Genomic DNA, 55,931 nt, shown 5'->3' on the forward strand with positions numbered 1-55,931 from the left:
TAATAGGTAACACCTTATACTCCATAAGAAGCCTGCACCATGTCAACATCAAGCACCACACTCAAAATCGACGACAGGCTCAAAGAGCGTGTCAAAAAACTGGCGGATTCACGCGATCGTAGCCCGCATTATCTGATGATAGCCGCTATCACTCAATACATTGAACACGAAGAGGCACGCGAGAGTTTTAAGCAGGAAGCCATCGACTCCTGGAGTGAATATCAGGAAACGGGTCTGCATCTGACCGGTGATGAAGTCAAAACCTGGCTGCGTGGTTGGGGAACAGAAGCGGAAACGGATATTCCTGAATGCCACAAGTAATTATCACTCAACGGGCTGCAACCGGCTTAACTCGCTATCGTAAGCTCCTGACCAATAAAAATCCGCTGGCAGCCATCACGGCGGGTCAAGTGCTCGAAGCGCATTTTGAGCAATTGGAAAACAACCCGGAAATGGGCCGCCCTTTTACTGAGCTGCCGGTATTACGGGAACTGATGATTGAATCCGGCGACTCCTGCTATGTGGCGTTGTACCGCTACGAGAAAATAGAAGACCGTGTTTATGTGCTGGCTTTCGCCTTCAGAAAGAAGCAGGATATTAACCCGCGAGAATTCAAAGTGTTATAAGCGACTTCCGTTGTATGTCCATAAGCATGCCCACTACACAAAAATAAGACTATAAATACAGTTGTAAATCAATAAGATGTCCAACTCACTCAGCTTCTGTATCACCGCCCAGTAGTTTCGTGTTTCGAAAATCCAGGTTCACACTTCATGACCGGGAATAAAAGACGCTTGTCGGCTATTATGGAGAATCATGGGCAAGTACCTCTATTTCATGTGCAACTGAGGGGGAAGTTCCAAAGCCTGATTCAGTGTTAAAATTGTATTAAATACCCCGGAAGACGTGCCTCTGGGCAGCTTTTTTACTCGTTTTTTACGATTACCCGGATAAGGAAACGGAAAAATCATACCGGGGTTAATTGGGTTAATTGTTGATAACAACTCGACGATCACTACTCGCCAACGTCAACCAAAATTAACCCTCATTGACTCTATCTCCTTTATTAACTCAAACAACTATCTCCGCCTCAATAATAAGCTGCCCGTTTTTTACGGTAACGGTCACCGGCTGGCCGGTAAAAAAACCACACTCATGCAGCCAGCGGCCTTTCAAGTTCAAGGCAAGGCAAGGCATTGGGCCTGCCGCCATTTGGAACGTAACCCACAGTATAATAACGAGTGGCTTTTTTTGCTTGGGATGTGCGGAATTCTGACTTAATATGCTGATTAGCCATGGTAACTACTCCGATTAGTTGCGGTGGTGAGCGGCGGTACAGGGCGCCAACCCTTTATCGCCGCGTTATTATCTATTAATAATACTCGTTAATAGGGCACTGAATTCATCGATAAACCGACTAAGGGTTTAACACTTACAAATATCATCAATAACAATATTTGTTTTTTAATAGCCACAGTTATCTATTTTTCACGCATGAAATTATTGTTGATTACAAATAAAATCATCATCACCAAAATTCAGTATTCATATGCCAAATCGTTATTTTTTGATTTTATTCCCGGTATGCGTTACTGGATACAGTCAGCAAAAACTGTCTGTATTACATTAATATGTGAAACTCGCCCAAGAATTTATTTTGTATTCCCTACGCAGCGGGGGCGTTTATATTCTGTAGATATTCATGCCGTTACAGTTCACGGATGAAAATATTCCCCACGCCCCATGATTCAGTATTCCGTAAATTTTTCAGCGACGTCAGCGTCGCCAAAGATTTCCTGCAGCTACACCTGCCGCCGGCGCTGCGCGACATGTGCGACTTCCGTACGCTGGTCGTCACCTCCGGCGCCTTTGTCGAACGCAATCTGCGCCCTCTTTTCTCCGATATCCTTTACCGCCTGCAAACCACGGCGGGAGCGGGTTATATCTATTGCGTCATCGAGCATCAGTCCAGCGCCGACAAGATGATGGCTTTTCGGATGTTGCGCTACTGCCTGCTGGCGATGCAATTTCACCTTGAGCAAGGCAATAAAGAGCTGCCGCTGGTAATACCGCTGCTGTTTTACCACGGGCCCCGAAGTCCCTATCCCTACAGCACCCGCTGGCTGGACTGCTTCCCAGATCCGGCGCTGGCGCAAGCGCTGTACACCCAGGCGTTCCCGCTGGTGGATGTCACGGTTATCCCCGACGAGGAAATCAAAACCCATCGCAAAGCGGCGTTGCTGGAGTATGTACAAAAGCATATCCGCGAACGGGATATCAACCTTCGGCAACAGGATATTGCCCAGTTGCTGGAATCAGCACAGCCCAGCAAAGAGCAGGTGCTCTGCCTGCTGCACTACCTGTCACAGGTGGGCAATACCCTTGACTCAGAAGCTTTTTTCCGTAATCTGGCGGAAAACATATCTTGTTACAAGGAGGAAATCATGACTATAGCCGAGCACATGGAACAGGTGGGACGCAATCGTGGGTTACAAGAAGTTGCCCGCAACATGCTTATTCTAGGTCTGGATCGCGACACGATCGTACGTGTCACAGGATTAAGCGATGCAGAAATTGATGCCCTGGCGGACTCAGCGGCGTAAAAATTGCCAATCCTGCTCATCGGGCGTTAACGCCCGATTTATCGATTGACTGAAAATAGTTTACCAGACTGCATCTGGCATGTAATGGCGCTTCTGGTATCGTATCATCGTTTTGGTAAACATCAAAATGCAGGTTTAAAGCATGAGCAAAAAAATTGGTAGAATCATCTTTCATTAGAATAAAAACAACCTTTAAAATAACAACATTCCATATTGAATAGATACATACTCCCATTTTATTCGCTTAAATTCATTCTTAATAACAAATAAAAACTCACCACCAAAATTAAGTATTAATAGCAAGTGATATTTAATTATTCGTTTTATTAGCGACACCCGTTACTGGACATTATCTGTAAATAACGACCGTATTACATTAATATGTGAAACTCGCCGATAATTTATTTTTTATTCCGAAATGACACAACGTCGTTTATATTCTATAGATATTCACGCCGCTATAGTGCGCGGATGAAAACATACCCCACGCCCCATGATTCAGTATTCCGTAAATTTTTCAGCGACGTCAGCGTCGCCAAAGATTTCCTGCAGCTACACCTGCCGCCGGCGCTGCGCGACATGTGCGACTTCCGTACGCTGGTCGTCACCTCCGGCGCTTTTGTTGAACGCAATCTGCGCCCTCTTTTCTCCGATATCCTTTACCGCCTGCAAACCACGGCGGGAGCGGGTTATATCTATTGCGTCATCAAGCATCAGTCCAGCGCCGACAAGATGATGGCTTTCCGGATGTTGCGCTACTGCCTGCTGGCGATGCAATTTCACCTTGAGCAAGGCAATAAAGAGCTGCCGCTGGTAATACCGCTGCTGTTTTACCACGGGCCCCGAAGTCCCTATCCCTACAGCACCCGCTGGCTGGACTGCTTCCCAGATCCGGCGCTGGCGCAAGCGCTGTACACCCAGGCGTTCCCGCTGGTGGATGTCACGGTCATCCCCGACGAGGAAATCAAAACCCATCGCAAAGCGGCATTGCTGGAGTATGTACAAAAGCATATCCGGGAACGGGATATCAACCTTCGGCAACAGGATATTGCCCAGTTGCTGGAATCAGCGCAGCCCAGCAAAGAGCAGGTGCTTTGCCTGCTGCACTACCTGTCACAGGTGGCCAATACCCTTGACTCAGAGACTTTTTTCAGTAATCTGGCGGAAAACACATTTTGTTACAGGGAGGAAATCATGACTATCGCCGAGCATATGAAGTACTTGGGGCTACAGGAAGCCGCTCTCAAGATGCTTGCTTTAGGCCTGGATCGCGCCATGGTGGCTCAGTACACAGGGTTAAGTGATACAGAAGTAGATGCCCTGGCGGACTCAGCGGCGTAAAAAGACTGCTTCCCGGATCCGGCGCTGGCGCAAGCGCTGTACACCCAGGCGTTTCCCCTGGTGGATGTCACGGTCATCCCCGACGAGGAAATCAAAACCCATCGTAAAGCGGCGTTGCTGGAGTATGTACAAAAACATATCCGCGAACGGGATATCGACCTTCGGCAACAGGATATTGCCCAGTTGCTGGAATCAGCACAGCCCAGCAAAGAGCAGGTGCTCTGCCTATTGCACTACCTTTCTCAGGTGGCCAATACCCTTGACTCAGAAGCTCTTTTCAGTAATCTGGCGGAAAACATATTTTGTTACAAGGAGGAAATCATGACTATCGCCGAGCATATGAAGTACTTGGGCCGACAGGAAGGGCTACAGGAAGGTCGACAAGAAGGTCGGCAGGAAGGGCTGCAGGAAGCCGCTCTCAAGATGCTTGTTTCAGGCCTGGATCGAGCCACGGTAGTTCAGTACACAGGACTAAGCGATGCAGAAATTGACACGCTGGCGGACTCAGAGGCATAAAAAAACCACCGCCGGACGCAAGGCGCTGATATAACCCTTGACTGAAAACGGCTCACCAGCGTTTGCCAAATACCGCAAGACATGGAATAACAACTCTGGCGCTGTATCAGCATTTCGGCAACGGCCATGATAGATAGCCGCTACCGTCCGCCCGATTGCTCCAGCAACCGCACATCTTCCGATGACAGCCGTACATCGGCGGCCGCGAGATTTTCCCGCAGATGCGTTAGCGATGACGTGCCGGGAATCAGCAATATATTAGGGGAACGCTGCAATAGCCAGGCAAGAGCCACCTGCATGGGGGTGGCATTCAGCCTGCGGGCGACGTCGTTAAGCACTTCGGATTGCAGGGGTGAAAAACCGCCCAAAGGAAAGAACGGTACCAGCGGAATGCCCTGGGCGGCAAGCTCATCGATCAGGCTATCGTCCTGGCGATACGCCAGATTATAGAAGTTTTGCACGCAGGCGATGGGCGTTATTTTCTGAGCATCGGCAATTTGAGTCGGCGTGACATTACTTAGGCCGATATGCCGAATCAGGCCGCGTTCCTTTAACTCCGCCAGCGCGGTCAGCGGGGCTTCCAGTGAGCCTTCCGCAGGATGATGGATATCCAGCATACTACGCAAATTGACGACATCTATCACCTCAAGTCCCAGATGACGCAGATTATCTTCCACCGCCTTGGTAAGTTCTTCCTGCGATGCGGCCGGGAACCAGCCGCCCTTTTCATCCCGCCGTGCGCCCACTTTGGTGACAATGCAAAGATCGTCCGCGTACGGCTGAAGCGCTTCTTTGATAAGCCGGTTGGTGATGTGCGGTCCATAGAAGTCGGATGTATCGATATGGTTTACGCCGGCAGCGACCGCTTCCTGCAAAACGCGCACACTCATGGCGGGATCGGCGGGTGGGCCAAATACTCCTGGCCCCGCCAGTTGCATTGCTCCATAGCCGATACGGTTAACCTGACGATGGCCAAGCTGATAACTGCCGGACGTATTAACGCTGGACATAGTGGCACTCCTCTTTAATGTGGGTTCATTGTATGGCGAGCAGGCTTGTGCGACTATACCGTTAAGAACAGACAGGTTGTACGGAATTCTGCACAATGCCAATCGATCTTGGACTGCTTAATGCTGTTATCGCCGTTGCCAAAGCGGGTGGTTTTCGCGAGGCGGCGCGGGCTACCAACAGTAATCCATCGCGCCTGAGCGATGCGGTACGGCGCGCCGAGCAGCAGCTGGGGGTGCGGTTATTTAACCGAACTACCCGTACCGTGGTCCTGACGGACGCCGGCAAGATGTTATTGGATCGGTTACTGCCCGCGATGAATGAAGTGGAATCGGCGATCGACGCGGTCAACGGATTCCGCGATACCCCTACCGGCACTTTACGCCTAAATGTGCCCGTCAGTGCGGCGCGCCTGGTATTACCTGATATCGTACCGGCCTTTCTGGCCAGATATCCAGAAATCCAGTTGGAGATCATTGCCGAAAGCAATGTGGTGGACATTTTTCGCGCCGGGTGCGACGCGGGAATACGTTATGACGAGAGTCTGGAACAAGATATGATTGCCGTGCCGATCGGGCCGCGCAAACAGCGCTTCGCGATAGCGGCGGCCCCCAGCTACCTCGATCGCAAGGGCCGGCCGCAGCATCCGCGGGAGTTGCTGAGCCACTCTTGCCTGCGCGGCAAGTTCGCCAGCGGCATCATTCCGGAATGGGAATTTGAAAAAGACGGCGAGACGGTCAGGCTTCAGCCTTCGGGGCCGCTAATCGTCAGCATAGGGGCGGCGGTGGATCTGGCCGTGGCAACGGCAGTGGCGGGGATCGGGGTTATCCAGCTGTTCGAGGAGTGGCTCCGTCCCCATATCGCCAATGGTGCGCTGGAACCCATATTGGAACCCTGGTGGCAACATTTTTCCGGCCCTTATCTTTATTACCCGGATAGACGTCTGGTGCCGGCACCGCTGCGCGCTTTTATCGATTTTATTCGCCAGCAGCAGCGATAATCTATTCAATCAGCGTGCTGATACACGAAGTCACCGCTTCCACAGCATGTAAAACTTGAAGAAAAGAAATGGTTCACCCTGGCGCAAACTGGAAGTAGCAGCGAGGCGGTCCAGGGTTATTATCCCCGGCAAGAAAAATGAAGATGGCCGGAGCCATCTTCGTTATGCGGGTGATGTATGAAATAATATCTATTTCATCGTAATAATAGAGACTTACCCAGCAGAGATATTACCGATCGGTGGGGAAGTCCGCACTCAAAGACACATCCGCCCAGCTGATTAATTCGGCCTGGCGGGCGCTGATATTGCCGCCAATCTGTTTAAAACCCATAGTGCCCAGCACCAGCCGGCGCGGCGGATTATCGCTATTGGCGATGTTTACCATAATGGACCCGGCGCGTGACGGATCGCCAGGCTGCTTACCGTTTCTCTGGGCCATAGCCTCACGCATGGCCCCTGCGGTTGCTTTATAATCATCGATGCGGGTCTCGGCTCTCATCATCGAGCGTCCAGCCCAGTCCGTACGGAAAGGGCCGGGTTCAATCGCGGTGACGTTGATACCCAATTCCTTTACTTCCTGGGCCAGTGCGTCGGTCAGTCCTTCCAGGGCATGTTTGCTGGCGTTGTAGACGCCCAAACCCGGGAACGCCATTAAACCGCCGGTTGAGGTGATATTAAAAATATGGCCCTGGCGGCGTTCGCGCATGCCCGGCAATACGGCTTTAGTCACCGCCATGGCACCAAAGAAATTAACATCGAACTGATGGCGGGCCTGCGCCATGCTCGTTTCTTCCACAGCGCCTTCGAGACCATAGCCTGCATTATTGACCAGTACATCAATAGGGCCGACCTCGCGCTCTATACGCGCGACGGTGGTATCAATCGACTCTTCGTGGGTGACATCCAATAACATGCCATAAGAACGGCCCGGGATCAAACTTGCAAAGGACTGACGCTGCTCTTCATTACGCAGCGTGCCGACTACGCGCTCACCCGCATCCAAAGCGGCTTTGGCAATAGCCAGGCCGAGGCCGCTGCTGACGCCGGTAATTAACCATACTTTACTCATCATATTCTCCTATGAATTTCCGAACCTGGTCATGAGACACAAGGGGTTACGGGCCAGGGATTAAAAAGTCCGCGAATTTTAAAAAGGCGGCAACAGGCCTGATCGCCTAGCGCAATCTTCTGTCGTGGATATCGGCTTGCCCGCACCTTCATTTCTGCAAAGGAGTATGCCACTATCTGTTTATTGAGATAATCCGCGAATTTTTTGATGAAGTGATGAGGTGGATTCACTAATGAATCAAATCGGCTATCATGAGTTGGGCGTATTCCTAACCATTGCGCGCCATAAAAGTTTCCGTCGCGCGGCGGATGAACTCGGCTGTACGCCATCGGCGTTAAGCCACGCTTTACGGGCGATAGAAGAGCGTCTTGACTTACGTTTATTCAATCGCACCACCCGCAGCGTGGCGTTAACCGAAGCCGGCGAAAAGCTGTTTTCCCGCGTTACCCCGGCGTTTCGCGATATCGACGATGCGCTGGAGGATCTCGATACCTTCCGCGACACGCCGACAGGATTATTGCGTATCAATGCCTCCCACGCGGCTACCCGGATGGCGCTTATGCCGATGGTGACCCGTTTTCTGGCCGCTTATCCTGGCGTCAACGTAGAGATCGTGATAGCGAATGGCTTAGTGGATATGGTATCAGAGGGTTTTGACGCTGGCGTACGCTTGGGCGAGTCTTTGGCTCAGGATATGATCGCGGTTCGTCTCGGACCCGCGGTGCGCTCGGCATATGTGGCGTCACCGGCATTTTTCCGGCGTTATCCGGTGCCGACGGAACCAGAACACCTGCGGGATTTACCCTGTATCCGGTTACGCTTCGAAACCGGACGCTATTATCACTGGGAATTCGAGCGTAATGGGATAAAGAAAACCGTCGAAGTGGCGGGGAGATTAATTGTCAGCGAGCAGGAGCTGGCTATTCAGGCCGCCCTGGCTGGTACCGGCATTGCGTTCACGTTCGAATCACAGGTAAGACAACTCGTTAAACAAGGGCAACTCGTTCGCATACTGGAGGATTGGTGTCCGGAATATCCGGGACAATTTCTTTATTACCCCAGCCGCCGGCAATTACCCGCAACATTGAGGGCTTTTGTCGACTTTATAAAATCGGAGCCGATAAAAGAGTTTGATAAATAAATTATCTACAGGAGACGGGCAGTCCTGTTTTCGTAACGGCGGCTACATCTTGGTATGCAGCTTCAATATTATGGTTAATCAGATCCCGATATTCTTTAAGGTTGCCCGAGGCTTCAAGCCAGTGTCGTTGCCACATAGAGTTGCCCCCGCTTAGCGCGCCTGTGTTTTATCGATAAAAGCGCTTAAATCACGATTAAACCGATCCGGCTCTTCAACAAAGGGGGCATGGCCCGAGTCTGCGTATAGCTTGCTTTGTACTTTCGGATTCAATTGTACCGCCCGGGCAATGGCCGGCTTCGCCTGCACCAGCGCATCGCGTTCCCCGTAGATTAATAACACCGGTATATGGGCCTTGCCGAGTCCGCGGGCAGCATCGACGCTGATGGACATCACGGCGCGCTGCATGTCCCAGGATGCCAGGGAGGCATTGGCGAGCAGGCGTTCAAAGGTGGTCACATCGGGTTTGGTATAAAAACACAGGCCAAGGAAATCACTCACCGCATCAAGGTGGGTCCTTAAATCCGGCGAGTTCAGGTCCCGGTAGACCTCTGGATGGGGTGTAATCAGCTCCGGCTTCAGTTCTATTACGCCATCCACATATACCGCGCTGGAAATATGGCTATCGCCAAACTTTGCCAGATAATTGCTTATCACCACGCCGCCCAGCGACCATCCCACCAGCGCCGGCTTACGCGCATGCGAGGACGTTATGACCGAGGCAAGATCGTCAGCCCAGCGTTGCCCGTCGGTATAGGCTGCGGCGTCCGCAGGCTTGCCGGAGAGGCCGTGGCCGCGCATATCGTAAGTAATCAGGCGATATTTCTGGAGCTGCGGACTGCTGATTTGCGCGTCCCAGTTCAGGTGGCTGCCGAGCAGTCCGTGAATAAACACAATGGGGGCGCCGTTGGGGTTGCCCGCTTCCTGGACGGCCAGTTTGACCCCGTCCGGCGCAACCACCGCGTAGCTTTTGGTCTCGGCCAGCGCGGCCGGCGACGCGGCGAATACCGCGCCGATAATAACCAGTGCGCACAGGGCGCGGGAAGACATGAATTTGAACATAAACGATACCTGACGTTGGACAGAAGCCAACAGTGTCAACCCTCACATTAGTGTTAGGGTCAAGCAGAAAAAATGATATTATTTTTCCATGAACAAAATCCCTGAACAAGATTCGCTGACCATCGGTAAACTGGCGCAAGAGACCGGCGCCAGCGTGCGCTCGATCCGCCACTACGATGAACAAGGCCTGCTCAAGTCCTACCGCACTTGTAATGGGTACCGGGCGTTTCCCCGCGCGGCGGTGGCGCAGGTCCGGCAAATCCAGCGCATGATCGCCACGGGTTTCAGCCTGGCCGAGATCCGCGCCTTTCCCGATTGCATGCTGATGATTGAAGGCGCGAGCACCTGCAGCGAAATTACCGAGATGCAACGTGAGCGCCTGGTTTCCATCGAGCGCCAGATAGCCGATCTCGAACACCGCCGCCAGCGGCTGCTCAAGACGCTGGCCGAAGGCGTGGTCCCGCCCCTGGACTAAGCAGGCCAAGGCATTCCATTTAGCGCCATGCCGCAGGCCGGCATGTCCGTCTGATCGCCGGTAAATCAGCGCTTACCCGTTGCTCTGCGCGATTCCCGCAACCGGACGCGCCCAGGCTTGAGGAGTGCATTGGACGGGGAATTACCTCGGGAGCGTTGCGGGCGCAAAGAGAGTCTTCCCTCAATGATCGCGTTTACCGCTTTATTTCGATAACGACTTTGCCAAAAGCGCCACGATCCAGGTGTTCAAATGCCGCGGGTAGTTCCGCGAAAGGATAGCGCGAATCGATTACGGGCTTGAGACCGGTCCGATCTACAGCTCGAACCAGCCTTTCCAAAGCGCTCCGACTGCCAGTACCAATCCCGTGGATAGTAACGTCCTTGAGCATCAAGGGCATGGCCGGAGCCGAGACCTCAAACCCCTCTAGCGCGCCAATCTGGCATATATGGCCGCCAACGGCCGCCAATTGCACCGACTTGCCAAGGTGCGAGCCGCCAATGACTTCAAGGATATGATCGGCGCCACGATCGCCGGTGATGGCATAGACGGCCTCCACCCAGTCTTCCCGTGTTGAATCGATGTAATGATCGGCCCCCAGCGCCCTGGCGCGTTCGCCGTTTTCCAGGCGGCCTGAGATAATCACCTCCGCCCCGCTCGCTTTGGCGATCTGCAGACCAAACAGCGCGACGCCGCCCGTGCTTGGAATGAGCACAATGTCGCCTGCACGCACCCCGGCACGCTCGACGAGCGCGAACCAGGCGGTGACCCCGGCACAGGGCAGGGTGCAGGCTTGCCAATCCTCCAGGCTTACCGGGGCCATGACAAACCACTGTTCCGACATGGCCACGCACTCGGCCAACACCCCCGGATAATACCCCCCTAGCGTCTTGTAAGCCGGGGTGCGGGCATTCCCCTGGCGGAGCCCGTCGATCCAGTCGGGCGTGAACGTCGAGATGACCCGATCGCCCTCGCTAAAGCGGGTGACGTCCTTGCCGACCCCGATTACCGTTCCCGCCAGGTCCGAACCGGGCGTGAAGGGGAATTTTAGCGGCAGTCCCCGGCCGCTTTCGATCACCATCTTGTCGCGATAGTTGAGCGCAACCGCCCCCACCTCGACCAACACCTCGTTGGGTCCCGGCGAAGGAACTGCCACCTCGCGCAGCTCAAGCCGATCCCGACCGATTGCATCAATTTCCCAACGCAACATTGTTTTTGTCATATCTATTTCTCTTTTGTCTATTCGCCGACCTAGCCGTGAACATGTCGGGGACGATGCCTCCGACTTACTTTCCGTAGTCTCGCACAATCGATTATCTATAATAATGCTCTATAATCAGCACGGGTAATTGCATGGGAGGCATCAATTTGAGAGGCACCGAGTTCGCCGAATTGGCAGCCTTCCTGGCTGTGGCAAAAGAAAAAAGTTTCAAGCGGGCGGCCGGGCGGCTCAATATGTCGCCTTCCGCTTTGAGTCATACCATCAAGTCATTGGAGGAGCGTTTGGGGGCGAGGCTGCTAAACCGAACGACCCGGAGCGTCGCCCCGACGCAGGCTGGTCAAGAATTATTCGATCGTTTGCGACCCGCCGTCGCTGAAATGGAGAGCGCTGTCCGGGATATTGGAGCCCATCAGACCAGGCCAAAGGGCGTCGTGCGCATTAACTTACCGCGCGTAGCAGCCCAGTTGGTCGTGCTCCCCGTCCTCGCCGATTTCCTGCGGGAATATCCTGATGTGCGAATAGATCTGGTGATTGATGACAACATCACTGACGTGGTAGCCAAAGGCTTTGATATCGGCATTCGATCCGGCGAACTCATTCATCAGGATATGATTGCAGTAAGGCTGACATCGGATCTCAGAATGGCGGTTGTTGGCTCGCCCGCCTATTTCGGGCGCCGATCTTTGCCGAAGGAACCACAAGAGCTTCGTGATCATGCCTGTGTCACTTATCGCTGGAACGAGACCGATGCACTATACCGCTGGAAATTCGAAGGGTCTGGCGGATCGGTCGAGGTGGAGGTCGACAGCATCGTTATCGCCAACGACACGAATTTGCTCCTTGACGCAGCGCTGGGAGGAATAGGCCTGGCTTTTCTACCAGAAAGCCTGGTCGCGCCCTATCTGGAAAGCGGGCGCCTGATCCGCTCATTGGAAAGTTGGTGCCAGCCGTTTGCCGGATTCTATCTTTATTACCCCAATAAACCTCAGATGCCCGCCGCGCTAAGAGCGTTTATCGACTTTGTAAAACTGCCGGGTTTACCTCTACCGAGGAAATAGACCCTTCCGTCTTTCCGAGATGAGCCTATGCGGCGGGACTTCCGCAAAATAATGCCGCACCACTCATCCATCCCGCTCCAGGTTGCGCAGCGTCAGCGTGAGCATACGTTGCGAAATGCCCTTCACGCCGCGCTTGATTTCCGAAAAACGCTGCTGGTTTCCAGGCGCCAGGGCCAGTAGCGACATCAGCAGGATAGTCCATTTATCGCCCAGGCGCGCCAACATGCCATGGGGAGCGCGGGGGTAAGTACCGGGCCATTGTCCATGGGTCAATGGCTCGCCGGGGCCGGCAAGCCGCTTTTATTGGCGGCGATTCAATCCCAAGCCGCGGGCGTGGCGCCCCGTTAATAATGCCGGCCCGGATCGCGGGCCTTAACTGCGCGCAACGCATTAAATCGCGCGCTGTGCGTCGTTAGAAATACCCAACTCACGATGATAGTTCTGCAGGGATGTGAAACAATACTCTCCACAATTAAGCCTGTTTTTATCAGAACCGTTAATCGCTTTAATGTAACCCGCTACGTATTTTTCAAAATTATCGGTGATATGAATTTTTTTATTATTTAATTTCTTATGCTCCATAGGAGAAATTTTAAATAAAATTGGCGAGATATATTCAGGTTTTACTAATAAACCGCTTTAGAAAAATCCAGACCTTTACCCCTGATTCCTGCCTCATCACTTTTTGTAATAATATAAGCAGCCTTATTTTTTATATTGGAACGAAGTGGCAAACCAAAAGCTAATCTTTTAATTTTAATGAAAACAATACCATAACCACGTTCCTTGGCTCTAATCCAATTATCCAATAATTTATCTAGCACCTGTACAAGGTGCATATTATCGCTGTAAAAATATTGATCTAATTTTTTAAGCTGCATCTGCTGCAATTTCCATATAATCAAAAAAAACCTGAAGGGGTTTTTTTGGCAGTTAATTCTATTTGGAGGCTTCTGTTTTTTACGTGGGGCGCTCCTGCCGCCACAAACTGCGCAATAATCATATTCGTTATCAACCCGTGCGTCAACCGAATGGCGTTCGGCGGACGCCAATAAAACTCAACCATAAATCTGCTCTGGAATACACTGCGCAAAAAAAATCATAACCAAGCAAATAATATATCGAATTTTCCTGCAAAGACGGATTACGTAACTTCTTGCCAATAACCGGGCTTCACTACACTTAAAACTATTATAAGGCCCGGCCTTGATCCGACTTGCCATGACGCTTGGATGATAACCTTATTCCTGACGCCTACCGCCCGGCTTGTCCACGTTTCAATGCCGGTTAACTATGCCGGTTAACTGTCCCGATTAACTATGCCTGCCGCCTAGCATAACGGCGACCAGCTTTCCGGCAAGGCAATGGTCGAGGTGGCCTCCAGAATCTGTTCCGGTCCGCCTTTGGGCGGCCAGATGCCATCATCATAGGATTGCTTACGTATGGCAAAGCGCTCATCCACCCCCGCATAAGGCCAAATATGAGTGATGCGCGGGGCGCCGTCCAGGGCGTACATATTGGTGACCAGATGGGACATGGGTTCGCGCAACGGCATCGCCGCTTCCCAACCGGCCAACGTTGGCGGCAGCCCGCCCGGTTTGAGTTTATAGGTCCTGATTTCATAAATTTTGCCGAACCGGCCCGTCGTTACCGCGGGAAGGAAGGGAAATTGCGCATAGCTGCTGATATCCACGTTCGTGATTATGGCGCCGGCATTAAAGGGATTGGTATCAAACAAAATGCGCTCCCGTTCGGTTAATAGCGCGTTAATATCGATAAATCGCCGGAGGATAATCAGTTGACCAATCACCCCGATATCACTATGCCAGGCACCGAGTAATTCGCCTTCGCCCCGGCGGGCGCCCAGGTAGTTCCTGGCGGATTCGGAAACCTCTGCCACGGTGAGCAACGGGCAGGAAAGAGTCGTCAATTCGTAAACGGTAGTCATATAAAGCCTCCGTTCTGGATCGGGAAGATATCAGCGTTACAGAGTAGCATACCGGTTCTGCCTGGGTAGAGAAGGGGCAATGCGGCGCTACCGGTTTTTATGGGGCGGTCCCTGGCGCGATAGCAGAGCAATGCGCCGAAACCACCTGCCACCGGTTTGACTGCCGGCGCCAGACGCGGGTGTAACTAAAGGCGCCGGCAAACGGCGTGCCGGCGAAACTGCCGCCAAGATCGGCGCGCAAGGTCACCACTGCGCCGCCCTCGAACATCCTGATATCGCGTTGGGAAATATCCAGCCGCACCAGCCGCAGGTTACCGGAGCGGTGGGCGGCCAGATCTTCCGCTTTACCCAGCCGTTGACCCTGCTGGTTAATAAAAACCAGGTCATCGGCCAATAATCCGTCCAGCGTATCCGCGTCGCCGGCCAGCATCGCCGCGCACAGCCGTTCTTCCAGGCGTTCCACCACGTCCCGATCGCCGATGGCCAACCCTTTGGCGGCTTCGGCCTGCGACTCGGCATCATCGGCATATAAAATACTGTCGGTTTCCGCCCGCGCCCATAGTTCCTCATCGCTGAGCGAGGTTTGCACCAGCTCGATGGGAATGCCGCCATCATCGATAATGGCGACCCGATAGTTTTTGATCGGCTCGTAAGGGCCGAGCAACACCTTTTGCCCGTCAATAGCGAGGTCCAGCTCGGAGACTTTCAGGGCCACGTGCGGCAGAGTGCGAAACAGCGGGTGCAACGGACTGCCTTCTTCATAACGATGCCATTGCACGCGCAGCAGTTTGCAGGGGCTGTCGCTGGTATACATGCGGTATTGGGCGCTGTAGCGCTCGCCCGGCAGGGGCTCGCCGGTGGGTATACCCAGATGGTGAAAAGCGTAATCCACTTCAGGATGCTGGTTCATGGTTATCCCTTATCTTACTTCCCACGCCGGGGAGGGCTGGCCGCCATAATTTACCGCCGACTCAGAACTTATACCAGAGACGCACCCAGTTTTCGTCCGGCTGATGGTCGGAGGTATTGCTGAAGGTGCGTTCCAGATCGATTTGGAAACCAAAAGGCAGTACGGTGGCCAGTCCCAGATAAGTATGGTTGGTCTGATAATTGTCCCACCGCATGCCGTCGCCGGCGACATAGGGCTTAAAGCTTTTAAAGACCGCATTCTTTAATTGGAACGTATAGCCGGCCAGATATTCCCATCCTGGCGCGGTGCCTTCAAAATAATTGTCCGGCACGCGTTGGCCGTGCCGTGGAATAAAGTCCTTAAACAGCCCCCCTGATGCCGCCAGCACCCAGTTATCCGGTTTCCACTGTGCCGCGATGCCAGTCATTTGCTGGCTATAACCCGCTGAGTCGTTAGCTGCACGGTCGCGCTTGCGCGAGACTATATTGGCGCGGGTGTAACTGTAAGCCGCGCTCAGGGTGAGATCGCCGGCCACATGATAATCTGCGCCTATGGCCCCTCCCGATTTGCGCTGATAGCGCACGTTGTCGCTTTTAATGTAAAAATCGTCCACCGGCGCGGACCAGCTGAGATTAAGGGTAACCGGGCCGATATCCCCGGTGTATTTAAGCAGATTCTTGCCGCGGTAAGAGCCATCATAATTACCGTTTATACCGTTATTCGAGCCTTGGCCGTGCATATCATTATCCCAGATATCGGTTTTAGCGCCGATTACGCTGTAATAAACGCTGTTTTGCTGGCCATAAGTTAATGTTCCGTAGGTATTGCTGGCAACCCCGGCATAAAGTTTGCGCTTGAAGGTAGTGTCCTTTTGATGATCGTAATGGCTGCCGGAACCAAGTTCATTAAACATATCGAAGCCAACCTCGTAATACCCCAGCAGGTGAACGTCATCGTTGAGATAGTAGTCAACAGACGTATGAATATAGCTCCCGCTATCGTATCCGCGCTGCATAAAAGTATGGTTATCGGACGGTCCCATTTTATTGCGGTATTGCGGACGCAATATGCCGCCGAATTGCAATTCCAGCCCATTAATCATGGGCAAATTATTATCTCGCTTCAACAATAGAATATCGCCTCTGGCGATATCGGGCATAACTGCGATACCTATAATGGCCAGCATGATGCCGAAGATGGTATTGGTACGAAAGTTCATGGCATTGCTCCTGAAAAACGGCGATAACGTGCTTGCCTGTCGCGGCGGCGGACAGACGATATTCCTATTCGGCAAAATCCGGCATGCGGCGGCCATACCGGATAAATGACTATTTCCGGCGTAGGGCGCCCGTAAGGGATTGGAAGGTTCAATCCGGGCATGCGGGAGATGCGTAGGATAATTGGCCGGGACCGGTATGGCCCCTGTCGTTAGCGTGAAATACGCGCGGCAAAGGCGACCGTTTGGCGCAAGGGCTATTTATTCATGGGTGTTAGCGCTCTTTGAATCAATATTGCCCACCACGAACAAATAAGAACAAATGCCAATCCCCGCCAGTACCGCAATAAAAACCAGCGCCGGGGCGAAATTATCGCCGTCGATTAATGCGCCGATGGCTATGGGGACCACAATGGATGAGAGCGCGCCGGTGAAATTGAATACGCCGCCCGCCAGTCCGATCAGGTGCTTAGGCGCCAGCGCTGTGACAAAAACCCAGGTGATGGTGGCCAGGCCGTTGCCAAAAAAGGCAATGGACATAAAAACGATGATCCAGAACGGCTGGTCGGTATAGCTGGCGCCCAGGATAAACATGGTCAAAGCCATGCCGAGGATCACCGGTGCTTTACGCGCCACGCTCGAAGATACGCCGCGGCGGATTAGGCGATCGGAAAACAGGCCGGCAAGCAGCACGCCGCAGAATGCCGCCAGATAAGGAACTGAGGCGACATAGCCGGATTTGATAAAATCCATATGGCGATATTTCACCAGATAGGTGGGAAACCAGGTAAGAAAAAACCAGAACGTGGCGGAAATGGTAAATTGGCCGAGATAAATGCCGATAAGCTTGCGGCTGCTAAACATCAAGGCCAGATCCGGCCAGTTAAAAGTGCGTTTTTTCTGTTCCTGACGGCTTTCCAGCAGTGCGCCGCCGGCGCGGATATAGGCGATTTCCTCGGCTGATACCCGTTTGTGCTCCAAAGGCTCGCGATAGAGCCAATACCAGATAACGGCCCAGATCATTCCCACCGCCCCGGTAACCAGAAACAGGCCGCGCCATCCAAACAGTACCTGGATATGAAACAGCAGTGGCGTCATGCAAGCCATACCGACAAATTGCGCCGATGAATAAATGCCGATGGCGGTCGCGCGCTCCTGCTCGGGAAACCAGCTCGAAATAACGCGATTATTGGAAGGCATTACCGGCGCTTCAAAAGTACCAATGCCCATTCTCAGGCCCACCAGTACGCCAAAACTGCTGGCGACGGCGTGAAGCGCGGTAATCAGCGACCAGGCGAACAGGCCGACGCTATAAACCAGCCTTGAGCCCAGGCGATCGATCATAAAACCGCCGGGAATTTGCAACGCGGCGTAAATCCAGCCGAAGGCTGAAAAAATCAACCCCATCTGCAGCGGTGTAAAACTCAGCTCACCCGCCATTTGCGTGGCCGCTACCGAGAGATTGGTGCGATCCATGTAATTAATAATGATATTCACAAACACCAGACCGAGTACCAGAAAACGCATCCGGCCCGCCCGTGCGGCCGTTGATGATGCGGAAAGCGGCTGTCCTGACATACATAAGTTCCTTCAGAGATATTGATTGGAAAAAATCCGCCCGATAAAACGCCTTGCTTGATCTAATATGTTTCTTTTATAGAAACAAATAATCAGTAGCAATGTTTCTTTAATAGAAATGTGATCGGAGCGAAAATTATTATCCCCAACGGCTCGAACTGTGAAGATAGCGCGTCGGCGCAGCCGGGTTAAGGTAAAGATGACGGGGCCGGCTGGCGATGCGCCGCGGGAATGCCGCAAGAAGAAGGGATGACGGGCAAGGTCGGCACGCGTACGGGTCTGGATCACAAATTTTTATTTTATGTGATGCGACCCGCAGCCGGAATTGCTAGTATCTCTATTATAGAGACATATAATTAAATAATTATGCCATGCCCGGCAGAGCTCCGCCCTACAGGACCCGGCCGTGGCCCGGCTTGATCAGGCCAGCAATCGGGCGAGGGCCAACAGTTCGGCGCGTTTTTCTTCCATTTGCCGTTCATTGAGGTTGAAGAGGCCGGAGAAGGCCAGCGCCGTCCGATCGGCGGCCTGGATTTTCACCGCCAGCGAATACTCGCCGTTATCCCGGCGCCAGACCAGCGACCCTTGTTCGCGACATTGGGCAATGAGGTGCGCGACGCTGGCCAGTTCGTCCGGCTCCAGGATTTCGGCCAGATGGCTGTCGGTAAAATCCGCCAGCAGCGCCAGGCCCAGGACGGAGAAGACGGCGGGCTGGATCTGGTAGTCCACCAGCGCCTGATAGTCATGCTGTCCGGGCTTGGCATGATAGAGATAGACCACTTTGTTTTCCCAAAGCACGCCGAGCGCCACCACGTGATCGTGCGGCGCATGTTCGGTCAATATGTCGAGGGACTTGCGAAACAGGCTGGAGCCGCGCATGGCCTGGGCGGCAAGGGCATGAATCCCGGAACCCGGCAGATAGCGCCGTTTTTCATCCTGCCGGGTCAGTCCGATGCTGGACATGGTCATCAGTAATCGATTTACCCGGCTGGCGTTCATATCCAGATCGCGCGCCAGTTCGCGACAACCGATGGCGCGGCCGCTGGCGACCAGATATTGCAGGCAGCGGATGCCGTCGATCAGACTTTGGTTGGGCTGTGAAGACATGGTGTTCTCCTGTGAAACACCAATGAATATTAACAGAGTACCCCTAATTTCAGAATATCCGTTATAGCTTAAGGAGCAGTCATGTATATCTCAGCAAAGGCGGACCGCCGCGAATTTCCGCAAGTCGACGTCAATGTCGATTTTGTGGTCGCCGGCGGCGGGTTGTCGGGCGTTTGCGCCGCCATTGCCGCCGCGCGCGAGGGTTTGCGGGTGGCGCTGGTACAGGATCGTCCGGTACTGGGCGGAAATGCCTCCAGCGAAGTGCGCCTGTGGGCGCTGGGCGCCACGTCCCACCTCGGCAATAATAATCGCTGGGCGCGCGAAGGCGGCGTAATGGGCGAAATCCTGGAGCTTAATCTCTATCGCAATCGCCAGGGCAACCCCGTGATATTCGATATGCTGCTTTTGGATTTGGTCAGCCAGGAAAAAAACGTTCAGCTCTTTCTCAATACCGCCCTGGTGACCGTTGAAAGCAGCGCCGCGCATATCCAGGCCGCCGCCGGTTTTAACAGCATCAATGAAACCCATTATCGCTTCACCGCCCCCCTGTTCTGTGATGCGACCGGCGACGGGCTGCTGGGTTTTCTCGCCGGCGCCGCTTTTCGCGTCGGCGCGGAGGAGCGCGAGGAATTCGACGAGGGGATGGCGCCGCAGGAAAACTTCGGCCATATGTTGGGACACTCCATCTATTTCTATACCCGCCATACGCCGGAACCGGTGGATTTTGTCGCGCCGGCGTTCGCCCTGGCGGATATCACCGCCATCCCCCGCTATAAACGACTGACATCACATTTGAACGGCTGCGATCTTTGGTGGCTGGAATGGGGTGGACGCCTCGACACGGTACATGATAGCGAGAAGATCAAATGGGAGTTATGGAAAATAGTATGGGGAGTGTGGAATTACATTAAGAACAGCGGTGAATTCCCCGAAGCGCGCAATATGACCCTTGATTGGGTGGGCCTGATTCCCGGCAAACGGGAGAGCCGCCGTTTTATCGGCGATTATATGCTGCAGCAAAAAGACATTATCGAGCAGCGCGATCATTATGATGCGGTCAGCTTCGGCGGCTGGTCGATTGACCTGCACCCCGCCGATGGGGTCTACAGCAAGTTGGACGCCTGCCTGCAGTTTCATAGCAAAGGGATCTACACTATCCCGTTCCGTACTCTATACAGCCGCGATATCGATAATCTGTTTATTGCCGGCCGCATTATCTCCGCCAGCCACGTGGCTTTCGGCAGCACCAGGGTGATGTGTACCTCAGGGCAAAACGGCCACGTTATCGGCCAGGCGGCCGCCCTATGCGCCAAGCGAGGCTGGACGCCGCGCCAGCTTGCACAGCCGGGGCATGTCCAACTGCTGCAAAACCGGCTGATGGAAAACGGCGGTTATATTCCGCGCCGCGCGTTAACCAGCCTGCCCCCAGCCACCGTTACGGCATCTTCGACCTGGCATCTGGCCGAACTGCCGCCCAACGGCGCGTTTCAGGCGCTCGACGATCGCTGCGCCCTGCTGCTGCCCCTGCGCGCCGGCGAACGGCTGCCGGTATTGACGCTGACGCTGGCGGCCGCGAAAGCACAGGAATTAGCGGTGACATTGATGGCCAGCAAACTGCCGTTCAACCACACGCCTGAAGCGATCCTCGGCGAACGCCTGCTACATTGCCTTGATGGGCAACATCGCTATACGGTGGATTTCGGTTATCGCGCGCCCCATGATTGCTACGTATTCCTCGCGCTGGCGCAAAACAGCGCCATACGCATTGCGCTCAGCGATGACGATCCGGTGGCGATCAAAACGGTATGGAACCGTGTTAACCCCAAAGTGGCCAAACACAGCCGCCAGACAGCCGACGGCGACTATGGCGTCGACGAGTTTGATTTCTGGTTGCCGCAGCGGCGCCCGCAGCAAAGCGTACCGTCGATCGCCTTCTCGCCGCCGCTGCGCGCGTATGCGCCCGAGGCGGCGATCGATGGATTTATGCGCCCGAGCGACCATACCCATGCCTGGGTACCCGACCGGGAAGATCCGGCGCCTGAATTAATATTACAACTGGCCGCGCCAACCCGGCTCGCCGAAATTGGCGTGATGTTTGATAATGATTTCGATCACGCCATGGAAACGGCGCAGTGGGGGCATAACGAGCGGGTCAGCCCAAACTGTGTGAAAGCTTATACGCTATGGGTAAATGGCCGATGTATTGCAACGGTTGAGGACAATACCCGCTCCTGGCGCAAACACCGGGTTGCGCTGGCGGAACCGATTGCCGAGGTAAGGCTGCGTATACAGGGCACCCATGGCGGCATACCCGGCATATTTGCCCTGCATTGTATTGCGGCGGATTAAGGGACCGTCCATTCAGCTACCGGCGGGCTTGATTTCGATCCGGGCCGAAATGCGGGCCATTTCGGCGTCGTCGGTAAGCCGTACCGACAGGGATGCCGCGGCATCAATAATGGCGCCGTCGCTTGCCTCCCGCATGTTGAGCATATCGGCAAAGGGATCGCTTAGGGAACGGCCGGTGGGGAATGGGCCGCCGGCCTGCCCGGCGGCGGGTTGGCTTCGGCATTATCGCAGGGGTGCAGGCGAAATTGAGGCCTTAACCGATAAATGAAAATTGATCTGTCCTAGAAATCATCACGCTAAATAATTTCAAAAACTATACTGACTTCATTATCTAATATGGTGTGAAATCGGCATTTAAAATTTTTGGTTCAAGAGAAGTATCACCTACCCTCATCAATACTGAAAATATTATTTCCCCATTGGAGGCGTTATGAAGATATTGACTACTATTGTGCTTGTTTTATTAATTGTTGGCGGTCTTAATTGGTTATTGGTTGGTTTATTCCGCTTTGACCTGGTAGCCACGATATTCGGCGGCGAAGGTGCGGTATTATCACGAATCATTTATATCGTCGTCGGCTTATGCGCCATTTATACCTTAGTGCTGCTCCCCAAACTGCATTCAGCTTGCCATCCGGGCTAATCCCCCAATCGGCCCTTGCCTATTCAGGCTTGAATTAACTCCCGGCTATTCACGTCGTTGCCCGGCAATCAGCCGGGCATCCCCAAAATTCCTCGTTAAGCGCCATCAACGCCGGGCCATGGCCGCCATACCCGCAACAGTCGCCGCACAACAAACACAAACCGTACTGCAAGCCGATGGTTAATTTATTGGTTAAGTCAGCGCCATGACATGGCATAATGATGGGCTATCCGAATGGATCAACCTTTTGTGTCTTTATTAATCGTTAATTATGATAAAAAATAATTCTTTCCAACAGTATTTCTTTGCCTGTCTATTTTTTGTCCTGCCGATCGTTATCGCCAATGCTTATTATATTGACGATCTTGGCCGGGCAACCTCCGGGTATACCGGCTGGGGGCATGACGGCAGGCCGATGGCCGACGTTATCATGATAGCGCTTAATCTGGGAAAAAGGCTGACCGACCTGGCCCCGCTGCCCTTATTGATATCGGCGGCGCTGCTGGCGTGGTGTTTTGACCGTTTTCAGCGGACGTTTATCCGGGGCCGGGGCCTGATGGCTTTCCTGGCGCCCCTGGCCTTTTTATGCAATCCATTTTTGGTCGAAGTCGTGTCTTACCGCTTTGACTCCTTGACGATTATCGCCGGGGTGGCATTCTGCTTTTTATCGCTGATGACCGGCGGTTACGGGCGGCTAAAACGCAATCTCCTGGCGGTACTGGCCATGCTCGCCGCCATCGCGAGCTATCAAATCCTGCTTAATGTGCTGATCGCGCTGTTCCTGATAGAATTTATCTGCCAGGTCGCCTGGTCGCGGCTCGCGTCCGGTATACTAAAATCCGCGGGCGAACGGCTTTGCCAGCTGGCGGCAACGTTGGGAATGTACTTTTTTATCGTCTTGCCGCTTAGCCTGCACAAACAGGAAGTGGAAAACCATCCGGGCGTCGCGACCGGCAATCTGCTGGACACGCTGATAAATAATGCCCATGCCTATGGCGGCTTTATGCGAGCCGCGCTGTTTGGCGACGCCACGCCGATCATTTTTGCCGCTTTTACCGCCATAATGCTGCTGGGGTCGGTTTATCTGGCCCTATGTTATCTCAGGGAGCACGGCCGCGGGTTCGCCCAATGGTTTATTGCCTTGTTATGTGCGATTTCACCGCTGGCGGCGGTTTTGGTTATCCTGGGCGCGCTGCTTTTTTTAAATAACGCCATTGCCACCTTCTCCCGGGTCTATATCGGCCTCAGTGGCTATCTATTATATTTTTCGACGCTGGTTTATCTGGTAGCGAAAAAAACCGGCCTTAGGCATCTGAATATCGTTTCCTTGATACCGCTACTGTATGCGTTTCCTTTCATTTATTCCTATGGCAATGCGTTAAGGCAGCAAAATATTCTTGATCACGATCTGGTGCTATCCATCAAGCAGAACACCGTCGAGTATAACGAGAACGAATTTTATATCGTGTTTAACGGCGATCGGCGCGTGTCGGCGGTGATGCAAAATTCGGCTAAAAAATATCCTCTAATTAATACGTTGGTAGTCAATTATTTTGCTAACTGGTATTTCCCTTTTCGTTATATGCAGATCAATGGCCTGGAACAGCGCTACCCGCTGCCGGGGCTGGGGATTACCGCTAATCCCGGGGAAACCCTCTGCGCCAGCCGGCTGTTGACTAAAACCACGGACTACAATTTATACCTGAAAGGGGATATTTTGACCGTGGATTTCGCGCGACATGAATGCCGTTAACCTGGCGCTAAACCGCCGCGTTCATGGTTGGGCTTCATCGTTAAAGCAACCGCATGGCCTGGATAAAACTGGCGATCCTATCGCCGTTGCCGGCATCTTCGTCGGGAAGGTTTTGCTCGATGCAAAAACCCGAGAAAAACACCATAACGATATCGGCGATGCGTTCCGCCGCCATGATGGGCTGGGCGGCGCGGATATTGTCCACCAGCAGCGGGCGCAATTTGCGATGCGCGTCGGTGACCATAGCGCGTACCTGCGGCGGCAACAGCGGAAATTCGCGTAGGGAGTTCACGGCAAAACAGCCCCTTTGGCCGTCAGGTTGCTGTTCGGCCAGGCGCAAAAAACGCTCGATATTACCCCAACCCCTCGGCTGGGCGGCCAGGATCTCCTGCGCGCCGCGCTTTTGGAAATAAAAGCGCAGGCTATGGAAAAACAGATCGTCTTTATCCGCGAATTCCGCATATAACCCTGACTTATTGACACCGGTAGCCTGCTCCAACTGCTGCAGGGTGGTGCCGCTAAATCCTTGGTTCCAAAACACCGGCAGCGCCTTGGCCAGCACCCCTTCGCGATTGAATTTACGCGGCCGCCCCATTTTTTACCCCTTGTGGTTGCCTGCCGGCGGCAGGCAACATTAAAAAGAACTATTTAGTTCTAAATAATAGCACAAGTTTGATAGGGTCATCCAGCCCGGTACGCCAGACGGCCCGCGGGGAGGAGAATCCTCCCCGTCGAGGTGGTAAACAGAGCGTTGGCGGGCGGGTTTAGAAATCGACGTTAAGTCCTAGCTGGAACGACCGGCCCGGCTCGACGGCCAGCGCCTGATTGGCGCTGTCCTGGGCGGTGACGTCCGTTAACTGACGGCTGCTCAGGTAGTCCCAATATTTACGATCGGTCAGATTATAGATTCCGCCGCTGAGTTTGACGTTTTTATTGATACGCCAATACGCGCTAAGATCCACCAGGCCGTAACCCGGCACCCGCATATATTCAGTGGTGGAATCGGCTAATTCACCGCCGGTATTGGTATAACTTTGACGGTTGGTAGCCGTGGCGCGTTTACCTTTTTGGAAAGTGGAGGTAATCGCGGCGCCATAACGTTTGCCAGGATCATCCCAGGCAATGCCCACAATCGCTTTCATCGGCGCCACGCTGTCTAAATCAACATATTCGTCGCCCAAATAGCTCGATTTGGATTTACCTTTGTTATACCCCACCGCAAACGTGGCGCTTAAACCATTAACCTGCTCAAACCAAGTGCCGAAATTCACTTTACTGCTGAACTCGCCGCCATAAATAAACGCTTTATCGCGATTTTCCGCTTTATAGACCGTATAGATATTGCCGGGCACATTGGTAAATTGATCGGGGTTGGCGCTGCGCCCGTAGCGGGTATTGGCGATAAAGTTTTTATACGTGTTGTAAAACAGGGCGCTATTAAACGTCACGCCTTCGGTCATTTCGCCTTTCAGGCCCCATTCCACATTATTGCTGGTCTCGGTTTTCAGATCGGTATTGCCAATCAGCGCATATTGCGCGCGGCCGGCATAGGACGACCCCAGATTCCATGAACCGTACAGCTGGCTGGCATCCGGGAATTGCGCCCCGCGTTTATATTGCAGATAGGTGGCTAATTTGGGCGTAATTTCATACACGAAGCTGAGGGACGGCAGCACCTGGGTATCGCTGTTGGTTTTGCCATACAGGGTCTCCACATCGGAACCGCTCAACACCTCGCTGTTGCTGGTCAAGCTGGTAAGATTGCGCGGTTTGCTGTTCTGGTAGACCGCCCGCACCCCGGGGGTGACCAACAGGCCATGGCCCGCCAGATCGAAACTCATCTCATCCTGGGCAAAGCCTCCCAGGGTGTAGGTCCTGCTATCGGCTTCCGGCTGCATAATGGCGGTAAAGATGGTAGGCGCGGGATATTGGGCGAACGGCCGCTCCGTCTGCGATTCGCGCGCGTTCAAACCAAAGCTGAGCGCATGGATGCCCACGGTTTTCAACAGCCGGGTATCAAAACCATAGGTTTTGACATTGTAATCCGACAACACCCTTTCACGTTCGCTGGCCGAGATCGGCATATCGGTATTGTCATGGGCTTCGGCGTTTTGGAAGTAGATCTGCGAATCCACCTCATCTACCCAGCCCAGGTCAATCGGCGTCCAGCGATCCTTAAGGCTCAGGCTCCAGCGGCGGGTGTCGCTTTGCTGTTGGGAAGTGCCGAGGATGGCGTTGCCGCTGGTATCCCAGGCGTCATAATGGGTATGGTTGGTCTTGTCGTAATAATCCACCGTACCGGTGAACTGGTGCTCTTCGTTCGGCTGCCAGATGCCGGTGGTCATAATAGCGGTCGAATGCCAATTGGCGGGAAAGGCATCCTGCGTATCGCTGTTATTGCGGGTTTGTTGTCCGTCCCGGCGGCTGATAACGATCAGGCCGCGCAGTTCCTCATCGCCCGCCGCCGCGGTAATGCCGTTATGCCAGGCGCGGTTGGCCGAATCATAATCGCTTTGATACCCGAAATAAGCGGGTTTTTTATAAGTGAGATAATCGTCCGGGGATTTGGGTAAAAATGAGACCAGGCCGCCGATGGAGCTGTTGGCGCGATCGGTAGGGGTCGCGCCGGAGGCGATATCCACCGTGCCGTACATATAGGGGTCGATATAATCACGGCCGATGCCGAAAGTGCCCAGGCCGGCGCGGCTGGCGTAGCTGCGCCCGGTGGCATTGGGCAGCGGGATGCCGTCTACATCCAGGGCGATGCGGTTGCTTTCCAGGCCGCGGATATTGTAGCCGGTATAACCGCTGCGATCGAAACCGCTTTTGCCCGCGGACGACCCGGCGCTCGACCCCGTGGCGCTGATTAGCGGCTGGTAGCGCATGATAGTGCCGAAATCATTGCCGCCCTGGCGCTGCATATCATCGGCGCTGATGCGGGTAGAAGAACCGGCTTTTTTTTCCAGGTGGGGCGCGGTCACCTTCATCACATCTTCATCGCCCTTTTTATCCGCCGGCGGCAGCTTGTTATCAAGTTGCGCGGCGGCGGCGGCCGTGCCGCTGTCCGCAGCCATGGCATTAATAACGGGGAAAACAAAAAACGTGGATAAAATAAGGGTATTGAATGGGACTTTCCGCCCGGTTTTAATTAACCCTGTTTTAATGGACATAGTGTAGCCTCGAACCTGACGCATTATAAAATTTGCTCAACCATTGCCGGAGTATTAATAGGGATATACAATCCATCATCCGCTTTTTATTATTAGTAGATCGATCCTGCCTTCCATTGCGTGAATAATAATTAATCCGCAATAACATCAATTTAAATACGGCTATATTCTCGTAGCCAGCCGGCTTAATCCTTATTAGCAATAAGGATTACGACCGGTAGTAGGTATATATAAGGTTATTTGTGGGGTTATTTATCCCTAAAAAAATCATGGCTAATCATTTAATCCGTCTTTTAGCAACAAATGATAACGATAATATTTACGATAACAGAAATCATTATCATCTTTATACATTTTTACGTTATATTTGCAACTAGTTAACGCCAAACTGGTTACGTCATTGTTACGCAGCCGCTTTCGGCAGGCCCTTTTCCGTAACCTTATAGTGCAAAGGAAACCAGACCAATGAACGAGCGCTATCAGCACTATTTACAGCTTAAGCAGCGGCACCCAAAAAAATATGCCCGCGAACTGGCCCAGTTGATGGCCATCAGCGAGGCGGAATTGACCTGGGCCAGGATCGGCCATGAAGCGCAGCGCCTTGCCTGCGATATGCCCCGGCTGTTAAAAGCCCTTGCCCCGCTGGGCGAAACCAAGTCCATCACCCGTAATGAATATGCGGTACATGAACAGCTTGGCCGTTACGATAACCTGCATCTGGGGGAGCGCGGCGGGCTGGTGCTCAATCCGCGGGCGCTGGATTTGCGCCTGTCGCTCAGCCAGTGGAACTGCGCATTTGCCCTGCATGAAGCTAGCCCGCGGGGGCCTCGGCACAGCGTGCAGATCTTCGATCATCAGGGCGATGCGGTGCTGAAAATTTATGCCACCGACCAGACCGATATGGCGGCCTGGCAACAGCTGCTGGCCGATTTTGCCAGTCAGGACGAAACGCCGCCGGCGTTGGCGCCGGCGGTGCGCGCCGTTGCCCAGACCGCAGAGGATACGCAGCGCGTGGAGTCGGACTGGCGCGCCATGACCGACGTTCATCAATTCTTCCCGCTGCTTAAACGCCACGGCCTGACGCGTCAACAGGCGTTTCGCGCCGTCAGCGACGATTTGGCCCGCCAGGTGGACAACAATTCGCTCAACCAGGTGTTGCAGGCGGCCATGGCCGAGGCGAATGAAATCATGATTTTTGTCGGTAATCGCGGCTGCATCCAGATTTTCACCGGCGTTATCGAGCAGGTGACGCCGATGGATAATTGGCTCAACGTCTTTAACCGCCGGTTTACGCTGCATTTGCAACAGCAAGCCATTGCGGAAAGCTGGGTCACCCATAAACCGACCCGCGACGGCATGGTCACCAGCCTGGAACTGTTCGCCGCGGACGGTACCCAGATTGCGCAGCTTTATGGCCAGCGCACCGAAGGCCAGCCCGAGCAGGCCCAATGGCGGGCGCAAATGGCCCAATTAACGCAAAAAGGCGTGCCGGTATGAAACTATGGCTAATTGTTTTGCTGGCCCTGCCGTGCTCCCTGCTGGCCCAGACGCGCATCGTCAGCATCGGCGGCGACGTAACGGAAATCATCTATGCCCTCGGCGCGGGCGATCGGCTGGTGGCGCGTGACAGCACCAGCCTGCATCCAGCTGAAACCGCCGCGCTGCCCGACGTGGGATATATGCGCCAGCTCAATGCCGAAGGCATCCTCTCCATGCGCCCGACCCTGGTGATCGCCAGCGCCTTATCCAAACCATCGCTGGCGTTGCAGCAGGTGGCCGGGAGCGGCGTAAAGGTGGTTACCGTACCCGGCGAACCTGATGTCGCCACCATCGGCCGCAAGATCAGCACTATCGCCGCGGCGCTGGATCTGCGCGGCCAGGGGGAGGCGCTGGATGAAAAAATCAGCCGCGAGCTGGCGGCAATCCCCACCGCGCCGCTGCCGGTGAAAGTGCTGTTTATCTTTAACCATAGCGGCATGAGCACTATGGCCGCCGGCCAGGATACCGCGGCGGACGCGATGATTCGCAGCGCCGGTCTGCAAAACGCCATGCAGGGATTCAAGCATTATCAACCGCTGTCGCAAGAGGGCGTGATCGGCAGTGCGCCGGATCTGGTGCTGATTACCACCGACGGAATAAAAACCCTGGGCGGAGAAGACCACGTCTGGCAATTGCCGGGACTGGCATTAACCCCTGCGGGCCGCGAGCATCGGCTGTTGGTGCTCGATGATATGGCCGTGCTCGGATTTGGCCTGTCGACGCCAGAGGCGATTACCCGCCTGCGCCAAACCGCCGAAGCGTTGCCATGAGCATGCCGCCATGCTAATCCATCCCAAGCCCCGCCGCTTTTTGCTGCTGCTGGCCCTGGCCTTGGTGGGGCTGGGGGCGCTGGCCGTCAATACCGGCGCAATGCATCTTTCGCTGCCGGCATTATGGCGAACGCCGTTTGACGCCCCGTTATGGCATATCTGGTGGAATATCCGCCTGCCGCGCGTACTGCTGGCGGTAGTGGTGGGCGCGGCGCTGGCGCTATCCGGCGGGGTAATGCAGGGGTTGTTTCGCAACCCGCTGGCGGACCCCGGGCTGCTGGGCATCAGCAGCGGCGCGGCGCTGGCGGTGGCTTTTTCAGTGGTCCTGCCGCTGGGGCTGCCGCCGCTGCTGGCGCTCTATTCGCCCATGCTGGCGGCCTTTATCGGCAGTCTGGCGATTACCGTGGTGATTTTTACCCTGGGCCGGCCCGGCCACAGTTCTCTTTCGCGCTTATTACTGCTGGGGATTGCCATCAACACCCTGTGCGGCGCGGCGATAGGCGTGCTGTCATGGATAAGCGACGACCGCCAACTGCGCCAGCTGTCGCTGTGGGGCATGGGTAGCCTGGGCCAGTCGCAGTGGTCCACGGTGCTGGCCTGCGCGTCGCTGGTACTGCCCGCGATCCTGGTCATCCAGCGGCAGGCGGCGCGCCTGAATTTACTCCAGTTGGGCGACGAAGAAGCGCATTATCTCGGAGTGGATGTACGTCGCACCCAGCGGCGGTTACTGATGCTCAGCGCCCTGCTGGTAGCCGCTTCGGTGGCGGTCAGCGGCATTATCGGCTTTGTGGGGCTGGTGATCCCCCATCTGGTGCGCATGTGCCTGGGCGCCGATCACCGCTGGCTGCTGCCGGGCGCCACCCTGGCCGGCGCCGCGCTGCTGTTGCTGGCGGATACCATCGCCCGTACGGTGGTGGCCCCGGCCGAAATGCCGGTGGGATTATTGACCAGCCTGCTGGGCGGCCCCTGGTTTCTCTGGCTGATCTTGCGCCGCCGCGGAGGCTATGATGACTGAGGGATTAATCGCCGACGGGGTCGGCTACCGCCTGCCCCGGCGCGAGCTGCTGAAGGATATTTCGTTATCCCTGTCGCCCGGTGAAATGGTGTCGCTGATTGGCCCCAACGGGGCCGGTAAATCCACCCTATTACGCCTGCTGACCGGCTACCTGGCTCCCAGCGAGGGAATATGCCGCCTGGCGGGACGCCCGTTGCAGCTTTGGCGGACGGAGGAACTGTCACGGGTGCGCGCGGTTATGCGCCAGCAAAGCAGCCTGGCCTTTCCGTTTACCGTGGCCGAAGTGGTGGCCATGGGCCGCGCGCCCTGGCAAAAGCACCCTACCCGCGGCACGGTGGAGGAGATAATGGCGTTTACCGGCTGCGACGCCCTGGCCGGGCGCGATTTCCGCCGGCTGTCCGGCGGCGAGCAGCAGCGGGTACAGCTGGCGCGGACGCTGGCGCAATTATGGCAAGACGACGGCCCCGCCGGCTGGCTATTCCTTGATGAACCCACCTCCGCTCTCGATCTTTATCATCAACAGCATATCCTGCGCCTGCTGCGGCAATTAACGTTAACCGGCCGCCTGACGGTATGCTGCGTGCTGCACGATCTCAATCTTGCCGCGCTATGGTCGGATCGGATTTTACTGTTGCACGCAGGAGAACTGGTGGCGAGCGGCACGCCCGGCCAGGTATTGACCGAAACGGCGCTCAGGCATTGGTATCAGGCGGATCTGGAGGTGCGTCCCCATGGGGAATACGGGGTGCCGCAAATCTCCCTGCGCCGTTGAGCGGACGGTAAATCCCGGCTATGCCGAACTTTCATTGCCGGGGGTTCCCGTATGGATATGATTCTGACCCCGTCAAATCTGGGTCTGCGTCCGCTGCGAAGAATAAAACGACGGGGCCTGCCCCAGCGTCCGCTTAAACATGGTGGCGAATGCGGCGCTGCTTTCATAACCGGTATCCAGCGCGATGGCGGTAATCGGCTCGCCTTCAATCAACCTTGCCAGCGCCAGCACAATGCAGGCCCGGCGGCGCCATTCCGCAAACGACAGACCGGTCTGGACGCGGAAAAAACGCCTGAAGGTGCTTTGACTCATAAACAGGGCGGCACCCATACGGCATGCTGGGGCGGCACGATCCAATCGCCGGTGCTGGTATGGACATGCATGACGCCCGACGCCCCATAAAGCAACTGGGCGCGCCGATGCCGATGCAACGGCAGCAGGAAACCCCGCGGATAATCGGTACCAATCGCTACCACCGGGCGATCTATCTGGTCGACTTTATCAATGTGAACATTATACATTCTCTGCCCGGCATAGCCCGATTGACCGATGCTAAATAATAGATGATTGGTATTATTAAGTAAACGTCAAACCAGGGGATTATTATTATTTCCATTAATCATGCTCGCTAATAGCATTATTAATTTCGTCGTCTTCTTTAAAGCAATTACATCTTTGGGCTGCGTCCATATGCAAGAAATTATCATTATCCTTAGCGCCGGAATTGTTACCGGCATGACCACCATTATGTGCGGATTCGGCGGCGGTTTTATCGTGGTGCCCTTTGTTTATCATATTGTTGCGCTTAATCCTGGCCTATCCCATTACGCCATGCATATTGCGGTCGCCACGTCTACCGCGGTAATGATCGTTAATTCTTCCTACGCCACTTTCAGCCAGTGGCGTGGCGGCCATTTACTGAAAGAAACGGTATTGCCGATAATCGTATTTATCGCCGCCGGCGCCCTTGGCGGCGCGTTATTATCCCGGTACTTAACCGATAATACCGTTCGTTTGCTGTTTATAGTGTATATGCTCGCAACCATTGTTGATTGCCTGTTTCGCCGCGGGTTTATTGATAAAGCCGATAAAAGGCCGCTTTCCGCCCGCGTCTCGGCCTGGGGAGGATTTATTATCGGGGCCATCGCCGCCCTGCTGGGCGTAGGCGGCAGCGTGATGACGGTGCCCCTGCTACGCCGGCATGGCTACGAAATGAGATATTGCGTCAGCGCCGCCAATCCGTTGTCTGTGCCGGTGGCGATTTTAGGTTCGGTGGTGTATGCCATCACGGCATACGGTCAACATCCGGGGCCAGAATATATCGGATTTATTAATATAAAAATATTGGTTTTACTGATCATAACCGGTTTTATCGGTATTTATATCGCGAAAAAATTTATCCCCAGAATCCGCGATCGGCTACATGCCAAAATATATGTATTTTTATTGCTGGTAGTGCTCACCGCTATGGTGTTTTAGCCCACGGACCGCCATGGCGTCTTTCCAGACTCTCAGGCCGCTGGATTTCTTTTGCAACCTCCCTGAAAACACCGGTTTTCCTGGCCATTACGTGATCTTTTTCACAGATCTCCGCCCTCATGATATCCGTTTCTTGAAAGCCCTCACAAATCCTGGCCAAACTCATGGAAACCGGTTTCCGTTTTGTATCCAATGGCGGCGGATAACCACTAATTCCCCCAAGGGTGACAAATGAAAAACATCATGTTGTGTTGTTCCGCCGGAATGTCCACCAGCATGCTGGTGAGAAAGATGCAGGCCGAGGCTGAAAAACGCGGGTTGGAAATAAAAATCGATGCGTATGGCGTGAGCGAATTCGACGAACAGTTTGCCCGTTATCAGGTCGTACTGCTGGGCCCGCAGGTAAAATATATGCTCGAAACCCTGGCGGAAAAAACGGCGGAGCGCGACATACCGGTGGCCGCCATCGATATGATGGATTATGGCATGCAGCGTGGCGACAAAGTGCTCGATTTCGCCCTGTCCCTGATTAAATGACCCCCCCTTCGAATAACCATCATAGGACGACACCATGAGTACTCTATACGACGCTATGGTCGGAGTCATTGAACGTCGCATTACTCCTTTAGCCGGCCGTGTCGGCCAGCAGAAACATATTATCGCCATCCGCGACGGGTTTCTCGCCGCGCTGCCGTTTATGATTATCGGCTCGTTTATGCTGGTATTTATCTTCCCGCCGTTTTCCCCGGATACCCAATGGCGCTTCGCCCGCGGCTGGCTTGATTTTTCCGTGCGCTACCGCGATGCGCTGATGCTGCCGTTTAATCTCAGCATGGGCGTGATGACCTTTTTTATTTCGGTGGGCATCGGCGCCAGCATGGGCAAACATTACAAACTTGATCCCATCATGACCGGCCTGCTGGCGTTTATGGCATTTTTACTGGTGGCCGCGCCCTATCATGATAAGCAGATCTCGGTGGCTTATTTCTCCGGCCAGGGCATATTCACCGCCATTATCACGGCCATTTACGCCAGCGAAACGTACGCCTGGCTCAAACGCCGCCATATCACCATCCGCCTGCCAAAAGAAGTGCCCACCGGCGTGGCGCGATCGTTTGAAATCCTGATCCCGGTCATCGTCATCGTCGCCACTTTGCATCCGCTGAACCTGCTGGTGGAGCACTACACCGGCATGATTATTCCCGAAGCTATCATGCAACTGCTGGCCCCGCTGGTTTCCGCATCCGATTCCCTGCCGGCCATACTCTTGTCGGTGCTGATTTGCCAAATCCTGTGGTTCGCCGGTATTCACGGCGCGCTGATCGTCACCGGCATCATGAACCCGTTCTGGATGACAAATCTGGCGCTGAACCAAAGCGCCCTGGCCGCCGGCGCCCCCCTGCCGCATATTTACCTGCAGGGTTTCTGGGACCATTACCTGCTGATCGGCGGCGTCGGCTCTACCTTGCCGCTGGCGTTTTTGCTGCTGCTCAGCCGGTCGATACATCTGCGCACCATCGGCCGCATGGGGGTGGTGCCCAGCTTTTTTAATATCAACGAACCTATCTTGTTCGGTACGCCGATTATCATGAATCCGGTGATGTTCCTGCCGTTTACCCTGGTGCCGATGATTAACGCCACCTTCGCCTGGACCGCCACCAAGCTGGGCTGGGTAGGACAAGTGGTCCAGTTGACCCCCTGGACCACGCCCGCCCCCATCGGCGCGTCCTGGGCCGCCAACTGGACCCTGAGCCCGGTGATTATGTGCCTGTTTTGCATGGCGATGTCGGCATTGATGTACTACCCGTTCCTGAAGGCCTACGAACGCGCGCTGCTGAAAAAGCAAGATGAGAGCCAGGCCCCCGATATCCAAATCGCCCTGAACTCCTGATGGCATTCAAAGGAGAATATTGCATGCAGTATCTATTTCCCGACAATTTCTGGTGGGGCAGCGCCAGCTCCGCCCCGCAAACCGAGGGCGAGTCCTCAGGCTTTGGCAAAAGCCCCACCGTCTGGGATCATTGGTTCGCCCGGCAGCCGGAACGTTTTTTCCAGCAGGTGGGACCTGGGGATACGTCGACGTTTTACCGCCACTGGCGGGATGATATCGCCCTGTTGAAGCAGACCGGCCATAATAGCTTCCGGACCTCCATTTCCTGGGCGCGGTTGATTCCCGGCGGCCAGGGACCCTGTAACCCGCAGGCGGTGGCGTTTTATAACCAGGTTATCGATGAACTGCTGGCTCAGGGCATCACGCCCTTTATCAACCTGTTCCATTTCGATATGCCGATGGCCATGCAGGATTTGGGCGGTTGGGAAAACCGGCAAGTGGGGTTGGCTTATGCCGACTATGCCGCCGCGTGTTTCGAACTGTTCGGCGATCGCGTCAAACATTGGTTCACCTTTAATGAACCCATCGTGCCGGTGGAAGGGGGGTATCTCTATGATTTCCACTATCCCAACGTGGTGGATTTCAAGCGCGCCGCCACCGTGGCGTATCACACCATGCTGGCGCACGCCGGCGCGGTACGCCGTTTTCGCCTGTCCGGCCGGGGCGGCGATATTGGCATTATCCTTAACTTGACCCCGTCTTATCCCCGCTCGCAGCACCCGGCGGATTTAGCGGCGGCCAATCACGCCGATCTGCTGTTTAACCGCAGTTTCCTCGATCCGGCGCTGCGCGGCGGTTATCCGCCGGAGCTGATCGCGCTGCTGGAGCGCCATGGCCAATTGCCTACCGCCCAGCCAGGGGACCGGGAACTGCTGGCCGACGGCGTGGTGGACTTGCTCGGAATTAACTATTACCAGCCCCGGCGCGTACAGTGCCGGGCCAATCAGGTCAATCCCGACAGCCCCTTTATGCCCGAATGGCTGTTTGATCATTACCAGATGCCCGGCCGCAAAATGAATCCTTGGCGCGGATGGGAAATTTATGAGCGCGGCATCTACGATATCCTGACCAATTTGCGGGAAAATTACGCGAATCCGCGCTGTTATATTTCGGAAAACGGCATGGGCGTGGAAGACGAGCCGCGGTTTGCCCGCGACGGCAGGATTGAGGATGACTATCGCATCGAATTTGTGCGCGACCACCTGGTCTGGGTACACCGGGCGCTGCAAGAGGGCAGCCGCTGCCTGGGTTATCATATGTGGACCTTTATTGATAACTGGTCATGGAGCAACGCCTACAAAAACCGTTACGGCTTGGTGCAGCTCGATTTAGCCACCCAGCAGCGCACGGTGAAGAAAAGCGGTTATTGGTTTGCGGACATCGCGCGCCGGCACGGTTTCGATAGGGAGGAAAAATGATGGACAGCGAAACGACAATCATGACCATACTGGTGAATGCCGGCGAGGCCCGCAGCCAGTGCATGACCGCGTTACAATGCGCCCGCAACGGCGATTTCGATCGCGCCCGGATGCTGCTGGCGGATGCGGATAACTTTATCAAAGCTGCCCATCGCATCCAGACGCAGCTGATCGGCGAAGATCAGGGTGAAGGCAAAGTGCCCATGACCCTGATCATGGTGCACGCCCAGGATCATTTGATGAATGCTATCTTGGCGCGGGAATTGATTAATGAGATGGTAATACTTTATCAACGACAGCAGCGGCAATAGCAGGATTATGGCGACTATAAATGATGTTTCCCGTTTAGCCCGGGTATCAAAAGCCACCGTGTCCCGGGTGCTCAGCGGCAATCGCGGCGTCAGGGAGGAGAGCCGCCAGGCGGTGCTTAAAGCCGCCAGCGCGCTCAACTACCAGCCGAACCTGATCGCCCAATCCCTCAGCGCCCAAGCCACCGGATGCGTGGGGGTGATTTGCGCGATGGAGTCCATGCAGCACGCGGTGAATTATCTGCCGGCGCTGGAAAAACAGTTCCGTCGCCATAATAAGCATTTACTGTTGCGCTTCGCCGACGATGCCGCCGGCGTCGAAAGCGCCATTGCCTCACTGGGGCGGGGGTTATGCGACGCCACGCTGGTTATCGGCGCGCGCTTCGCGCTGCCGCCGCTGGACGGCAGCGTGGTGCTGATCGACTGCCTCGACGCGCCCGGTGAACACAGTATCAGCTTCGATCACGCTTTTGCCGCTGAAACCGCCTGCCAATACTTGCTAAGCCACGGCCGCCGCCGGCTGGTTTTGCTTAATTATGCCGACGGCGAGACCGCGGAGCAGGTGCTGCACGGTTATCGCCGCGGCCTGGAATACCATTTGGCGCCTTATAACCGCCAACTGGTCGCCTGCCGCGATCCGTCGCCGCGGGTCGCGCTGCAGGCCCTGATTAACAGCGGCGCGCCGTTCGACGGGCTGCTGGTAATGAACCAGGCGGATGCCCAGGAGGCGATTTCGGTGCTCCATGCCTATCGTCGCACGGTGCCCGATACGCTGGCCGTCATCAGCCTGGACGGCACCACGCCCTTGCCCGGCTCGCTGCTGCCGCTGCCGGCCATTGAATATCCGCTGGAAAAACTGGCGGAAAAAGCGCTGGAAATGATCGCCGGCAAGGGCAACCACGGCGGCGTGCCGCTGGTGATCCGCGGTGATTTGGTAGCGGGCTGATATCAACATGTTCCGGGTACTGCTCGTTACATGAGCCGAATAGGCTCGCTAATCGGCTCACCGCTAATCTGCTCAACAACGGCGAGGCGGACTTTGGAACCTACCTGGATATGGCAACAACCCGATTGGCCGGCGTTTCGCTGGCACGAAGCGGAAATAACCCCGCTGGTGCAGGCGGTACGCTTCAAATTGGGTTTATTACTGGGTAAATCCGCCGCCGACGGACAAAGCGATCGGCGCCATACCTTTGATTCCCTGCTGATCAATATCCTCGCCTCGTCGGCGATAGAAGATGAGAAGCTGAACGCGCAATCGGTACGATCTTCCCTGGCAAAACGTTTGGGAATCAGCGATGCCGCACCCTATCCCACCTCGGGTCGTTCCGAAGGCCTGGCGGAGATGATGCTTGACGCCATCGCCAACCTTGATTCGCCATTGACCCTGGAACGGTTATTACATTGGCACCGGTGGTTGTTTCCCAGTCAGGCATTGTCGCTCTATGACATCCGGGCCGGGCAATTACGGGGCGAGGAACCGATGCAGGTGGTTTCAGGGCGCATTGACCGGCCAAAAGTCCATTTTATCGCGCCTCCCCGCCAGGTTATTGACGCGGAAATCGAACGTTTCCTGGCGTGGTTTAATCAAAGCCACCGGGATCGGCAACCGGACCTTTTACTCCGGGCCGCCATTTGCCGCTTCTGGTTTGTCACCTTGCACCCTTTTGATGACGGTAATGGCCGCATCACCCGGGCGTTGACGGATTTGGCCCTGGCACAGGCCGATAATCAGACGATGCGGCTCTATGCCATGGCGGCGGCGATACTGAAACAACGCGGGGAATATTATCAGGTACCGGAACAATCGCAGCGGGGCACGCTCGATATTACCCGTTGGTTGGCGTGGTTTCTGAATACGCTCGTTACCACGCTGGACGACGCGTTAACGGCAATGGACAAGATTTTGCTGAAAAACCGCTTCTGGCAGCATGTTTACCAGGCCGGTTTGGCCATCAGGCAGGTGAAGGTGCTCAACCGCCTGCTTGATGGCGGTGACAATGGCTTTAAGCTGGGAATCAGCGCAGCGCAATATCCGCCAGGTTAAACGACGGGCCAATGAAAGATTATTACCGCAAAGTTGCAGGTCCCTGCCATATTTACACCTTAGGTATTATTGATTTAAGATGCCGGCGCCCAGGACGATATTATCTGGTAACGACCTCAATAAATTACATGGAAAAGTATAAATAATGAAAATAACCAGGCCCATTCTACTGTGTTTACTGTGCGCCCTGGCATTGGCCGGCTGCGCCCGCACTGCCCCGATCGCCAATGTAGACACTCCGCTGGCAATCCACTACCCGGTCGATCGCGTCAAAACGGCGATCCTGCAGGCAGGCATGGCCCGCCAGTGGGTTATGACGCCGGCCCGGCCGGGCGTTATCAACGGTCGCCTGAACACCCGCGAACATCAGGCGGATATCCAAATCACCTACAGCGCCACCGGCTACAGCATCCATTATGCCGGCAGCAAAAATTTGCTGGCGGACGGACAAGGCCACATTCATCGCAATTATAATCACTGGATTAATAACCTGAACCACGACATCCAAATCAGGTTGGCCAGCTCCGCATCCTGATAAATCTTCGGCTTTTTTGCCTACTCCTTCATACCGTCCGCTGCCTGCTCGTCCGGCATCGTGGTGCGCCTCGAGATATTGTAAATAACCGTAAAGGTAGCGGCTGTGGGCCTGTTATGATAGATAAGGGCCCTTACACTTCCGCGCACGCTGGTATAGTCCGGGATCTGGCCCATGAGGCAGCGGGTATTGGGCCGGTTCGGCGCCGTGCCGGACGTTAACGCCACACGTAATGATAAACCGCAGATAAGGTCGCCGAGGAGCCGGATGAAACTTGCATTAACTATTCTTGACTGGCAAGCCGGCGCGCCCGGGTTATCCACCCCCGAGCACTGGCGGGCATGGAGCGGCAGCCCGCCGGCCATTATCGCCGACGCCGCGCTGCCGCCCTGTGCGCAATTGCCGATGATGACGGCCCGTCGCCTGAGCGCGGGCAGCCGGCTGGCGGTGGACCACGGGCTGGCGCTGCTGCGGCGCCATCAGCCCGATGCGGTTATTTTTACCAGCCGCCACGGCGAGCTGGAGCGTAATCAGCGCATTCTCGATGCGCTGGCCAGGCAACACACGCTTTCGCCCACGGATTTTACCATGTCGGTGCATAACGCCGCGGTCGGCAGCCTGACCATCGCGGCGCAGGCGCCGCTGGTTTCCGCCTCGCTTTCCGCCGGGGAAGACAGTTTTCAGCAAGGTCTGGTTGAAGCGCAGATATTATTGAAAAGCGGCTATTCCCGCGTGCTGCTGGTGGACTTCGATAATAAAATCCCGGCGTTTTATCATCCGTTTCTCGCCCCCGGCACCCCGGATTTCCCCTACGCGGTGGCGCTGCTGCTGACAGCCGGGGAAACGCTGTGCTGCCGGTCCGATCGCGCGCGGCAGGAAGCGCCTCCCCGCGTCCTGCCGCAAAGCCTGGCGTTCATGCACCACTGGTTAAGCGCCGAAACGGCGTTTTCCATCACGGGCGAACGCCTGTGCTGGCGCTGGAGCCGGGCATGAATGCCGCAGAAGCTCCGCCGGCACGGTCCAGGCCTGATAGTCCCTTGAAATTCACTTGGCGATTATTGATGACCGGGAGCTGCTTCGCACTATTCGGAATTGGCGGATTGTTGCTCACGGCGGGGTTTTATATCCTGTGCCTGGTGCTGCACGACCCGCTCCGGCGTACCCGCGTGGCGCGCCGGGTGATTTCGGCCAGCTTCAGGTTATTCTTGTCCGCTACGCGCCTGCTGGGCGTGCTGGATTACCGTATTCACGGCGCGCATTTGCTGCGCCGGGATCGCGGCAGTCTGGTGTTGGCGAACCACCCGACGCTGCTGGATTATGTGTTGCTGGCGTCGGTAATGCCGCAGTGCGATTGCGTGGTCAAACAGGCGCTGCAAAATAATATCTACGTCAGCGGAGCGATCAAAGCGGCGGATTACCTGATCAATTCGCAGGCGGAAATTTTGTTGGCGGAAAGCGGCAAGCGGCTGCGCGCCGGGGATAACCTGCTGATATTCCCGGAGGGGACCCGCACTCTTGCCGGTTCGCCGCTGCGTTTACAGCGGGGCGCGGCCAACCTTGCGGTGCGCAGCGGATGCGATATCCGCATCGTACATATCAGCTGCAGCCAGCCTTTTCTCAGCAAGGGCATTAAATGGTTCCAGATCCCACCCAGGAAACCGCAGTTTACCGTGGAGGTTAAAGGGCTGTTTTCCGCCGGCGAGTTTTTTTCCGCCGGCGATTGCTCGCCCGCGCTGGCGGCCCGGCGACTGACGCAGCATTTGGCCTCGGTTCTGGACCCGGAAAATAGTCAATTTTTTGAGACAATGTAATGGAACAACTCAACCAGGAAATCAAACAGTTAATTATCGATACCTTGAATCTGGAAGGTATCGGCAGGGATGATATCGACACCGACGCGCCGCTGTTTGGCGACGGCCTGGGGTTGGACTCCATCGACGCGCTGGAGCTCGGGTTAGCGGTAAAAAGCCGTTATAACGTGGTGCTCTCGGCGGAAAACCAGGAAATACGCCGGCACTTTTTTTCGGTAGCCACCCTGTCGGCTTATATCCAGTCGCAGAGCGCCGCTCGATAAAAAGCGCCGCCGGATAAATATCTACCCCAATATGCTTATAAGAACAGGTCCATCAATGGATAAACAGGCAATTTACCAGGATGTGTCGCAACTGCTGATCGCATTGTTTGACACCAAACCCGAGCTCATTACGCCCGACGCGCGTTTATATGAAGATTTGGATCTCGACAGCATCGATGCCGTGGACATGGTGGTTCATCTGCAAAAGAAAACCGGCAAAAAAATCAAGCCGGAAACGTTCAAGTCCGTCAGGACGGTGCAGGATGTGGTGGATGCCGTAGCGGCGCTGTTAGCGACCGGATAAACGGGTGAATAACCAACCGAAGGTCGCCGGCCGCGCCCTGCCGGCAAAAGCGCTGCATCTGATTGGCCTGGCGGCAATTCTGGCCTATCCGTTTGCCGTGTGGTTCGGCGCCACCCGCTGGCGGCCGCAAGTGTCGGCGCTGGTGCTGGCCGCGGTTTTTTTACTGCGCCTGCTGACATTGCGCCGCGGCTTGGCGGCATTCGGCGGGTTGGCCAAGGCGCTGGCGCTGTTCGGCATCCTGCTGTGCCTGGCCAGCGGGTTATTAAAAAGCCAGCATTTATTACTTTACTACCCGGTTATGATGAATGCGTTGATGCTGCTGCTGTTCGGCGCATCGCTGCTCGGCCCGGCCAGCCTGGTGGAGCAACTGGCGCGGCTGCGCCAGCCGTCGTTGCCGCCGCGGGCGGTCGTCTACACCCGGCGGGTGACGCGGGTCTGGTGCCTGTTTTTTATCATTAACGGCGCCATGGCGCTTTTTACCTGCCTTCATGGCGATATGCCCCTATGGGCGCTGTACAACGGCGGTATCAGCTATCTGCTGATGGGACTGCTGATGGGGACGGAATGGATAATCAGAAAGCGCCAGCGCCTCGGCGGCTAACCTCTTGCACCCTTACCGAGCCCCTGCGCTGGCTGAGCGGAGATCGCCCCGATGCCACGCTGGTGGCCTGGCGGGACGCGCAGCCGCTGACGCTTGGGCAACTGCGGGAGGACGTCGCGTCCTTATGGCTGCAACTGGCCGGCCTGGAAGGCGATCGCTGGGCTTTATGCTTTGACGACGGTTATCGCTTCCTGGTGGCGCTGCTGGCGTTATGGCACCGCGGGAAAACGCCGGTTATCCCCGGCCACAACCGGGAAAAGCTGCTCGAAGAACAGCGGTTTTTTTTCGACGGCGTGATTAGCGATCTGCCGCTGTCCCTGAGCTGTCCGCTGATGATTCCCCGCCGGCAGCACATATCGCCCGCCGCAATCTTGCCGGCCCTGCCGGACGATGCGCGCCTGGTCTTATTCACCTCCGGGTCCACCGGCCGGCCGAAAGCGGTGACCAAAACGCTGCGCGCCATGGCCATCGAGGCCCGCTGGCTGGCGGCGCTGATATGCGATAAGGCAAGCGGCGTCGGAACGGCATCCCTGGATTCGTGCCGGGTGGCCTCCAGCGTCACCCACCAGCATCTGTACGGCCTGTCCTTCGGCATTTTTTTGCCGCTGACCCTGGGTATTCCTTTCTGTCCGGAAACGACCCGTTATCCGGAACATTTTATCCGCCAATGCGCCGGGCGGCCGGTATTGTTTATCAGCAGTCCCGCATTTTTAACCCGCCTGGACCCCACGCTGGTCCCGCCGTCCTGTATCGGCGTTTTCTCCGCCGGCGGGCCGCTGCCCTGGGACGATGCCCTGCGGGCCGGGCAGTGGCTGTCCGCCGGGGTCACCGAAATTTACGGCACCACCGAAACCGGCGTCTTGGCCTGGCGGCGGCGGCGGCGGGAAACCGGGCTATGGCAACCATTTGCCGGAGTTGCGTTTCATGCGCAGCCTGCCCGGGTCAGGGTAACATCGGCGCTGATCGACCCGCCCGACGGATATTGGCTGGACGATCGGCTGGAATTCAGCGCCGGCGGCCAAGGGTTCCAGATAGCGGGGCGCGGCGATCGCGTGATTAAGATTGAAGAACAGCGGGTCTCCCTGAGCGAAATCGAACGGCGTTTGAACGCGCTGGCGGACATAAGCGAAGCGGTGGTCATGCCGATAATCAAGCACGGCCGCCAATCCCTCGCTGCGGCTATCGTGCTGACGGCCGATGCCGCCCGGCGTTTGGCCGACGGCTCGCTCCCTACGCTTATCAACGCTTATCGCCGCCGATTGGGCGCGTGGCTTGAACCGGTGGCCGTGCCGCGTTATTGGCGGGTCGCCGCCGCGCTGCCGCGCACGCCGCGGGGAAAATATGACTGGGATCGGTTAAAGGAGCTGTTTTTTACCATGTTGCCCATTGAGTTATCCCGGCGCACCCCGGCCGAAGGCCAGGCGGAGCTACTGCTGAAATTGGAGCCGGCGCTGTTTTGGTTTCGCGGGCACTTCCCCGGGCAGCCCATCTTGCCGGGCGTGGCGCAGGCGGACTGGGCGCTGCATTATTGCCGGGATCTGCTGGCGCCGGACGCCCGCTTCAGCGGCATAGAAAATATTAAATTCCAGCGGCCGGTTAAACCCGGCCAGACCCTGCGCCTGCACCTTGAGTGGCAAGCGCCGCGCCAACTGCTGGTGTTTCGTTACCAGCTGTGCGATCCGCGCCAGGCGGACGAACCCACGGTCAGCAGCGGGAAAATCAAACTATGCCGCTGACTGACCTCCTCCCCGGCCCGTTAAAAGCCTGCATCGTCATCCCCTGCTTCAATCACGGGGCCATGATGGCCGGGGTATTGGCGCGCCTGCGGCCTTTTCATCTGCATTGCTTTGTCATTGACGACGGCAGCCACCCATCAACCCGGGAGACGCTGGCCGGCCTGTGCGCCGGACAGCCCGACCTCACTTTGGTGCGCCTGCCGGAAAACGGCGGCAAAGGCCAGGCGGTGCTGGCCGGGCTGGAAGCCGCGGCGCTGGCCGGCTTTACCCATGCGCTGCAGGTGGATGCCGACGGGCAGCATCAGTTGGAGGATATTCCCCGGTTATTACACGCAGCCGCGGCGCAGCCGGATAAACTGATATCCGGACGGCCGATTTACGATGGATCGATACCGCGCGCCCGGCTCTACGGCCGTTATCTCACCCACATCTGGGTATGGATCGAAACGGCGTCGCTGTCGCTAAAAGACAGCATGTGCGGCTTTCGGGTCTATCCCATCGCCCCCACGCTGGCGCTGGCGCGCCGGGTCAGGCTGGGCAAACGGATGGATTTCGACACCGAGGTCATGGTCCGGCTCTACTGGCAGGGCAATGAAAGCCAGTTTGTGTCCACCCGGGTGATTTATCCCCCTGGCGGAATATCGCATTTTGACGGCCTGCGGGATAACTGCCGCATCTCCTGGCTGCATACCCGGCTGTTTTTCGGCATGTTGCCGCGCCTGCCCGGCCTGCTGGGCCGCAGTTGGCGGCGCAGCAGGCCGCAGCGGCACTGGTCGGGAATGGCGGAGCGCCACGGCGCCCCAGGTATGCGTTTTATGCTGGCCGCCTATCGCCTCGGCGGCAGACGCCTGTTTAACGCCCTGCTCTACCCGGTGATCGGTTATTTCTGGCTCACCGGCGGGGCGCGGCGCCGCGCATCTGCCGATTATCTGCAACGCATCCGCCGGACCGCCGCGCGCCAGGGTATTGATGTGCCGCATCCCCTGGGCAGCTTCCGGCATTTTATGCGTTTTGGCGACGCCATGCTCGACAAGCTGGCCAGCTGGCAAGGGGATATCCGGCTGGGAGAGCAGATCGATTTTGCCCCGCAATCCCCCGCGCAGCCCGATATCGACCGGCAGCGCGGATTGCTGATCCTGGCATCCCATCTGGGAGACATCGAAGTCTGCCGCGCGCTGGCCCAGGGAAGCGGCCGGGTCATCATCAACGCGCTGGTGTTCACCGAGCATGCGCGGCGTTTTGAGGCGCTGCTGGCGCAAATTAATCCCCAGGCCGGCATCAACCTGATTCCGGTCACGGACATCGGCCCGGAAACCGCGATTCTGCTGCGCCAAAAGCTGGATTTAGGCGAATGGGTGGCCATAGTCGGCGATCGCACGCCGGTGCCGGCCTCCCGCCGCGGCGCTGCGCCGCGGGTGGTATGGAGCGACTTTCTCGGCAGCCCCGCGCCTTTCCCGCAAGGGCCGTTTATACTGGCTGCGGCGCTGCGTTGCCCCGTGGCCCTGATGTTTGCCCTGAAAGAGCGCGGGAAACTGCATATTTATTACGAACATTTCGCCGATCGGCTTGAATTGCCGCGCGCGCAGCGCGCTCAGGCGCTGCAACAAACCGTCGATCGCTATGCGGCCCGATTGCAATATTACTGCCTGCGTTCGCCGCTTGATTGGTTCAATTTTTTTGACTTCTGGCGCCTGCCCGGCCAGAGCGCGCCACATGACGAGGCCTGACATGGTACTAAGCGACCCGCGCTTCACCGCGGAAATAGAAATAACCGTCCCTTTTCACGACGTCGATGCCATGGGCGTGGTCTGGCACGGCCACTATTTGCGTTATATGGAAATTGCGCGCGAAGCCCTGCTCGGCCAGTTTGATTATGGTTATCGGCAGATGAAAGCCTCCGGTTACCTATGGCCGGTGGTGGACGCCCGGGTTAAATACCGCGCGCCGCTGATCTTCGAACAACGCATCCGGGTCCAGGCGCGCATTGAAGAGTATGAAAACCGCCTGCGCATCGGCTACCGTATTTTTGACGGCCCCAGCGGTAAAAACACCACCTCCGGCTATACCATCCAGGTGGCGGTGGAACAACACAGCCATGAGCTTTGTTTTGTCAGTCCGCCGGTGCTGTTGCAGCGCATGGGGTTATTACCATGAACAATCCGTCTGCCGCAGTGTTGCGGTTAATTGCGTGCTTAATGTCGCGCTTGGCGGCTCGCTACGGGTCGCCAAGCGCGATATGCCCCGCCCTTATGGCCATGTGCCTGCCGGCGGGCGCGTTAATCGCCCTGTTGATCGCCGCTCCCGATGCCCGCGCCGTAACGCTGGACGCGCTGCAACAGCGTTTTGCCCAGCAACCGGTGGTGCGCGCGCATTTCGATCAGGAGCGCACCATCAGCGGCATTTCCCGCCCGCTGCGCTCATCCGGCGAACTGCTGATTGCCCGGCAGGAGGGCTTGTGGTGGCAACAGCAGCAGCCGTTTCTGCTGACGCTGATCCTCAATGACAGCCGCATGGTGCAAATCACCGGCAATCAGCCGCCGGAGGTGATAACCGCCGACGGCAATCCGCAAATGTTCCGTTTTAACCACCTGCTGCGCGCCCTGTTCCAGGCCGATCGCGCGGTGCTGGAACAAAACTTTACCCTCGGCTTTACCGATCTGGGGCAGGATAACTGGCAACTGGTGCTCACCCCCAAAACCGCGCCGCTGGATAAGCTGTTTACCGCCATCACCCTGACCGGCCGGACTTATCTTGAGCATATCCGGCTGGACGATAAACAGGGCGATCGCACCGCCATCACTTTCAGCCACCAGCGCACCGAGCCCAAGCTCCTGAGCCATGACGAACAACAACGCTTTATTCAGTAAGTTTTACCTGCGCTGCGCCGCGGCCTGGCTGGTGGTCTGCCTGGGGTTGCTGCTCGCCCTGGCGCTGTTGCTGCCGCGCAGCCAGATTAACAGCAGCGTGCTGGCGCTGCTGCCCCGGCAGGCCATGGGCCAGTTGCCGCCGGCCATCTATGACGGTTTTATGCAGCGTCTAGACCGTCAATTGGTCTGGATGGTAAGTCCGGGCGAAGGGCAAGGGCTGCAACCGGTGGCCGAATGGGCGCGGCTGGCGGCCGCCCTGCCCGGTATAGGCGCGGTAAAAGGGGCGTTGACGGCGCAGGAACAACGGCAATGGGGCGAGTTCTATTTTCAGCACCGTAACGGCATGATTGACGCGGCCACCCGCGCGCGACTGCAACAGGGCGGCGGCGCCCAGGCGGATTGGATTACCGCCCAGCTCTACTCCGCATTCGCCGGGGTCGGCGGCCGGGAACTCCAGCACGACCCGTTGCTATTGGTGCGCGGCTCGCAGCTGGCCTTGCAGCAAAACGCCGGCAAGTTAACGCTCGATAACGGCTGGCTGATGAGCCGGGATGCGCAGGGCCGCGGCTGGTATTTGCTGCACGGCGAACTGGCGGCATCTTCTTATGAGATGCGCTCATCACACCAAGTGGCGGAACAGTTGTCGGCGCTGCGCCAACAGCTGGAAACCCGCTGGCCCGGCACCCGGATATTAGCGCGCGGCACGCTGTTTTACAGCGATCATGCCAGCCAGCAAGCCAGGCACGATATCTCCACCCTGGGGCTGGCGACGGTGGTCGGGGTGTTGCTGCTGGTCGCCCTGGTATTTCGTTCGGTGCTGCCGCTGCTATGCTGCGCCCTGTCGGTAGCCGTCGGCGCGCTGGCGGGCACCGTGGCCTGCCTGCTGCTATTCGGCGAGCTGCACTTGATGACCCTGGTGATGAGTATCAGTATTGTGGGCATCTCCGCCGATTATACGCTGTACTATCTGACGGAACGTTTGATTCACGGACGGCAAAACGGTCCGCTGGAGAGCCTGCGCAAAGTTTTGCCGGCGCTGCTGTTGGCGCTGGCGACCACGGTGGCGGCCTATCTCATTATGGTGCTGGCCCCCTTCCCCGGCCTGCGCCAGTTGGCGGTATTCGCCGCCGCCGGCCTGAGCGCCGCCTGCCTGACGGTTATTTGCTGGTACCCGCTGCTGGCCCGGCGTCTGCCGGTTCGCCCCATCCCGGCGCTGCCGGTGATTCGCGCCTGGCTGTCCGCCTGGCGGCATCGCAGGACGGTGCGCATCGGGCTGCCGCTGGCCATCGCCCTGTTTACGCTATCAGGACTGCTCCAACTGCGGGTGAGCGATGATATCGCCGAGCTACAGGCCCTGCCGGGGGCGATCCGCCAGCAGGAAGAGCAAATCGCCCGGCTGTCCGGACAAGGTTCGGATCAAAAATGGCTGGTGGTGACCGGCGCCAGCGCGGAACAGGCCCTGCGGCGTATGGAGCAATTGGCGCCGCGCCTGGCCCAGGCGCAGGCCGACGGCTGGCTGGGGCAATATCGTTTGCCGCCGCTGTCTTCGCAACAGCGACAGCACCAGGATCTGGCCCTGCTAGCCCAGGCCGCGCCGGCGGTGGTGGCCCGGCTTAAGCAGGCCGGAGTGGATACCGTAACGCCCGATCTGGGCCCGATGCCGGTGACGCCGGCGGCCTGGCTGCAAAGCGTGGCCAGCGAAGGCTGGCGTTTATTATGGCTGACGCTGCCGGACGGGCAAAGCGCGGTGCTGATCCCGGTAAGCGGGGTAAGCAATAGTCCGGCCCTCCGGCATCTGGCGCTATCGCAACCCGGCGTCACCTGGGTCGATCGCAAAGCGGATTTCGATAGCCTGTTCGCCGACTACCGGCATAAGCTCGGCTGGCTGCTGCTGGCCTCGCTGGCGGTTATCGCGCTCAGTTTTATCCTGCGCCAGGGGTGGAGGCAAGGTTTATTAAGCCTGATCCCCACGGTGCTATCCCTCGGCGCAGGCCTGTCGGTGCTGGCCTGGAGCGGCCATGCGCTGAACCTGTTTTCCATGCTGGCGCTGGTGCTGGTGCTGGGCATCGGCATCAACTACCAGCTGTTTTTCGCCAATCCGCGCGGCACGCCCGCTACCTCGATGCTGGCCATCACCCTGGCGGTGATGACCACGTCGCTGACGCTCGGCATGCTGGTGTTCAGCCATACGCAGGCTATCAGCAGCTTCGGCATCGTGTTGTGCAGCGGTATTTTTACCGCCTATATTTTATCGCCGCTGGCATTGCCACGGGCGCGGGAGAACTACCCATGAACGCTTTACGTCTGTGGCCTTTACTGCTGGCGATATTGCTTACCGCCTGCGCCGGAGGGCACAAAACGCCGTCTGCCTGGCTAAAACCCGGCGTTTCCGTCCAACTGCCCGCGCCGGGAATCGACCCGGCCATAAGCGAGCAACAATTACTGACCGCGACGGTGCAAGGCCGGCAGCAATCCCTACTGGTGCTGCTTAATGCCGACGGGCAGCGGCTGACCCTGGTCGGATTATCCTCCCTCGGCATCCGCCTGTTTACCGTCACCTATGACCGGCAGGGGATTCATACCGAACAAGCGATGGCGCTGCCGCAGTTGCCGCCGGCCGGCCAGGTGCTGGCGGATATCATGCTGAGTTATTGGCCGGTGGAGGCATGGCGGGCGGTATTGCCGCAGGGGTGGTCTTTGGTGGATCATAACGATCGGCGCCGGTTGTCCGACCCAGACGGCAATATCGTCACCGAGATCAGCTATGGCGACGTGGCGGGCAGGCGCCAGCCGATCGGCCTGGGCAATCAGGTCTTTCATTATCAGATTGTTATACAGCACCTGGACGGCTAACCATGATCGCTATTTCCGCAGTGGGTATGCTCAATGCGCTGGGCCGGGATATGGCGGAGATTGCCGTTAACCTGGCCCGGGGCCAGGCGCCGGGCATGAAGCTTAACCATAGCTTCCTGCTGGGCCAGCGCCCCTGCTGGCTGGGTGAAGTGACCGCCGATCTGCCCGCGGTTCCGGAGGCGCTAAAGCGCCACGACAGCCGCAATAACCGCCTGCTGCTGGGCGCGCTGGCGCAGATTCGCGAACCGGTGGAGCGCGCCATAGCCGCCTATGGCGCGGATCGGGTGGCGGTGGTGCTGGGTACCAGTACCTCCGGCCTGGATGAAAGCGACCGGATGGTCACCGCATCGGCGCAAGGGCTGCCTGCGCGCGGGTATTATTATCAAATGCAGGAACTGGGGGACCCGGCGCGTTTTCTCAGCGCCTTTCTGGCGCTGGACGGGCCGGCCTATACCCTGTCCACGGCTTGCTCTTCCAGCGCGCGGGCGATTATCAGCGGGCGCCGGCTGATTGAAACCGGCCTGGCGGATGCGGCGATTGTCGGCGGCGCCGACAGCCTGAGCCGAATGCCGATCAATGGTTTCGACAGCCTGGAATCCCTATCCGCCAAGCGCTGCCGCCCTTTCAGCGCCGAACGCGACGGCATCAGCATCGGCGAAGGCGCGGCCCTGCTGTTGCTGACCCGGGAGGCGGGGGGCGTCGCCCTGCGGGGCGTGGGCGAATCGTCCGATGCCTGGCATATGTCGGCTCCTCACCCCGAAGGCGCCGGCGCGATCCGCGCCATCGAAATGGCCCTGGCGGATGCGAGGGTGGAGGCGGCCGATATCGGTTATATTAATCTGCACGGTACCGCCACCCGGCTTAATGATGAAATAGAAGCGCGGGTGATTAACCGCCTGTTCGGCAATCGGGCGCCGTGCAGTTCCACCAAGCATCTGACCGGCCATACCCTGGGCGCCGCCGGGGCGATAGAAGCGGCGCTCGGCTGGTTATGCCTGACCCGGGATCTGCCGCTGCCGCCGCAGGACTTCAGCGACGCCACCCTCGATCCCGCCCTGGCGGATTGCGGCCTGCTGATCGCGCCCGGGCGTCTGGATCGGCGGCTGATTATGTCCAACTCATTTGCTTTTGGCGGCAATAATACCTGCCTGATCCTGGGAGACAATCATGACTGACTCGCCTGGCCAGCGCCGATTAACCGCGACGGCGGATATTATGGCCGCCGCGTACTATCTGCCGCACGACGCGCCGATGGTGCTGCTCGATCGGGTGTGCGCCATCGGCGCCGATTATGCGCGCTGCCGCGTAACCGTCGATGATGGCGGCGCGCTGCGGCCATTTCTCAATAGCGAGGGCGATCTGCCCGGCTGGTATGCGCTGGAGATGATGGCGCAGACCGTCGGCGTCTGGTCGGGATGGCACGGCCGCCAGCGGGGAGATCCCCCGCGTACCGGCCTGCTGCTGGGGGCCAGGGCATTAAACTGCGCGCAGCCGGTATTTAGCGCCGGCAGCGAACTGGACATCAGCGTTACCTTGCTGCTGCAAGATCAACATATCGGCAGCTTTGACTGCGTGATTTGCCGGGCCGGGGAAACCGTCGCCACCGGGCGGCTGACCACCTACCAGTCCAGCGACCAAGAAATCAACACATTATTAAAGGATTAACCTTATGACACGCTCGGTATTGGTGACAGGGGCCAGCAAAGGAATCGGACGGGCCATCGCTTGCCGGCTGGCGCGGGACGGTTTTGAGATCATCGTTCACTACCATCGCGACGATGCCGGGGCCGGGCAAACGCTGCAACTGATCAACGCGCAGGGCGGACAGGGCCGGCTGCTGGCCTTTGACGCCGCCAATCGCCAGGCCTGCCGGGAAACCTTAACGGCCGATATCGACCGGCACGGCGCCTATTACGGCGTAGTGAGCAATGCCGGCATTACCCGCGACGGCGCCTTCCCGGCGCTCAGCGAAGAGGATTGGGATAGCGTGCTGCGCACCAACCTCGACAGCTTTTATAATGTCCTGCATCCCTGCGTCATGCCGATGATCGGCCTGCGCCGCGGCGGCCGGATTATCACGCTTTCGTCGGTATCCGGCCTGACCGGCAACCGGGGCCAGGTGAATTACAGCGCGGCCAAAGCGGGCATTATCGGCGCCACCAAGGCGCTGGCGGTCGAACTGGCGAAACGCGATATTACCGTCAATTGTATCGCCCCTGGATTGATTGACACCGGCATGATCGAGATGGAAGAGCGCGCGTTAACCCAGGCCATGGGCCTAATCCCCATGCAACGCATGGGCCAGGCGGACGAAGTGGCCGGCCTGGCCGGCTATCTCATGTCGGATATCGCCGGCTACGTCACCCGCCAGGTCATTTCCATCAACGGGGGGATGTTATGAACCGTCGCGTCGTCATCACCGGTATGGGCGGCGTTACCGCCCTGGGCGAAAATTGGCAGGACGTGTCGACGGGCCTGCGCCGTGGTGAAAATGCGGTGGTCGGCATGCCGCAATGGCGCGAATTTGACGGCCTCAACACCCTGCTGGCCGCCCCGCTGCCGTCATTTGAGCTGCCGGAGCATTACACCCGCAAACGCATTCGTTCCATGGGCCGGGTATCGCTATTGGCCACCCGGGCCTGCGAACTGGCGCTGGAACAGGCGGGATTGCTCGGCGATCTTATTCTTACCGGCGGCGAAACCGGCATCGCTTACGGGTCGTCCACCGGCAGCACCAAACCTATCAGCGACTTCGCCACGATGCTGACGGAAAAACATACCAACAACATCACCGGCACCACGTATGTGCAGATGATGCCCCATACCGCGGCGGTTAATGCCGGGCTGTTTTTCGGCCTCAGGGGCCGGGTCATCCCCACCTCCAGCGCCTGTACATCCGGCAGCCAGGCCATCGGATACGCCTTTGAGGCGATAAAACACGGCTACCAGACCGTAATGGTGGCCGGCGGCGCCGAAGAGCTGTGCCCTTCAGAAGCGGCGGCCTTCGATACGCTGTTTGCCACCAGCCAGCTCAACGATACGCCCAAGCTTACCCCGGCGCCCTTTGACCGGGATCGCGATGGTTTGGTGATAGGCGAAGGCGCGGGGACGGTGGTGCTGGAAGAACTGGATTATGCCCGGGCGAGAGGGGCGACGATTTACGGGGAAGTGGTGGGGTTTGCCACTAACTGCGATGCCAGCCATATCACCCAGCCGCAGCAATCCACCATGCAGATCTGCATGGCCAAAGCCCTGCAAAACGCCGGCTTGGCCGCCAGCGATATCGGTTATATCAGCGCGCACGGCACCGCCACCGAGCGGGGGGACATTGCCGAAAGCCAGGCCACCGCCGCCCTGTTCGGCAACCGCACCCCCATCTCATCCCTGAAAAGCTATTTCGGCCATACGCTTGGCGCCTGCGGCGCGCTGGAAGCCTGGATGAGTCTGGAGATGATGCGCGAGGGCTGGTTCGCCCCCACGCTCAACCTGCGCCATCCCGATCCGAACTGCGGCGATTTGGACTATATCATGGGTGGAATACGGCTAATCGACACTGAATATCTTCAATCCAACAACTTCGCTTTCGGCGGTATCAATACTTCGCTGGTAATCAAACGCTGGGCATAAAAATGAGATCTAGGTATTTCCACGCTAAAAAACATACAATACCGCCAGCGTATTGCGCCCCCAGTTGTCGCGGATAAGACCAAGATTATGAATAGTTCCCTTACCGGGCCGTCATCCAAAAGGCCGCCGGCTGAAAAACGTCCTTCGCAAGCCACCGGCAAAAAAAACGGCGCGCAGGAGCAAAAAAACCTGCCGATTCACCTGGAAATCCAGCGCGATATCAAAAACCGCATTCAAAGCGGCGAATGGAAACCGGGCGACCGGGTACCCACTGAAATCGCGCTGATGGAGATCTACAAATGTTCGCGCATGACGGTGAACAAAGCTATCTCCTCCCTGGTCAGCGCCGGGTTTATCATACGCAAACGCCGCAGCGGTTCGTTTGTCGCTTCACCCCGCGTTGATGAGCCTTTGGTGGCCCTGCAGGATATCCGCGCCGAAGTCCTGGCCACCGATCGCATTTACAGTTTCGCCATTTTACACCGCGAGATTCGCCATCTTGAGGACAGCATCGAGGCCGAGCATATCGGCGTGCCGCTGAACGCCCGCATGCTGTGCGTCGAGGTTATGCACTATGCGGACAACCTGCCGTTTGCCCTGGAGACGCGCCAAATCAATTTGAGCGTGGTGCCGGAAGTGGCCGATGAAACCTTTACCGACGTGCCGCCGGGGGGGTGGCTGCTGGGCCGGGTGCCCTGGACCGAGGGCGAGCACTCGCTGCGCGCCATCTCCGCCGACGAAGAGCTGTCAAACCAGCTACGGATCGCCGCGGGCACCGCCTGCATCTCCATTGCGCGCCGCACCTGGCTGGCCGGCGATCTGATTACCTTTGTCCGCTTAATCTATCCCGGCGAGCGCCATCGCTTCGTGGTGCGGTTTGGCGCCAGTCCCGTGAGCATGTCGGTACAAAGCCGCGGCGAATATCGGTCAGGCTAGTTTTAAGCGATCGTCTCTCCCCCGTTGCGTTACTCTATCAACAGGTATTTTCGGCTGAATAAGGATTAGGTTCGATGACGTCTATTTCATGCATTTTGTTCGACTGCGACGGCACGCTGGTGGACAGCGAGATTCTGTGCTGCGAGGCCTATGTGATTGTGTTCGGCAGATACGGCATCCCGCTGACGCTGGAGCAAGCCGTCCGGGAATTCAAGGGGATCAAGCTCTATGAAATCATCGATCGCATGAGAGCCGAGCATGGCCTGCGCCAGCAGGTGGAGACGCTGGAGGCCGAGTACCGCGCCGAGGTGGCCCGTCTGTTTGATGAACGCCTGGTGCCCATCAATGGCGTGCGCGAACTGCTGCAACAAATTGCCGTGCCGATGGGAGTGGTTTCCAACGGCCCGGTCAGCAAAATGCAGCATTCACTTGGCCTGGCGGAACTGCTGCCTTTTTTCCAGGACCATCTGTTTAGCGCGTATGACGTACAGCGCTGGAAACCCGACCCGGCGGTTATTTACCATGCCGTCGGCCAATTGCAGGTGCCGGTGGAGCAGTGCATTTTGGTGGAGGATTCCGCCGCCGGCGCCCAGGCGGGCATTGCCGCCGGCATTCCGGTATTTTACTACTGCGCCGATCCGCATAACCCGCCCATCGAGCACCCGCTGGTAACCCGCTTCAACCACATGGCCCAGTTGCCGGCGCTGTGGCGCGAGCGCGGCTGGGCGCTGACCCGCTCAGCGGGCGGGTTGTTGTGATCGGGTATGATTACCCGCTAGCCTGGCTCGCTAAATTATTTTTTTATTCCTTCGGCGTATCCGCCGGGGGCGTCACCTCGACCACGGTATCTTTACCCGTCAGCAGGGTTTCCAGGGCATCGCCGCCCACGTGGCGGAAATCCTGGCCTTTGACGAAGTAAAAGATATATTCGCAAATATTCTGGCACCGGTCGCCGATCCGCTCGATGGAACGCGCGCAGAACAGCGCGGTGAGCACGCTGGGAATCGTGCGCGGATCTTCCATCATATAGGTCATCAGCTGGCGTACGATGCCCTCATACTCCTGATCGACTTTTTTGTCTTCCCGGTAAATCCGGATCGCTTCGTCCAGATCCATGCGCGCAAACGCATCCAGCACGTCATGCAGCATTTGCACCGTGTGGCGGCCCAGCGTTTCCAGGCTGACCAGCATCTGTAAATGCTGCTGGGAGTATTTTTCCAGCGCGGTGCGGCAAATCTTATCGGCGCCGTCGCCGATGCGCTCCAGCTCGGAGATGGTTTTGATGATCGATATCACCAGGCGTAAATCGCTGGCGGTGGGCTGGCGCTTGGCGATAATCCGCACGCAGGCCTCATCGATGGCCACTTCCATCGCATTCACTTTGGCGTCGCCGGCCACCACCCGTTTAGCCAGTTCTTCATCCTGGCTATGCATGGCGCTGATGGCATCGGTAAGTTGTTGCTCCACCAGTCCCCCCATGGCCATCACTTGGGTGCGGATGTGTTCCAGTTCGGCATTAAACTGGCCGGAGATATGCTTATTGAGGTTAAGATTTTCCATGATATATCCCGTTATTAACCATAGCGGCCAGTAATATAATCTTCGGTTTGCTTATTTTTCGGTGCGGTAAAAATGCTATCCGTATCGCTAAATTCAATAAGCTCACCGAGATACATAAATGCCGTGTGATCGGAACAACGCGCCGCCTGCTGCATATTATGCGTGACAATCACTACGGTATAATCCGTTTTTAATTCTGAAATCAGCTCTTCGATGCGCCCGGTGGAGATAGGGTCCAGCGCGGAGCAAGGTTCGTCCAGCAGCAGCACATCCGGGCGAATGGCGATACCTCGCGCGATGCATAACCGCTGCTGCTGGCCGCCGGAGAGGCTATAACCGCTTTGGTTGAGCTTATCCTTGGTTTCGTTCCACAACGCCGCCTTGGTTAACGACCACTGCACCCGCTCTTCCATTTCGCTGCGCGAAAGTTTTTCAA

The 55,931-nt window shown here is 56.8% G+C and carries 57 protein-coding genes and 2 pseudogenes (1 of these 59 only partly in view); 41 read left to right on the forward strand and 18 right to left on the reverse strand.

The window, feature by feature from the left end; genetic code table 11:
• Positions 1 to 39: 39 nt before the first annotated feature.
• Together ACL2XP_RS26235 and ACL2XP_RS26240 are read left to right on the forward strand one after the other, a co-directional pair.
• Entirely contained in the window at positions 40 to 321 is a 282-nt protein-coding gene (locus ACL2XP_RS26235; RefSeq protein ID WP_413736357.1) for a CopG family ribbon-helix-helix protein, read from the forward strand.
• Positions 309 to 626, forward strand: coding sequence for a type II toxin-antitoxin system RelE/ParE family toxin (locus ACL2XP_RS26240; RefSeq protein WP_413736358.1), 318 nt, complete (start codon positions 309 to 311; stop codon positions 624 to 626). Before ACL2XP_RS26235 ends, ACL2XP_RS26240 begins: the two co-directional genes overlap by 13 nt.
• A 445-nt stretch (positions 627 to 1,071) precedes the next feature.
• Here ACL2XP_RS26240 and ACL2XP_RS26245 read toward each other — a convergent pair whose 3' ends face one another.
• The gene (locus tag ACL2XP_RS26245) at positions 1,072 to 1,212 is read right to left on the reverse strand and encodes a SymE family type I addiction module toxin (protein ID WP_413736359.1); all 141 of its coding nucleotides are present in this window, start codon (positions 1,210 to 1,212) and stop codon (positions 1,072 to 1,074) included.
• Positions 1,213 to 1,721: 509 nt separating this feature from the next.
• On the opposite strand from ACL2XP_RS26245, the gene ACL2XP_RS26250 reads away from it, so the two are divergent.
• From ACL2XP_RS26250 to ACL2XP_RS26260, 3 genes and pseudogenes are all read left to right on the forward strand, one after another.
• The gene (locus ACL2XP_RS26250; protein ID WP_413736360.1) at positions 1,722 to 2,603 is read left to right on the forward strand and encodes an Rpn family recombination-promoting nuclease/putative transposase; all 882 of its coding nucleotides are present in this window, start codon (positions 1,722 to 1,724) and stop codon (positions 2,601 to 2,603) included.
• A gap of 471 nt (positions 2,604 to 3,074) precedes the next feature.
• Positions 3,075 to 3,944, forward strand: a complete 870-nt coding sequence (locus ACL2XP_RS26255) for an Rpn family recombination-promoting nuclease/putative transposase (protein ID WP_413736361.1) — start codon at positions 3,075 to 3,077, stop codon at positions 3,942 to 3,944.
• 15 nt (positions 3,945 to 3,959) lie between these two features.
• Positions 3,960 to 4,460, forward strand: a pseudogene (locus tag ACL2XP_RS26260) (Rpn family recombination-promoting nuclease/putative transposase); the annotation flags it as partial.
• Between the two features lie 140 nt (positions 4,461 to 4,600).
• On the opposite strand, the gene ACL2XP_RS26265 reads toward ACL2XP_RS26260, so the two are convergent.
• Positions 4,601 to 5,470: an aldo/keto reductase family oxidoreductase gene (locus ACL2XP_RS26265; protein WP_413736362.1), complete on the reverse strand. Its 870-nt coding sequence runs from the start codon at positions 5,468 to 5,470 to the stop codon at positions 4,601 to 4,603.
• 95 nt (positions 5,471 to 5,565) lie between these two features.
• Between ACL2XP_RS26265 and ACL2XP_RS26270 the strand changes: the two genes are divergently transcribed.
• Positions 5,566 to 6,468, forward strand: a complete 903-nt coding sequence (locus ACL2XP_RS26270; protein ID WP_413736363.1) for a LysR substrate-binding domain-containing protein — start codon at positions 5,566 to 5,568, stop codon at positions 6,466 to 6,468.
• Between the two features lie 229 nt (positions 6,469 to 6,697).
• On the opposite strand, the gene ACL2XP_RS26275 is transcribed toward ACL2XP_RS26270, so the two are convergent.
• Positions 6,698 to 7,540 carry an oxidoreductase gene (locus ACL2XP_RS26275; RefSeq protein WP_413736364.1) on the reverse strand — a complete coding sequence of 281 codons (843 nt, stop codon included), beginning with the start codon at positions 7,538 to 7,540 and terminating at the stop codon, positions 6,698 to 6,700.
• Positions 7,541 to 7,769: 229 nt separating this feature from the next.
• Between ACL2XP_RS26275 and ACL2XP_RS26280 the strand changes: the two genes are divergently transcribed.
• Positions 7,770 to 8,678: a LysR family transcriptional regulator gene (locus ACL2XP_RS26280; protein ID WP_413736365.1), complete on the forward strand. Its 909-nt coding sequence runs from the start codon at positions 7,770 to 7,772 to the stop codon at positions 8,676 to 8,678.
• 150 nt (positions 8,679 to 8,828) lie between these two features.
• Here the strand turns inward: ACL2XP_RS26280 and ACL2XP_RS26285 are convergent, their stop codons facing one another.
• Entirely contained in the window at positions 8,829 to 9,737 is a 909-nt protein-coding gene (locus ACL2XP_RS26285; RefSeq protein WP_413736366.1) for an alpha/beta fold hydrolase, read from the reverse strand.
• A gap of 88 nt (positions 9,738 to 9,825) precedes the next feature.
• Here ACL2XP_RS26285 and ACL2XP_RS26290 point away from each other — a divergent pair, with 88 nt between their 5' ends.
• Positions 9,826 to 10,212, forward strand: coding sequence for a MerR family transcriptional regulator (locus ACL2XP_RS26290; RefSeq protein ID WP_413736367.1), 387 nt, complete (start codon positions 9,826 to 9,828; stop codon positions 10,210 to 10,212).
• Between the two features lie 193 nt (positions 10,213 to 10,405).
• On the opposite strand, the gene ACL2XP_RS26295 is transcribed toward ACL2XP_RS26290, so the two are convergent.
• Entirely contained in the window at positions 10,406 to 11,431 is a 1,026-nt protein-coding gene (locus ACL2XP_RS26295; RefSeq protein ID WP_413736368.1) for a zinc-dependent alcohol dehydrogenase family protein, read from the reverse strand.
• A gap of 131 nt (positions 11,432 to 11,562) precedes the next feature.
• Here ACL2XP_RS26295 and ACL2XP_RS26300 point away from each other — a divergent pair, with 131 nt between their 5' ends.
• Entirely contained in the window at positions 11,563 to 12,489 is a 927-nt protein-coding gene (locus ACL2XP_RS26300; RefSeq protein ID WP_413736369.1) for a LysR family transcriptional regulator, read from the forward strand.
• Positions 12,490 to 12,552: 63 nt separating this feature from the next.
• On the opposite strand, the gene ACL2XP_RS26305 is transcribed toward ACL2XP_RS26300, so the two are convergent.
• The 7 genes from ACL2XP_RS26305 to ACL2XP_RS26335 all read right to left on the reverse strand — a co-directional run bounded on the left by ACL2XP_RS26305 (position 12,553) and on the right by ACL2XP_RS26335 (position 19,248).
• Complete coding sequence (locus tag ACL2XP_RS26305) at positions 12,553 to 12,762, reverse strand: winged helix-turn-helix transcriptional regulator (RefSeq protein ID WP_413736370.1); 210 nt, start codon at positions 12,760 to 12,762, stop codon at positions 12,553 to 12,555.
• A gap of 353 nt (positions 12,763 to 13,115) precedes the next feature.
• The gene (locus ACL2XP_RS26310; RefSeq protein ID WP_413736371.1) at positions 13,116 to 13,370 is read right to left on the reverse strand and encodes a hypothetical protein; all 255 of its coding nucleotides are present in this window, start codon (positions 13,368 to 13,370) and stop codon (positions 13,116 to 13,118) included.
• Positions 13,371 to 13,819: 449 nt separating this feature from the next.
• Positions 13,820 to 14,437, reverse strand: a complete 618-nt coding sequence (locus tag ACL2XP_RS26315) for an NIPSNAP family protein (RefSeq protein WP_413736372.1) — start codon at positions 14,435 to 14,437, stop codon at positions 13,820 to 13,822.
• 97 nt (positions 14,438 to 14,534) lie between these two features.
• Positions 14,535 to 15,347: a nuclear transport factor 2 family protein gene (locus ACL2XP_RS26320; protein ID WP_413736373.1), complete on the reverse strand. Its 813-nt coding sequence runs from the start codon at positions 15,345 to 15,347 to the stop codon at positions 14,535 to 14,537.
• A gap of 61 nt (positions 15,348 to 15,408) precedes the next feature.
• A complete protein-coding gene (locus tag ACL2XP_RS26325; RefSeq protein WP_413736374.1) occupies positions 15,409 to 16,566 on the reverse strand; it encodes a porin in 1,158 nt (385 codons plus the stop codon).
• Positions 16,567 to 16,824: 258 nt separating this feature from the next.
• Positions 16,825 to 18,141, reverse strand: a complete 1,317-nt coding sequence (locus ACL2XP_RS26330; RefSeq protein WP_413736375.1) for an MFS transporter — start codon at positions 18,139 to 18,141, stop codon at positions 16,825 to 16,827.
• A 420-nt stretch (positions 18,142 to 18,561) separates the two neighbouring features.
• Positions 18,562 to 19,248 (reverse strand): helix-turn-helix domain-containing protein, encoded by a 687-nt coding sequence (locus tag ACL2XP_RS26335; RefSeq protein WP_413736376.1) that lies wholly within the window; start codon positions 19,246 to 19,248, stop codon positions 18,562 to 18,564.
• An 81-nt stretch (positions 19,249 to 19,329) separates the two neighbouring features.
• On the opposite strand from ACL2XP_RS26335, the gene ACL2XP_RS26340 reads away from it, so the two are divergent.
• The gene (locus ACL2XP_RS26340; protein WP_413736377.1) at positions 19,330 to 21,597 is read left to right on the forward strand and encodes an FAD-dependent oxidoreductase; all 2,268 of its coding nucleotides are present in this window, start codon (positions 19,330 to 19,332) and stop codon (positions 21,595 to 21,597) included.
• A gap of 12 nt (positions 21,598 to 21,609) precedes the next feature.
• Here the strand turns inward: ACL2XP_RS26340 and ACL2XP_RS26345 are convergent, their stop codons facing one another.
• Entirely contained in the window at positions 21,610 to 21,732 is a 123-nt protein-coding gene (locus ACL2XP_RS26345) for a hypothetical protein (RefSeq protein WP_413736378.1), read from the reverse strand.
• Between the two features lie 295 nt (positions 21,733 to 22,027).
• Between ACL2XP_RS26345 and ACL2XP_RS26350 the strand changes: the two genes are divergently transcribed.
• Entirely contained in the window at positions 22,028 to 22,240 is a 213-nt protein-coding gene (locus ACL2XP_RS26350) for a DUF378 domain-containing protein (RefSeq protein ID WP_413736379.1), read from the forward strand.
• A gap of 271 nt (positions 22,241 to 22,511) precedes the next feature.
• Positions 22,512 to 23,993, forward strand: coding sequence for a glucosyltransferase domain-containing protein (locus tag ACL2XP_RS26355; protein WP_413736380.1), 1,482 nt, complete (start codon positions 22,512 to 22,514; stop codon positions 23,991 to 23,993).
• Positions 23,994 to 24,033: 40 nt separating this feature from the next.
• Here the strand turns inward: ACL2XP_RS26355 and ACL2XP_RS26360 are convergent, their stop codons facing one another.
• Together ACL2XP_RS26360 and ACL2XP_RS26365 are read right to left on the reverse strand one after the other, a co-directional pair.
• Complete coding sequence (locus tag ACL2XP_RS26360) at positions 24,034 to 24,588, reverse strand: TetR/AcrR family transcriptional regulator (protein WP_413736381.1); 555 nt, start codon at positions 24,586 to 24,588, stop codon at positions 24,034 to 24,036.
• Positions 24,589 to 24,757: 169 nt separating this feature from the next.
• A complete protein-coding gene (locus ACL2XP_RS26365; protein ID WP_413736382.1) occupies positions 24,758 to 27,163 on the reverse strand; it encodes a TonB-dependent receptor domain-containing protein in 2,406 nt (801 codons plus the stop codon).
• 465 nt (positions 27,164 to 27,628) lie between these two features.
• Here ACL2XP_RS26365 and ACL2XP_RS26370 point away from each other — a divergent pair, with 465 nt between their 5' ends.
• Genes ACL2XP_RS26370 through ACL2XP_RS26385 form a run of 4 tightly spaced genes read left to right on the forward strand, consistent with a single transcriptional unit; the run spans position 27,629 to position 31,259 of the window.
• Complete coding sequence (locus tag ACL2XP_RS26370) at positions 27,629 to 28,660, forward strand: hemin-degrading factor (protein WP_413736383.1); 1,032 nt, start codon at positions 27,629 to 27,631, stop codon at positions 28,658 to 28,660.
• On the forward strand, positions 28,657 to 29,472 hold the full coding sequence (locus tag ACL2XP_RS26375; protein ID WP_413736384.1) for a heme/hemin ABC transporter substrate-binding protein: 816 nt from the start codon (positions 28,657 to 28,659) through the stop codon (positions 29,470 to 29,472). Before ACL2XP_RS26370 ends, ACL2XP_RS26375 begins: the two co-directional genes overlap by 4 nt.
• Before the next feature lie 10 nt (positions 29,473 to 29,482).
• Positions 29,483 to 30,487 carry a FecCD family ABC transporter permease gene (locus ACL2XP_RS26380; RefSeq protein WP_413736385.1) on the forward strand — a complete coding sequence of 335 codons (1,005 nt, stop codon included), beginning with the start codon at positions 29,483 to 29,485 and terminating at the stop codon, positions 30,485 to 30,487.
• Positions 30,480 to 31,259, forward strand: a complete 780-nt coding sequence (locus ACL2XP_RS26385; protein ID WP_413739300.1) for a heme ABC transporter ATP-binding protein — start codon at positions 30,480 to 30,482, stop codon at positions 31,257 to 31,259. Before ACL2XP_RS26380 ends, ACL2XP_RS26385 begins: the two co-directional genes overlap by 8 nt.
• 72 nt (positions 31,260 to 31,331) lie before the next feature.
• On the opposite strand, the pseudogene ACL2XP_RS26390 reads toward ACL2XP_RS26385, so the two are convergent.
• A pseudogene (locus ACL2XP_RS26390) lies at positions 31,332 to 31,780 on the reverse strand (AraC family transcriptional regulator).
• Positions 31,781 to 31,949: 169 nt separating this feature from the next.
• Between ACL2XP_RS26390 and ACL2XP_RS26395 the strand changes: the two are divergent.
• From ACL2XP_RS26395 to yieH, 25 genes are all read left to right on the forward strand, one after another.
• A complete protein-coding gene (locus ACL2XP_RS26395) occupies positions 31,950 to 32,738 on the forward strand; it encodes a sulfite exporter TauE/SafE family protein (protein ID WP_413736386.1) in 789 nt (262 codons plus the stop codon).
• Positions 32,739 to 32,969: 231 nt separating this feature from the next.
• Positions 32,970 to 33,275 (forward strand): PTS sugar transporter subunit IIB, encoded by a 306-nt coding sequence (locus ACL2XP_RS26400; RefSeq protein ID WP_413736387.1) that lies wholly within the window; start codon positions 32,970 to 32,972, stop codon positions 33,273 to 33,275.
• Positions 33,276 to 33,309: 34 nt separating this feature from the next.
• Complete coding sequence (locus tag ACL2XP_RS26405; protein WP_413736388.1) at positions 33,310 to 34,629, forward strand: PTS sugar transporter subunit IIC; 1,320 nt, start codon at positions 33,310 to 33,312, stop codon at positions 34,627 to 34,629.
• A gap of 23 nt (positions 34,630 to 34,652) precedes the next feature.
• A complete protein-coding gene (locus ACL2XP_RS26410; protein ID WP_413736389.1) occupies positions 34,653 to 36,047 on the forward strand; it encodes a glycoside hydrolase family 1 protein in 1,395 nt (464 codons plus the stop codon).
• Positions 36,044 to 36,358, forward strand: a complete 315-nt coding sequence (locus ACL2XP_RS26415; RefSeq protein WP_413736390.1) for a PTS lactose/cellobiose transporter subunit IIA — start codon at positions 36,044 to 36,046, stop codon at positions 36,356 to 36,358. Before ACL2XP_RS26410 ends, ACL2XP_RS26415 begins: the two co-directional genes overlap by 4 nt.
• A gap of 7 nt (positions 36,359 to 36,365) precedes the next feature.
• Positions 36,366 to 37,301 (forward strand): LacI family DNA-binding transcriptional regulator, encoded by a 936-nt coding sequence (locus ACL2XP_RS26420; protein ID WP_413736391.1) that lies wholly within the window; start codon positions 36,366 to 36,368, stop codon positions 37,299 to 37,301.
• A gap of 93 nt (positions 37,302 to 37,394) precedes the next feature.
• Complete coding sequence (locus tag ACL2XP_RS26425) at positions 37,395 to 38,402, forward strand: Fic family protein (RefSeq protein WP_413736392.1); 1,008 nt, start codon at positions 37,395 to 37,397, stop codon at positions 38,400 to 38,402.
• A gap of 145 nt (positions 38,403 to 38,547) precedes the next feature.
• Entirely contained in the window at positions 38,548 to 38,937 is a 390-nt protein-coding gene (locus ACL2XP_RS26430) for a hypothetical protein (RefSeq protein WP_413736393.1), read from the forward strand.
• A gap of 267 nt (positions 38,938 to 39,204) precedes the next feature.
• Positions 39,205 to 39,930, forward strand: a complete 726-nt coding sequence (locus tag ACL2XP_RS26435) for a beta-ketoacyl synthase chain length factor (protein WP_413736394.1) — start codon at positions 39,205 to 39,207, stop codon at positions 39,928 to 39,930.
• A complete protein-coding gene (locus ACL2XP_RS26440) occupies positions 39,927 to 40,748 on the forward strand; it encodes a lysophospholipid acyltransferase family protein (RefSeq protein ID WP_413736395.1) in 822 nt (273 codons plus the stop codon). The genes ACL2XP_RS26435 and ACL2XP_RS26440 overlap by 4 nt, the downstream gene beginning before the upstream one ends.
• Positions 40,748 to 41,011 carry a phosphopantetheine-binding protein gene (locus ACL2XP_RS26445; RefSeq protein ID WP_413736396.1) on the forward strand — a complete coding sequence of 88 codons (264 nt, stop codon included), beginning with the start codon at positions 40,748 to 40,750 and terminating at the stop codon, positions 41,009 to 41,011. The genes ACL2XP_RS26440 and ACL2XP_RS26445 overlap by 1 nt, the downstream gene beginning before the upstream one ends.
• A gap of 55 nt (positions 41,012 to 41,066) precedes the next feature.
• Positions 41,067 to 41,315, forward strand: coding sequence for an acyl carrier protein (locus ACL2XP_RS26450; protein ID WP_413736397.1), 249 nt, complete (start codon positions 41,067 to 41,069; stop codon positions 41,313 to 41,315).
• A gap of 37 nt (positions 41,316 to 41,352) precedes the next feature.
• Positions 41,353 to 41,916, forward strand: coding sequence for a hypothetical protein (locus ACL2XP_RS26455; RefSeq protein WP_413739301.1), 564 nt, complete (start codon positions 41,353 to 41,355; stop codon positions 41,914 to 41,916).
• Complete coding sequence (locus tag ACL2XP_RS26460; protein WP_413736398.1) at positions 41,880 to 43,652, forward strand: AMP-binding protein; 1,773 nt, start codon at positions 41,880 to 41,882, stop codon at positions 43,650 to 43,652. Before ACL2XP_RS26455 ends, ACL2XP_RS26460 begins: the two co-directional genes overlap by 37 nt.
• Entirely contained in the window at positions 43,643 to 45,379 is a 1,737-nt protein-coding gene (locus tag ACL2XP_RS26465; protein ID WP_413736399.1) for a glycosyltransferase family 2 protein, read from the forward strand. Before ACL2XP_RS26460 ends, ACL2XP_RS26465 begins: the two co-directional genes overlap by 10 nt.
• Positions 45,366 to 45,806 carry an acyl-CoA thioesterase gene (locus ACL2XP_RS26470; protein WP_413736400.1) on the forward strand — a complete coding sequence of 147 codons (441 nt, stop codon included), beginning with the start codon at positions 45,366 to 45,368 and terminating at the stop codon, positions 45,804 to 45,806. The genes ACL2XP_RS26465 and ACL2XP_RS26470 overlap by 14 nt, the downstream gene beginning before the upstream one ends.
• A gap of 101 nt (positions 45,807 to 45,907) precedes the next feature.
• Positions 45,908 to 46,519 (forward strand): LolA family protein, encoded by a 612-nt coding sequence (locus tag ACL2XP_RS26475; protein ID WP_413739302.1) that lies wholly within the window; start codon positions 45,908 to 45,910, stop codon positions 46,517 to 46,519.
• Complete coding sequence (locus tag ACL2XP_RS26480) at positions 46,491 to 48,812, forward strand: MMPL family transporter (protein WP_413736401.1); 2,322 nt, start codon at positions 46,491 to 46,493, stop codon at positions 48,810 to 48,812. Before ACL2XP_RS26475 ends, ACL2XP_RS26480 begins: the two co-directional genes overlap by 29 nt.
• The gene (locus tag ACL2XP_RS26485; protein ID WP_413736402.1) at positions 48,809 to 49,372 is read left to right on the forward strand and encodes a DUF3261 domain-containing protein; all 564 of its coding nucleotides are present in this window, start codon (positions 48,809 to 48,811) and stop codon (positions 49,370 to 49,372) included. The genes ACL2XP_RS26480 and ACL2XP_RS26485 overlap by 4 nt, the downstream gene beginning before the upstream one ends.
• 2 nt (positions 49,373 to 49,374) lie before the next feature.
• Positions 49,375 to 50,547: a beta-ketoacyl-[acyl-carrier-protein] synthase family protein gene (locus ACL2XP_RS26490; protein ID WP_413736403.1), complete on the forward strand. Its 1,173-nt coding sequence runs from the start codon at positions 49,375 to 49,377 to the stop codon at positions 50,545 to 50,547.
• Positions 50,540 to 51,037, forward strand: coding sequence for a 3-hydroxy-fatty acyl-ACP dehydratase (locus tag ACL2XP_RS26495; protein WP_413736404.1), 498 nt, complete (start codon positions 50,540 to 50,542; stop codon positions 51,035 to 51,037). Before ACL2XP_RS26490 ends, ACL2XP_RS26495 begins: the two co-directional genes overlap by 8 nt.
• 4 nt (positions 51,038 to 51,041) lie before the next feature.
• Positions 51,042 to 51,773 carry a 3-ketoacyl-ACP reductase FabG2 gene (locus ACL2XP_RS26500; protein WP_413736405.1) on the forward strand — a complete coding sequence of 244 codons (732 nt, stop codon included), beginning with the start codon at positions 51,042 to 51,044 and terminating at the stop codon, positions 51,771 to 51,773.
• Positions 51,770 to 52,999: a beta-ketoacyl-ACP synthase gene (locus tag ACL2XP_RS26505; RefSeq protein WP_413736406.1), complete on the forward strand. Its 1,230-nt coding sequence runs from the start codon at positions 51,770 to 51,772 to the stop codon at positions 52,997 to 52,999. The genes ACL2XP_RS26500 and ACL2XP_RS26505 overlap by 4 nt, the downstream gene beginning before the upstream one ends.
• Before the next feature lie 87 nt (positions 53,000 to 53,086).
• Positions 53,087 to 53,935 carry a UTRA domain-containing protein gene (locus tag ACL2XP_RS26510; RefSeq protein ID WP_413736407.1) on the forward strand — a complete coding sequence of 283 codons (849 nt, stop codon included), beginning with the start codon at positions 53,087 to 53,089 and terminating at the stop codon, positions 53,933 to 53,935.
• Positions 53,936 to 54,009: 74 nt separating this feature from the next.
• Positions 54,010 to 54,693 (forward strand): 6-phosphogluconate phosphatase, encoded by a 684-nt coding sequence (gene yieH, locus ACL2XP_RS26515; RefSeq protein ID WP_413736408.1) that lies wholly within the window; start codon positions 54,010 to 54,012, stop codon positions 54,691 to 54,693.
• Positions 54,694 to 54,736: 43 nt separating this feature from the next.
• Here yieH and phoU read toward each other — a convergent pair whose 3' ends face one another.
• Together phoU and pstB are read right to left on the reverse strand one after the other, a co-directional pair.
• The gene (phoU, locus tag ACL2XP_RS26520; protein WP_413736409.1) at positions 54,737 to 55,495 is read right to left on the reverse strand and encodes a phosphate signaling complex protein PhoU; all 759 of its coding nucleotides are present in this window, start codon (positions 55,493 to 55,495) and stop codon (positions 54,737 to 54,739) included.
• A gap of 14 nt (positions 55,496 to 55,509) precedes the next feature.
• Positions 55,510 to 55,931 carry the 3' portion of a phosphate ABC transporter ATP-binding protein PstB gene (gene pstB / locus ACL2XP_RS26525; RefSeq protein ID WP_413736410.1) on the reverse strand. The gene runs 355 nt beyond the window's last position, so 422 of the gene's 777 nt are visible here — the last part of the coding sequence; its start codon lies off the right edge, out of view; its stop codon occupies positions 55,510 to 55,512.

Source organism: Sodalis sp. RH21, from assembly GCF_047324175.1.
Taxonomy (GTDB): Bacteria; Pseudomonadota; Gammaproteobacteria; order Enterobacterales; family Enterobacteriaceae; genus Acerihabitans.

Coding starts and splice junctions, on each gene's coding strand:
- ACL2XP_RS26410 (WP_413736389.1), top strand. CDS start 34,653: ATGCAGTATCTATTTCCCGACAATTTCTGGTGGGGCAGCGCCAGCTCC.
- ACL2XP_RS26420 (WP_413736391.1), top strand. CDS start 36,366: ATGGCGACTATAAATGATGTTTCCCGTTTAGCCCGGGTATCAAAAGCC.
- ACL2XP_RS26450 (WP_413736397.1), top strand. CDS start 41,067: ATGGATAAACAGGCAATTTACCAGGATGTGTCGCAACTGCTGATCGCA.
- ACL2XP_RS26345 (WP_413736378.1), bottom strand. CDS start 21,732: ATGCGGGAGGCAAGCGACGGCGCCATTATTGATGCCGCGGCATCCCTG.
- ACL2XP_RS26430 (WP_413736393.1), top strand. CDS start 38,548: ATGAAAATAACCAGGCCCATTCTACTGTGTTTACTGTGCGCCCTGGCA.
- ACL2XP_RS26310 (WP_413736371.1), bottom strand. CDS start 13,370: ATGCAGCTTAAAAAATTAGATCAATATTTTTACAGCGATAATATGCAC.
- ACL2XP_RS26245 (WP_413736359.1), bottom strand. CDS start 1,212: ATGGCGGCAGGCCCAATGCCTTGCCTTGCCTTGAACTTGAAAGGCCGC.
- ACL2XP_RS26255 (WP_413736361.1), top strand. CDS start 3,075: ATGAAAACATACCCCACGCCCCATGATTCAGTATTCCGTAAATTTTTC.
- ACL2XP_RS26270 (WP_413736363.1), top strand. CDS start 5,566: ATGCCAATCGATCTTGGACTGCTTAATGCTGTTATCGCCGTTGCCAAA.
- ACL2XP_RS26275 (WP_413736364.1), bottom strand. CDS start 7,540: ATGATGAGTAAAGTATGGTTAATTACCGGCGTCAGCAGCGGCCTCGGC.
- ACL2XP_RS26385 (WP_413739300.1), top strand. CDS start 30,480: ATGACTGAGGGATTAATCGCCGACGGGGTCGGCTACCGCCTGCCCCGG.
- ACL2XP_RS26295 (WP_413736368.1), bottom strand. CDS start 11,431: ATGACAAAAACAATGTTGCGTTGGGAAATTGATGCAATCGGTCGGGAT.
- ACL2XP_RS26505 (WP_413736406.1), top strand. CDS start 51,770: ATGAACCGTCGCGTCGTCATCACCGGTATGGGCGGCGTTACCGCCCTG.
- ACL2XP_RS26285 (WP_413736366.1), bottom strand. CDS start 9,737: ATGTTCAAATTCATGTCTTCCCGCGCCCTGTGCGCACTGGTTATTATC.
- ACL2XP_RS26435 (WP_413736394.1), top strand. CDS start 39,205: ATGAAACTTGCATTAACTATTCTTGACTGGCAAGCCGGCGCGCCCGGG.
- ACL2XP_RS26330 (WP_413736375.1), bottom strand. CDS start 18,141: ATGTCAGGACAGCCGCTTTCCGCATCATCAACGGCCGCACGGGCGGGC.
- ACL2XP_RS26465 (WP_413736399.1), top strand. CDS start 43,643: ATGCCGCTGACTGACCTCCTCCCCGGCCCGTTAAAAGCCTGCATCGTC.
- ACL2XP_RS26350 (WP_413736379.1), top strand. CDS start 22,028: ATGAAGATATTGACTACTATTGTGCTTGTTTTATTAATTGTTGGCGGT.
- ACL2XP_RS26290 (WP_413736367.1), top strand. CDS start 9,826: ATGAACAAAATCCCTGAACAAGATTCGCTGACCATCGGTAAACTGGCG.
- ACL2XP_RS26495 (WP_413736404.1), top strand. CDS start 50,540: ATGACTGACTCGCCTGGCCAGCGCCGATTAACCGCGACGGCGGATATT.
- ACL2XP_RS26375 (WP_413736384.1), top strand. CDS start 28,657: ATGAAACTATGGCTAATTGTTTTGCTGGCCCTGCCGTGCTCCCTGCTG.
- ACL2XP_RS26470 (WP_413736400.1), top strand. CDS start 45,366: ATGACGAGGCCTGACATGGTACTAAGCGACCCGCGCTTCACCGCGGAA.
- ACL2XP_RS26265 (WP_413736362.1), bottom strand. CDS start 5,470: ATGTCCAGCGTTAATACGTCCGGCAGTTATCAGCTTGGCCATCGTCAG.
- ACL2XP_RS26340 (WP_413736377.1), top strand. CDS start 19,330: ATGTATATCTCAGCAAAGGCGGACCGCCGCGAATTTCCGCAAGTCGAC.
- phoU (WP_413736409.1), bottom strand. CDS start 55,495: ATGGAAAATCTTAACCTCAATAAGCATATCTCCGGCCAGTTTAATGCC.
- ACL2XP_RS26510 (WP_413736407.1), top strand. CDS start 53,087: ATGAATAGTTCCCTTACCGGGCCGTCATCCAAAAGGCCGCCGGCTGAA.
- ACL2XP_RS26235 (WP_413736357.1), top strand. CDS start 40: ATGTCAACATCAAGCACCACACTCAAAATCGACGACAGGCTCAAAGAG.
- ACL2XP_RS26475 (WP_413739302.1), top strand. CDS start 45,908: ATGTGCCTGCCGGCGGGCGCGTTAATCGCCCTGTTGATCGCCGCTCCC.
- ACL2XP_RS26315 (WP_413736372.1), bottom strand. CDS start 14,437: ATGACTACCGTTTACGAATTGACGACTCTTTCCTGCCCGTTGCTCACC.
- ACL2XP_RS26500 (WP_413736405.1), top strand. CDS start 51,042: ATGACACGCTCGGTATTGGTGACAGGGGCCAGCAAAGGAATCGGACGG.
- ACL2XP_RS26380 (WP_413736385.1), top strand. CDS start 29,483: ATGCTAATCCATCCCAAGCCCCGCCGCTTTTTGCTGCTGCTGGCCCTG.
- ACL2XP_RS26250 (WP_413736360.1), top strand. CDS start 1,722: ATGAAAATATTCCCCACGCCCCATGATTCAGTATTCCGTAAATTTTTC.
- ACL2XP_RS26405 (WP_413736388.1), top strand. CDS start 33,310: ATGAGTACTCTATACGACGCTATGGTCGGAGTCATTGAACGTCGCATT.
- ACL2XP_RS26485 (WP_413736402.1), top strand. CDS start 48,809: ATGAACGCTTTACGTCTGTGGCCTTTACTGCTGGCGATATTGCTTACC.
- ACL2XP_RS26400 (WP_413736387.1), top strand. CDS start 32,970: ATGAAAAACATCATGTTGTGTTGTTCCGCCGGAATGTCCACCAGCATG.
- ACL2XP_RS26440 (WP_413736395.1), top strand. CDS start 39,927: ATGAATGCCGCAGAAGCTCCGCCGGCACGGTCCAGGCCTGATAGTCCC.
- ACL2XP_RS26355 (WP_413736380.1), top strand. CDS start 22,512: ATGATAAAAAATAATTCTTTCCAACAGTATTTCTTTGCCTGTCTATTT.
- ACL2XP_RS26480 (WP_413736401.1), top strand. CDS start 46,491: ATGACGAACAACAACGCTTTATTCAGTAAGTTTTACCTGCGCTGCGCC.
- ACL2XP_RS26335 (WP_413736376.1), bottom strand. CDS start 19,248: ATGTCTTCACAGCCCAACCAAAGTCTGATCGACGGCATCCGCTGCCTG.
- ACL2XP_RS26320 (WP_413736373.1), bottom strand. CDS start 15,347: ATGAACCAGCATCCTGAAGTGGATTACGCTTTTCACCATCTGGGTATA.
- yieH (WP_413736408.1), top strand. CDS start 54,010: ATGACGTCTATTTCATGCATTTTGTTCGACTGCGACGGCACGCTGGTG.
- ACL2XP_RS26300 (WP_413736369.1), top strand. CDS start 11,563: ATGGGAGGCATCAATTTGAGAGGCACCGAGTTCGCCGAATTGGCAGCC.
- ACL2XP_RS26445 (WP_413736396.1), top strand. CDS start 40,748: ATGGAACAACTCAACCAGGAAATCAAACAGTTAATTATCGATACCTTG.
- ACL2XP_RS26490 (WP_413736403.1), top strand. CDS start 49,375: ATGATCGCTATTTCCGCAGTGGGTATGCTCAATGCGCTGGGCCGGGAT.
- ACL2XP_RS26415 (WP_413736390.1), top strand. CDS start 36,044: ATGATGGACAGCGAAACGACAATCATGACCATACTGGTGAATGCCGGC.
- ACL2XP_RS26370 (WP_413736383.1), top strand. CDS start 27,629: ATGAACGAGCGCTATCAGCACTATTTACAGCTTAAGCAGCGGCACCCA.
- ACL2XP_RS26365 (WP_413736382.1), bottom strand. CDS start 27,163: ATGTCCATTAAAACAGGGTTAATTAAAACCGGGCGGAAAGTCCCATTC.
- ACL2XP_RS26395 (WP_413736386.1), top strand. CDS start 31,950: ATGCAAGAAATTATCATTATCCTTAGCGCCGGAATTGTTACCGGCATG.
- ACL2XP_RS26240 (WP_413736358.1), top strand. CDS start 309: ATGCCACAAGTAATTATCACTCAACGGGCTGCAACCGGCTTAACTCGC.
- ACL2XP_RS26325 (WP_413736374.1), bottom strand. CDS start 16,566: ATGAACTTTCGTACCAATACCATCTTCGGCATCATGCTGGCCATTATA.
- ACL2XP_RS26360 (WP_413736381.1), bottom strand. CDS start 24,588: ATGGGGCGGCCGCGTAAATTCAATCGCGAAGGGGTGCTGGCCAAGGCG.
- ACL2XP_RS26280 (WP_413736365.1), top strand. CDS start 7,770: ATGAATCAAATCGGCTATCATGAGTTGGGCGTATTCCTAACCATTGCG.
- ACL2XP_RS26460 (WP_413736398.1), top strand. CDS start 41,880: ATGGATAATCAGAAAGCGCCAGCGCCTCGGCGGCTAACCTCTTGCACC.